The 57671-nt window shown below is 38.2% G+C and carries 35 protein-coding genes (2 of these 35 cut by a window edge); 15 read left to right on the top strand and 20 right to left on the bottom strand.

What is annotated here, in order from left to right; translation table 11 throughout:
• From B7E07_RS02630 to B7E07_RS02650, 4 genes are all read left to right on the top strand, one after another.
• Positions 1-2605: the 3' portion of a type 2 lanthipeptide synthetase LanM family protein gene (locus B7E07_RS02630; RefSeq protein ID WP_176215095.1), read on the top strand. Its footprint begins 521 nt before the window's first position; 2605 of the gene's 3126 nt are visible here — the last part of the coding sequence; the start codon falls outside the window, past its left edge; the stop codon is at positions 2603-2605.
• Positions 2606-2623: 18 nt separating this feature from the next.
• Complete coding sequence (locus B7E07_RS02635) at positions 2624-3328, top strand: flavodoxin family protein (protein ID WP_080843932.1); 705 nt, start codon at positions 2624-2626, stop codon at positions 3326-3328.
• 675 nt (positions 3329-4003) lie between these two features.
• Positions 4004-4216: a helix-turn-helix transcriptional regulator gene (locus B7E07_RS02645; protein ID WP_080843934.1), complete on the top strand. Its 213-nt coding sequence runs from the start codon at positions 4004-4006 to the stop codon at positions 4214-4216.
• Positions 4206-4631: a hypothetical protein gene (locus tag B7E07_RS02650; protein ID WP_080843935.1), complete on the top strand. Its 426-nt coding sequence runs from the start codon at positions 4206-4208 to the stop codon at positions 4629-4631. Before B7E07_RS02645 ends, B7E07_RS02650 begins: the two co-directional genes overlap by 11 nt.
• Before the next feature lie 256 nt (positions 4632-4887).
• Here B7E07_RS02650 and B7E07_RS02655 read toward each other — a convergent pair whose 3' ends face one another.
• On the bottom strand, positions 4888-5655 hold the full coding sequence (locus tag B7E07_RS02655) for a helix-turn-helix domain-containing protein (protein ID WP_176215096.1): 768 nt from the start codon (positions 5653-5655) through the stop codon (positions 4888-4890).
• A gap of 652 nt (positions 5656-6307) precedes the next feature.
• Positions 6308-6442, bottom strand: a complete 135-nt coding sequence (locus tag B7E07_RS24330; RefSeq protein WP_257391381.1) for a hypothetical protein — start codon at positions 6440-6442, stop codon at positions 6308-6310.
• Positions 6443-6620: 178 nt separating this feature from the next.
• Here B7E07_RS24330 and B7E07_RS02660 point away from each other — a divergent pair, with 178 nt between their 5' ends.
• A complete protein-coding gene (locus B7E07_RS02660; RefSeq protein WP_080843937.1) occupies positions 6621-7514 on the top strand; it encodes a helix-turn-helix domain-containing protein in 894 nt (297 codons plus the stop codon).
• 345 nt (positions 7515-7859) lie between these two features.
• Here B7E07_RS02660 and B7E07_RS02665 read toward each other — a convergent pair whose 3' ends face one another.
• From B7E07_RS02665 to B7E07_RS23445, 3 genes are all read right to left on the bottom strand, one after another.
• Entirely contained in the window at positions 7860-8432 is a 573-nt protein-coding gene (locus tag B7E07_RS02665) for an Ltp family lipoprotein (protein ID WP_080843938.1), read from the bottom strand.
• A gap of 350 nt (positions 8433-8782) precedes the next feature.
• Entirely contained in the window at positions 8783-15664 is a 6882-nt protein-coding gene (gene pulA, locus B7E07_RS02670; RefSeq protein WP_176215097.1) for a type I pullulanase, read from the bottom strand.
• Between the two features lie 207 nt (positions 15665-15871).
• On the bottom strand, positions 15872-16183 hold the full coding sequence (locus tag B7E07_RS23445; RefSeq protein WP_080843940.1) for a hypothetical protein: 312 nt from the start codon (positions 16181-16183) through the stop codon (positions 15872-15874).
• A gap of 93 nt (positions 16184-16276) precedes the next feature.
• Between B7E07_RS23445 and B7E07_RS02680 the strand changes: the two genes are divergently transcribed.
• Positions 16277-16846, top strand: coding sequence for a transposase (locus B7E07_RS02680; protein ID WP_080843941.1), 570 nt, complete (start codon positions 16277-16279; stop codon positions 16844-16846).
• Between the two features lie 107 nt (positions 16847-16953).
• Here the strand turns inward: B7E07_RS02680 and B7E07_RS02685 are convergent, their stop codons facing one another.
• The 8 genes from B7E07_RS02685 to B7E07_RS02720 all read right to left on the bottom strand — a co-directional run bounded on the left by B7E07_RS02685 (position 16954) and on the right by B7E07_RS02720 (position 27408).
• A complete protein-coding gene (locus B7E07_RS02685) occupies positions 16954-19059 on the bottom strand; it encodes a YVTN family beta-propeller repeat protein (RefSeq protein ID WP_080843942.1) in 2106 nt (701 codons plus the stop codon).
• 375 nt (positions 19060-19434) lie between these two features.
• Positions 19435-19998 (bottom strand): class D sortase, encoded by a 564-nt coding sequence (locus B7E07_RS02690; RefSeq protein ID WP_080843943.1) that lies wholly within the window; start codon positions 19996-19998, stop codon positions 19435-19437.
• 306 nt (positions 19999-20304) lie between these two features.
• On the bottom strand, positions 20305-21210 hold the full coding sequence (locus B7E07_RS02695) for a hypothetical protein (RefSeq protein WP_080843944.1): 906 nt from the start codon (positions 21208-21210) through the stop codon (positions 20305-20307).
• A gap of 15 nt (positions 21211-21225) precedes the next feature.
• Positions 21226-22269 carry a tetratricopeptide repeat protein gene (locus B7E07_RS02700; protein ID WP_080843945.1) on the bottom strand — a complete coding sequence of 348 codons (1044 nt, stop codon included), beginning with the start codon at positions 22267-22269 and terminating at the stop codon, positions 21226-21228.
• 248 nt (positions 22270-22517) lie between these two features.
• Positions 22518-22772 (bottom strand): hypothetical protein, encoded by a 255-nt coding sequence (locus tag B7E07_RS02705; RefSeq protein WP_080843946.1) that lies wholly within the window; start codon positions 22770-22772, stop codon positions 22518-22520.
• Positions 22773-22898: 126 nt separating this feature from the next.
• Positions 22899-23321 (bottom strand): VanZ family protein, encoded by a 423-nt coding sequence (locus B7E07_RS02710; protein WP_080843947.1) that lies wholly within the window; start codon positions 23319-23321, stop codon positions 22899-22901.
• A 324-nt stretch (positions 23322-23645) separates the two neighbouring features.
• Positions 23646-24209: a competence protein ComK gene (locus tag B7E07_RS02715; RefSeq protein WP_080843948.1), complete on the bottom strand. Its 564-nt coding sequence runs from the start codon at positions 24207-24209 to the stop codon at positions 23646-23648.
• 766 nt (positions 24210-24975) lie between these two features.
• Positions 24976-27408: an EAL domain-containing protein gene (locus tag B7E07_RS02720; protein WP_176215098.1), complete on the bottom strand. Its 2433-nt coding sequence runs from the start codon at positions 27406-27408 to the stop codon at positions 24976-24978.
• 495 nt (positions 27409-27903) lie between these two features.
• On the opposite strand from B7E07_RS02720, the gene B7E07_RS02725 reads away from it, so the two are divergent.
• Both B7E07_RS02725 and B7E07_RS02730 read left to right on the top strand, forming a co-directional pair.
• Positions 27904-29703, top strand: coding sequence for a sugar phosphate nucleotidyltransferase (locus B7E07_RS02725; RefSeq protein WP_080843950.1), 1800 nt, complete (start codon positions 27904-27906; stop codon positions 29701-29703).
• Positions 29684-31240, top strand: a complete 1557-nt coding sequence (locus B7E07_RS02730; RefSeq protein WP_080843951.1) for a BCCT family transporter — start codon at positions 29684-29686, stop codon at positions 31238-31240. Before B7E07_RS02725 ends, B7E07_RS02730 begins: the two co-directional genes overlap by 20 nt.
• Before the next feature lie 195 nt (positions 31241-31435).
• Here the strand turns inward: B7E07_RS02730 and B7E07_RS02735 are convergent, their stop codons facing one another.
• From B7E07_RS02735 to B7E07_RS24335, 4 genes are all read right to left on the bottom strand, one after another.
• The gene (locus B7E07_RS02735; RefSeq protein WP_080843952.1) at positions 31436-32149 is read right to left on the bottom strand and encodes a hypothetical protein; all 714 of its coding nucleotides are present in this window, start codon (positions 32147-32149) and stop codon (positions 31436-31438) included.
• A gap of 518 nt (positions 32150-32667) precedes the next feature.
• Complete coding sequence (locus tag B7E07_RS02740; RefSeq protein ID WP_080843953.1) at positions 32668-34023, bottom strand: sodium/glutamate symporter; 1356 nt, start codon at positions 34021-34023, stop codon at positions 32668-32670.
• A gap of 1281 nt (positions 34024-35304) precedes the next feature.
• Positions 35305-35628, bottom strand: coding sequence for a hypothetical protein (locus tag B7E07_RS02745; RefSeq protein ID WP_080843954.1), 324 nt, complete (start codon positions 35626-35628; stop codon positions 35305-35307).
• A 549-nt stretch (positions 35629-36177) separates the two neighbouring features.
• Positions 36178-36303, bottom strand: a complete 126-nt coding sequence (locus tag B7E07_RS24335; RefSeq protein WP_257391382.1) for a hypothetical protein — start codon at positions 36301-36303, stop codon at positions 36178-36180.
• A 190-nt stretch (positions 36304-36493) separates the two neighbouring features.
• Here B7E07_RS24335 and B7E07_RS02750 point away from each other — a divergent pair, with 190 nt between their 5' ends.
• Positions 36494-37366 (top strand): helix-turn-helix domain-containing protein, encoded by an 873-nt coding sequence (locus tag B7E07_RS02750; RefSeq protein ID WP_080843955.1) that lies wholly within the window; start codon positions 36494-36496, stop codon positions 37364-37366.
• 188 nt (positions 37367-37554) lie between these two features.
• On the opposite strand, the gene tagU is transcribed toward B7E07_RS02750, so the two are convergent.
• The 3 genes from tagU to B7E07_RS02765 form a co-directional block, all read right to left on the bottom strand.
• Positions 37555-38481, bottom strand: a complete 927-nt coding sequence (tagU, locus tag B7E07_RS02755) for a polyisoprenyl-teichoic acid--peptidoglycan teichoic acid transferase TagU (protein WP_080843956.1) — start codon at positions 38479-38481, stop codon at positions 37555-37557.
• A gap of 400 nt (positions 38482-38881) precedes the next feature.
• On the bottom strand, positions 38882-40921 hold the full coding sequence (locus B7E07_RS24340; protein ID WP_080843957.1) for an N-acetylmuramoyl-L-alanine amidase: 2040 nt from the start codon (positions 40919-40921) through the stop codon (positions 38882-38884).
• Positions 40922-41630: 709 nt separating this feature from the next.
• A complete protein-coding gene (locus tag B7E07_RS02765; protein ID WP_080843958.1) occupies positions 41631-43634 on the bottom strand; it encodes a SpoIID/LytB domain-containing protein in 2004 nt (667 codons plus the stop codon).
• Between the two features lie 402 nt (positions 43635-44036).
• Here B7E07_RS02765 and B7E07_RS02770 point away from each other — a divergent pair, with 402 nt between their 5' ends.
• The 6 genes from B7E07_RS02770 to B7E07_RS02795 all read left to right on the top strand — a co-directional run.
• Positions 44037-48365, top strand: coding sequence for a 5'-nucleotidase C-terminal domain-containing protein (locus B7E07_RS02770; RefSeq protein WP_080843959.1), 4329 nt, complete (start codon positions 44037-44039; stop codon positions 48363-48365).
• 545 nt (positions 48366-48910) lie between these two features.
• Entirely contained in the window at positions 48911-53119 is a 4209-nt protein-coding gene (locus B7E07_RS02775) for a S8 family serine peptidase (RefSeq protein WP_080843960.1), read from the top strand.
• 435 nt (positions 53120-53554) lie between these two features.
• On the top strand, positions 53555-54403 hold the full coding sequence (locus B7E07_RS02780; protein WP_257391527.1) for a carbohydrate ABC transporter permease: 849 nt from the start codon (positions 53555-53557) through the stop codon (positions 54401-54403).
• Between the two features lie 169 nt (positions 54404-54572).
• Positions 54573-55247, top strand: coding sequence for a carbohydrate ABC transporter permease (locus tag B7E07_RS02785; RefSeq protein WP_257391383.1), 675 nt, complete (start codon positions 54573-54575; stop codon positions 55245-55247).
• Between the two features lie 59 nt (positions 55248-55306).
• Complete coding sequence (locus B7E07_RS02790; protein WP_373886037.1) at positions 55307-56569, top strand: ABC transporter substrate-binding protein; 1263 nt, start codon at positions 55307-55309, stop codon at positions 56567-56569.
• Between the two features lie 14 nt (positions 56570-56583).
• Positions 56584-57671 carry the 5' portion of a CehA/McbA family metallohydrolase gene (locus tag B7E07_RS02795; protein WP_080843963.1) on the top strand. 394 nt of this gene lie beyond the right edge of the window, so the window shows 1088 of its 1482 coding nt (coding positions 1-1088); its start codon is at positions 56584-56586; its stop codon lies off the right edge, out of view.

Raw genomic sequence — 57671 nt, forward strand, 5'->3', positions numbered from 1 at the left:
TAGACTGCGTGGTGAATTAAGTGGAGATTCCCCAGAGGATAGATTTCACTCTTTTAATAATTTGTTTGCGGAAAAAGATAGATTAATTGATTTCTATTCAGAGTACATTTTATTAGCAAGGTTGCTGTCTACTAAGGCCCATTTTACTGTAAAAAATACAATAGAATTTTTAGAAAATATAACTATTAACAAAAAAACTATATATGAAGAGTTTAACTTGGACGAAGATGATCTTATTGAGAGCATTTCCCCAGGTTTAGGTGATTCACACAATGAAGGTAATACGGTTATTTCATTAACTATGAGTTCAGGCAAAAAATATCTTTATAAACCGAGAGACTCTCAGATTGCAATAGCTTATCATGATCTTATCAACTGGTTAAACAGTAAAGAAAGTATTCTTAAGATGGGTACATATAAAATAATAAATTTTGGCACCTTTTCTGTAGAAGAATTTGTACCTCATATGGAATGTAATAGTGAAGAAGAAGTAAAGGAATACTATACTAGATTCGGTCAAATTATTGCATTAATGTACATACTAAATGGTAGAGATATGCATATGGAAAACATTATTGCTAAGGGGAATACACCAGTAATTGTTGATACTGAAACACTTTTACACTCTTATGTCCCAGTTGCTGCTATGGAGAATGCAAACTTTAAAGCTAATATGGAAAAAATGGACTTTGTTTCAAGTACTCTTCTATTGCCTGGTGAGATCAATTTCGATACTCTGCAGAATAAAGGAGTTGACCTTAGTGCATTGAACGGACAAGAAAGAGCATTACCATATGAAGTTCCTGGTGTAATTAATAATAATACGGATACTATGATGTATGGGATGATCGAAACCAAGCTTCCAGGTTCTAATAATCTGCCTATGTATGCTAGCCAAATTGTTTCCTATCATGATTATATAGATGAAATTATAAAGGGCTTCAGAACAACTTGTAGTGTAATTATGGCATACAAATCAGAACTGTTAGATGCTGATGGAGTTATAAAACAATTTGAAGAAATAAATGTAAGGATAATAGCTAAGGGAACTTCACAATATGCATCTTTGTTATCGTATATTTACCATCCTGACTTTTTACGGGACGCCATAGAAAGAGACAAGGTATTTGAAAATATATGGGTATATCCATATCAATATAAAGAGGTCATTAGAAGTGAGTATCGAGATATGCTTAATGATGACATACCAATATTTTTTAATAATGTTAATTCAAAGGATCTAATAGATAGTAAGGGTAATATTCTAAAAGATATATTTAAAGAGACGGCATTTAATAGGTTAGTTACCAGAGTTAGCAAACTCGATGAAAATGAAATTAATAGGCAGATCTCGGTAATAAAAGTACACACAGGAAAAGTTGATTATGAAAATGAAGTAGCCCCAATAAGTATTAAGGACTATGCTAATAGTAGAGCTGATAAAGGATCCAAGGTAGATCATGATGATACCTTTATTCAGGAAGCTATTAAAATAGAGAAGGAATTAAGAAATCTAGCTATTTATTCGGATGATGAAGAGACGGTTACTTGGTTAGACATTTTTCAAGCAAATGAAGATTCACTTAATATTAATGCACTTTCTAGTGACTTATATAATGGACTTGGAGGAATATTCATATTCTACCATAACCTGTATAAGGTTACCAAAAATAAAGAATATAGAGAAATAGCTAATAAAATATTAACAGCAGCAGAGCATAGTATTAACCATAAAGAAAATTATTCTGCTTTAACTGGCAGACTTTCTCTACTTTATCCATATTCCATTTTAGTCTTGGAAGAAAAGGATACTGAGGCTGAAAAAAAATTAGATAAACTCTTAGAGCTAATTAGCGAAAATATGAACTCAATTGAGCATTTTGATTGGATAGATGGCACAACTGGAATCGCTAGCATTGTATTAAACCTGTTGGAGAAAACCGGAAATATTGACTACTTAACAATATCTATAATGTTAGGAAACAAGTTAGTTCAACAACTGAATGATTTAGAGAAAGAGTTAATTGGCGGTTTTGCTCATGGTGCTAGTTCTGTAGCATTAGTATTAATGAGACTTGGGTCCTTAACAAATGTTAAATCATTTACAGATAAGGGGTTAGAGATTCTTAACCATGATCGATCCTTCTATTCTATAGAACATAATGGGTGGCTTAACAAGGCGGAGTATGATTCTTCAATCGTAAGATATGATTGGTGTCATGGTTCGGTAGGGATTGGGTTGAGCAGGCTATTAATGAGAAAATATTACTCAGATGATTTACTAGATACCGAAATTATCAGAGCATTAGAGTCGACAGAGGAAAGCAATTGCAGAAATAGTGACGGTATATGTCATGGGAATTTTGGGGTAACCGAAATATTACTAGCTGCATATCAACATTTACAGCATGAAGAATATATTATACGAGCGAGGAAATTGTCCTTGAAATTGATTGATGATGCGAAGACACGAGGTTATTACTTAACGGGTGGCTTAGATCAATTTCCTAAGATTGGGATGTTTACCGGTCTTGCTGGTATAGGAAACCAATTACTCAGAGTATCTTCTCCCGATACCATCAACTCAGTTCTAGTTTTAGAATAATTAGGAGGGAAAGGGAATATGAAAAAAGTTTTTGTTTATATTGGTTCGAGAAATGATGATTCTACTCTAACAGTGTATTTAAATAAACTTCTGCACAGACTTAAGGAAATTGATTCAGAAATTCAAGTTGATTTACACACAGCTACTTCTACAAATATCAACCATTCAACAGGTTGTAAAAATTGTTTTACAAAAGGTTTTTGCAATCAAGATCATTTAGATGAAGACAGCATGAGTAAAATAAAAACCCAATTATTAGATGCAGACTTCATCATATTAGCTAGCCCGGTATATTCCCATAATGTCTCCAGTGATATGAAAGCTTTCGTTGATAGATTATCGTATTGGGGACACTTATTTAGATTAGCAGGCAAACCAGCTATGTTTTTTGCTTCTGGAACTAATGGTCTAAATTATGTACTTAGTTACATGGAAAAAGTAATGAATTATATGGGAGTCATTGGTGTAGGAAGAGTTAGTTTAATACCTAACCCTGATCTTTATGACGATATTGAATCTAATATTGAAGAAATTATTGCTTATACAAAGGGTTTTAAAGAGGCGAAGAGTAATGATACGATAGAAGCTGCTTTCCTATCGTATAGATTTCTATTTAAAGATTACCCTAGAGATCATGCAGAGTATCTTTATTGGAAGAATAACGGACTTTTTGAATGTGATAGCTTTAAGGAATATCTGGATAAAATAAAAATCCCGATTTAGTAATAACATTAAAAAAATTATATTCATTTAAGGGAGAGCCAGTTAGAATTGGCTTTCCTTTTTAAATGAAAAGGGCAATTTTATGCAAGTGAAACTGTATTTGAAAATGTCACCACTTTCTTGATTATGGTCTATTGATTTACCTTCTATTCCCTCTTCCTGCTGTTCACCAAAGTATTAATAGGATTACAAAACACTTTGCCAATCCAACTAAAGATAGTTTTCACCGGATATAAGTTAAGGGATATTTCCCCTTATTGCCAAGAATACATCTTCTAACATTTCTCGATTTCTTGAAAAGGAGAATTCGAGATCAATTCAAGGGTTGTATACTTCGAAACGTAATATTCGTTCTCAGGATATTTATTATGACAATTTGAGTTATGCACAGAGATACTTTTAAGCATTATTATGAAGTGTGACCCAAAAAATGCGAACACAAGATGAACGTTCATCTGAGGATGAGAATTGGATGCACCGCAGGGTCGCTATAGACCCATATTTTCGCAATAAAGTGTATTATATTCTTTCTCGTTTTAGATTTTGCAAAAAACAAGTTAAGTGTTTTATAACTTTAGGAATAAAAATTAAAATAATGGAAAGTGAGCTTTACTTTTTAGTTAGGGTATTATACAATCATGTTAAGTTAACTTTCCGTAAAGGGGGGAGATTGATATGAAAAACAGAGTAGAGGAAATAAGAAAAAAAAGTGGTATTAAACAGGAAGAACTTGCCGTAGCATTAGATGTCACTAGACAAACTATAGGTTCTATAGAAAATGGGAGATATAATCCATCAATTATTTTGGCCTTTAAGATTTCAAGATACTTCAATCTTAATATTGAAGAAATTTTTATTTATGAGGAGGAAACATTTGATGAAGGATAAATTTACTTGGCTTATAACTATTATTGGGTTCTTATTACTAATTACAGGTATTATATTGACCATAGTTGGATCCGAGGTATTGGATATACATTTTGTTAGAAATGACCTGGTTCCAATAGGATTAGTTGGCAGCGGATTTATGCTTTTATTTGGCGGTATTATGGTTATTCTAGATAAAAAGTATAAAACCAAAGAGGACAGCATTCAAGAAAATGATGAAAGAAATATTCGAATTAAACAGAGTGCAAAAGCAAAAGCATTTGATCTTCTGATAGTACTGTTTTGTTTTGGTCTTTTTACATTAGCTTTGTTTGGATATATGAACAAGACTTCTTTTTTTAGTCTCTTAGGTCTGTATTTATTGGTGATTTTTTATTATCTTTATCAGTTTGTTATAAATAAACGGTCTATGTAGAAGTATTTCCTCGTGAGCCATCATAATCATATTTAGACTTTGGTGTTAGCTAGATTTCATTAAATACTTTAATACTGTTTATGATTTTAATTATATGAGAATTTGGATTTAAGGGGCATGACGTTCTTACAGAAAATTATGAATTCGGGAATCATAATAATAACAGATTTGTCTCGCCCCAATTTACATTTTATCTATTGAAAGACTTACAAAATAATGAGCGGGAGTTGTACGAAGAGTTATTGTTTATTCTTTGTTAATTCTTAACTAACTTCCCCTCTATATTTTCCTTTAATTGTTTCAATTCATTTAATTTGTAATACGTTAGCTCTTTTTCACAAATTATTATAGCTTTATTACAATATATATTTGCTTTACGGAAATCACCAAAATAGTATGTTGCTTTGGTACAAAGGAAAAGGATATTAATGAAAATGTATTTATTGTAGTAGTTGTTATAATAGGTTAGTCTATTAAATTTTCTAATTACCTCATCTTGCAGATCGTAAGCTTCCTCATTCTCATTACACCGTAATAAAAAGGTAATTTTGCTGCTTAATATGTTTAACTCTTCCAGTGAATAAAACTTCTTATTAAACATTAAATCATCAATTATCTTAATAGATGCCCTATGATTTCCTGTAAGTTCGCTAATACAAATGGCTTCTTGCCACAGCAAGTACCTCATGGCATTTGTGTTTTTTGTGAAATATGGGTTCTTTTTTTCTTTTTTTATTATTTCATAAGCACTATTAAAATTTTTCATCTCTGAATGGTAATAAATATCTTCCAGGGTTAGTTGAATATGATTTTCTATATTAAATTCATCTGAAAAGAAGTAATCTATTGGAACACCCAACTTTTTACTTATTTCATATAGTAGGTTGGCAGATGGGTATAGTTCCTCTTGTTTTTCAATCTTACTTATCATTGCTTGAGAACAAATTCCTTCTGCAACATCAGACTGAGTAAGAGCGTACTTTGTTCTCAGGTACTTTAACTTACCACCAATAGAATAGACCATTTTTTCCTCCATATATTATATATTTAGTGCCTAGCTTTTGATTTATATTTACATAAAGGACATTATTATTGACAAGTGAAAGTTGAAAAAATTAAATGTACTTAAATGATTAGAAGTGATCTAAAAATATTAAATTAGAAGACCGTACCGTAACGTACAATCAAAATAAAGTCGTAAATAAAAGCATAGAGTTTAGTTGAATGTAGGGTTAACTTGATGTTAATTGTGAGGGCGGCATGAAGTAAATTTTGTACTTTCTAAAATTGTGAATTTTTAGACATAAACGGTTCTATGTATTAATAAGAGTTTAAATAATATTAAAATGGTAACCAACCTAGGGGCTATGGTTCAAAGATTCAAATCCGTCGTGTTTTAGAATCTGTTATCCACTAAATAAACAGAGTCTTATGTATCTAATGATGCGTGTTTTATATGATTAAAATCAGTTCGATCTTCACTGTAGATGCGTTGTATACTGTTAAACTAGGCTTAATAGCAATTCTAATTATATTAAGTTGTTGTATCTTTAAACTATTACCATATATTGTTTTATTCCCAAAATTAAAGGAGAAAACGCAATATACAACTTGATTGGGCAAGTGATATTGAATAATATCACTAAAAACGTATCCCTTTTAAAAAGGATACGTTTTTAATGTTGATCTGGGAAATCTTTAGTAGTAAAGCCGTCGATAGATACATAATCATTAACTTTATTACTAATTTCACCGCTTCCAACAAACAATAGTACGCTGCCCACGATAATCATTATGATCTTTTTATACATTTTAATCTCTCCTTAATTATCTATTTAACCAATAATATTTTAATCTAACCAAAACTTATATGTAAAATACTTCAAAAACTTTGATAATATAGAATCAGATCATTTAGCTTGAGATAATTTGAATAAAGGAATTATTCTATAGAAATTATGCATTTATACATATTTTGGGGGAGTATATATGGATCGAACTATAGGCGATAAAATAAAGTATATAAGAAAGGAATTAAATATATCTCAAGAGGCATTAGCAAAGGGGATTTGTGCGCAATCTGAGATTAGCAGAATAGAGAACAACAAGAATTATCCTTCCTATTATCTTTTACTACAGTTATCCCAACGCTTAGGTGTAGATATTAAGGACTTAATAGATCCGGAAAAAGAAGATAAAGGTTATAGAAAAGATTACATATATGAAGTGAAAAATCAGTTAAAAAATGCACGTCGAGAAAGAGATTATAAACTAATTAAACAGATAGTTGAATCGGAATTGAAAGTTCCTGCTTTTAAGAGTGGACCTAATAATTTATTTCTCTTATGGCATAAAGGGATGGTTTTATTTCATTTAGACAAGGATCCTGAGGCTGCTATAGAAACTTTAAAATCATGTTTATCCTGTGAAAATTTAAATAAGCTCTATACCGAGTTAGACATTAATGTACTTAATAGCTTAGGGATTATTAATAGGAATTTAGGTGATTTGTTAAACGCAAAAAAATACCTAGAAACTGCGATAAATATAATTAAAAAAATTGAAGTATATAAGGAAAAGCAGATTATTAATAAGCTTTTTTACAATTTATCCAAAGTATATACTGATTTAAATGATACTGAAATGTCGATTAAGCTATGTAAGAAGGGTATAAGCTATTGTAACTCAAATGAAGACATGTATCTATTTGCAGATTTTCATTATCAAATAGGGAGGAACTATATCATTAGCAACGAACAAGAAATTGGAATTGATTATTGGCATAAAGCCAAGCATATATTAGAATTTCAAGGTAAGAACAAATTAGCGCAAATAATAAAAGAAGAGATTGATCAATATAAAAATACTAAATTGTTGTCGTAGCAAAGATCTGGGGGCCAGATCTGGGGGCCAGACCCCCGTTGAGATAAAGTTGTACAGTGTTAAAGTGATCAAAATCTGAGGCCAGTCCCCCGCTGAGATAAAGTGGTATAGTGCTAAAGTGGTAACCATTTGTGCTTAGCTGATTATAGCTAATTAAACCTACCACCAGTAACATCACTTGAGAAACTGGGTCATACCCCAGATAAACGACAAGCGCTTTAAGTAACCATCAAAATAGCGCCCACGTATTTTTACGTGGGCGCTTGTAAAATGCTTTATTTAGATTAAGTTCTAGGCGTGTTACTACCCCGAATTTTAGCTGTACATTAAAGGCTGTATTATTTCTTAGAGTCCTGTTTGGTCTACACCGTAGGTAGCTTCCTCATTTGAAAATCCTTCAAACACTAATTGTTCAATTAACCCGCTTCTCGAAAATGAAGTGTAGTCAAGATATTGTTGGGCCATTTTTTCAGCCTGTTCCATCCAATCCACTGTAATGTTATTTACAGCAAAAGTTGCTTCTTCATTTGTGAATCCTTCAAATTCTAGCTGTTCGATAAGTCCACTTTTAGAAAAGGCTGTATAATCAATGTATTCTTCTGCCATACGTATAACATTCTCTTGAGAAATAGTTAATGCTGGTTCTTCTACTACTGGTTCTGGTTCAACTTCTTCAACAGGTTCCACCTCAACAGTTTCTACCTCTACCGGTTCTTCCTCAACAGGTTCTTCTTCCTCAACTACTTCAGCAGGTTCAGGGTCAGTAACCTCAGTTTCAGCAACCTCTTCCTCAACAGGTTCAGACGCGGTAGGTGTATCTTCCTCGCCTCCACCAGCAATACCAATAACCACTATAACAGCGATTAACCATACCCACCATTTCTTATAAAATGGCTTTTTTACTTTTGTATTTACCATGATGTACTTCCTCCAAAAACTTAATGATTACAATTTCAGATGTAATCGTAACATAACTGTAAATTAATTGGAATAGTATATGCCGATATTAATAGGAAAATAGGTATATATAGAAATTTTACAATATTATAATAGTTTTTTGGTGTGTGGGCCATTTTGGGGGCCAGACCCCCGCTAGGTTAAAGTGTTAAAGTAATTGCTATTTGGGGGCCAGACCCCCACTAGGTTAAAGTTATACAGTGTTAAAGTAACTTCTATTTTGAGAAACCAGTCCCACCAAAAAAACAGAGCCCATTCACAAGCGAAGGGCTCTGCTTTTTTAGTATTTTAAGCTTTTAGACTTTCGTAACCTAGTTTGTTCTGCGTCTGCTTGCTATGAAGAGTAGAGAACCAATGACCAGAAGGGCGAGACCAAGGAGCAGCATATTGAATGTGTTTGTTGCTGTATTTGGAAGTTTCTTGCCCTTATTTGGTGCTGTTGTATCCCTTGTCATGTCTGTGTTGAAGACGGCAAATGTGCTGAAGTGGTTCGTTTGAACGCTTACTTTGCCATCGTTATAAACTGCACCAGGAACCAGTTCCCACTTATCGGTTTTTTCGTTGAAGTAGTACACGTTTAGTTGATCGGTTTTCGTTTGTTGGCCTACTTTGAATATAAGTGTAATTGGTACACTGAATTTTGTTACTTTCTTGCCTTTTTCATTATAAATATTGAAGTCATAGACTGCACTTAGTGCACCTTTTATGTCTTTTTCCCTTTGCATGTCGATTTTAACAGCGCCATTCGGTAAAGCAGAAGCAGGGATGTGAAGGGTTACCTGGCTATTTGAAATGATGATGGTAGCCCCTTTTTCCTTGAGCATTTTCACTTGGTTGGCTGTTAAGCTAAGTGTTGCTGAATCTTCTTTAAATTCCACTGTAAATGTTCCGTTTGGACCCACTTTTATGACATCCGCATCTTTTACAGTTCCCACATTGTTCTTCACGTCTGGCTTCACAATAACGTTTCCGGTATCAGGTTCTGGAGTTATTGGATTTTCGCCATCGTCTCCAGGCTGTTCACCATCCCCAGGCTGTTCACCGTCACCTGGATCTTCGCCATCTCCAGGGTTTTCAGGCTTTGCTTCTGCAAGGATAAAGGTTCCGCCTGCATTACTTGAGAGAAGGTCGACGGTTATTTCACTGCTGTCTGATACGGTGTAGTTAGCGCCAGTATACTCATCTACTAAAATAGTTCCTGGTGCAAAATCAACCGTGAAAGTCACTTGCTTGTCTTCGGCTGCTGTATTTAGACCTACATATAGTCTTTGTCCAAGGTATTCGCGCATTGATACAGAATACTGCTCAGCATCTCCGCCGGCCACCATTGTTCTCGTGCCTTTAGAAAAGATCTTCGAGTAGTCAGCACGGATATTTAATAGCGCTGCATAGTGATCGTGGAGGGCTACTGCTGTTTCATCGCCATTTTCTAGCTTATCCCATGGCATTGAGTCACGATTTTGACCGAATGCAGTGATGGCACCGTCACTATCCTTATCCCAGCTCGATTTTCCGGAGTTGCCAAGTTCCTCACCATAGTAAATAACAGGCTGTCCCTTAGAGGTGATTTGCAGGGCAGCTGCCACCATGAGCTTGCCTACATCTCCGCCAACATACTCAGATAAGAATCCATCCTGGTCATGAGAGCTTAGGAATTGGCCGAGAGTTGCTGTATTACTGATTTTCGAATCACGTTCTGCTAGGTAAGCTTCAACTGAGCTAATGTCTCCATTGACAAAGTTTCTTGCTTTTTCTTTAAAATCAAAGTCTAGTAAAGAATCCATTTGCCCTGAGTTTAGGTAGCCGCCATCGTTGCTTGCACTTGCTCCCCAATATTCGCCGATCATCTTGAAACTTGGATCCAATTCAGTGAGCGCATTTTTAAATGCCATCCAAGTTGTATCTTCTACATGCTTCACTGTATCCACACGGAAGAAGTCAATCGTTTCTCCGCTATCTGTTCTTGCTTTTTCTAGCCAAGCTGTTTGCCATTCAATAATTTGCTGGCGTACAGCTGGATCTTCTGTTTTAAAATCTGGCAGACCATCAAGTTCGCCGCGTACAGTTGGATCTTCCATTTCAGTACGAAGCATATCATTGAATACGGCCTGTTCTTCAGTTGTTGGCAGTCCTTCTAAGCCAGCCCAATTTTCGTCAATTGTATCCATGCCATATCCAGTGTGGTTCAGAACGACGTCAACCATGATCTTGATTCCGCGATCATGCGCTTGTTCGATTAACTGCTTGAATGTTTCCATATCGCCTAGTGTTTCATCAAGAGAGGTGAAATCTTTTGCCCAATACCCATGATAAGCATGTTGCTTTGCTTCCAATCCATTTGCTGTTTGGAAGTCTGCACCTTTGTTGAAGTCAATATTATCGACAATCGGTGAAATCCAGATGGTGTTGATGCCTAGATTATCAAGGTAGTCGAGGTTGTCGATAATTCCTTGGAAATCACCGCCATGGTATGCTTCCTTATGATCTGGGTCATAACCTAATGCTGGATTGTTGCTTGGATCACCGTCTGCGAAGCGGTCTGTTAGCATGAAGTAAATACGAGCTTCATCCCAATCAAAGTCTAAATCGCCCTGATAGGTGCGTGGTGCAACCTCCACTTCTGCCGTTTGATTATGCTTGTTGCCGTATTGGTCAACGGCTGTAAGGGTTAAATCTTTGACACCAGCAGCTATTGTGTCTTTTACAGCAATTGTGACGGCTTGAAGCTGTGGGTCTATTTTATGCTTTGCTTTACCCCCAAGTGGAGTAAGGTCTACATACATTTCGTTGAATGTTACATTCTCTTCAGATGTTACATTTAACGAGAGTACAGCATTTTCATTGTGTGTAAATTTACCTGGCTTCACTTCGGCTGTCAGATCAACAACTGGTACCGTATAAGTGATAGCAGAGACACCATCAACCGTGTTTTTAGGATCTGTTACTTCCGTTGTTTTTCCATCCTTTGTTACTAGGAAGGTATACTCGTGCGTTCCTGGATCAAGGTTTTGAAGTTGATATGAAAAATACTCGTTTTTCGCATCATAGGTCATTTCATATTCTTTACCAGCAATCTTCACTTTTACCGCTTCAACTGTGTGCATTAAGTCTTTTTGGTAAAGTGCTTCGTCACGGTAGAAGAATGTTACGTTTCCATCTTCTAAAACTGGACCTTTAACTGCAGGAACAACGGTTTGTCCAGGTACACCAGTTACAACAGTTACCTTTGTAATGACTTCATCGCGATCGATTTTTACGTTGTGATCATCACTGTCAGGTGGAACCTTTGCAGTATCCCAATCAGTTCCTTTACGTATTAGAAACCCGATGTTTTCTGTTGTTGGTGCGATTTCAATATTAGCGATCGCAGTATCTCCATCAACTTTTTCAAAATCGATTTGATCGTTCTTGACGCCAGTGTCCCAAACCCATATGTTCCAATCAGTAAAATCCATATCTGGACGAACATAGTTGATTCTTACATAACGTTTCACATTTTCTTTTACTGTTAAAACAAGGGTGGCTTCCGCATCTCCTGCTTTTGCGGTGATGACAGTGGTACCAGGCTTAAGTCCAGATGCTTTGCCTGAACCATCTACAATGGCTATCGTCTCATCAGATGAGGTCCAAGCTATTTTTTCACCAAGCATTTCTTGACCGAATTGGTCACGAACCAGTGCAGAAAGCTGAGTGGTATAGGTTTCGTATACCGTTTTCTCCCCAGTAATCGTGATGGCAGCAGGAGCTAGATCTGCAATTGTTACAGCAACCTCTGCAGTTACTGAACCAGATGAAGCAGTAATGGTTGCAGTGCCATTTTTTACACCTGTTACTTTTCCGTTTGCAACAGTAGCCACTTCAGGGTTAGAAGAAGTCCAAGTAATAGGCTGGTCGAGCAAATATCGACCTTTTTGATCTTTTACATACGCTGTCACTGTCTTAGAAGTTCCTGCACGGATGGCAAATTCATCTGTGCTCGTTTCGATGCTTGTGACAGTAGGTGTGTAGGTGCTTTCGGCTTCGTCATAAAGCACCATCATGGATAATGGAGCAACACTTGCTGTACTGCCGGTAATGGTCCGGAGTGTTTCAACGCCTGCCGTTTTGTCGTCAACAACTACGTTCCAAGTGCCATCTGCAGGGAGGGCAACATCCTTTGCTTCTTTATTCGCATTGTAAATGACTGCGATATTTTTCCAAGAATCATTGTTTGCATAGTTCTTCAATTCGAATGCAACGATGTTATCCTCTGTTTTGTACACCTGAAGATTTTGCTCAATCGCTGCTTTTGTGTTCATTCTGAAAGCTGGATGTGCTTTGCGAAGTTCAATTAAGCCTTGATAGTAGTTAAATACTGGCTCATATTGATCCTTCAGCTCCCAGCGAATTTGGTTAATACTGTCTGGACTCTTATAGCTATTGTGGTCACCGAATTTACTTCTAAGCATTTCTTCACCAGCGTGTAGGAAAGGGATACCTTGTGAAGTCATGACGATCCCGTTTGCAAGTAAGCTGCGGCGAACCCATTCATTATCCAAGGCATCTGCTTCCGTTATGATGGCATGCGGATCTGCTGTAATATCCTGTTGTGCCACCTTCATCATCTTATCCCATAGGTTTAAGTTATCATGCGCTGTCACATAGTTTATCGTTTCAGAAGGGCGATTTGTAAAATCTTCAATCGCACCGCGAACACCACGTGCAATATCAGCTTCTTTACCGGCTGCACCTGTAGCAAATCCAGTTGAAGCATCATCACTTCCGCCTTTAATGGCTCCGCGAATATTGTCATTAAATACTGCGTAGCCTTGATCTTTTTGTGTGCCTTTCACGTTTTGAAGAGAGGCATCAAGTGATGTGGATCCGCCAGTCCAAGGCTCACCATAAATAAGGATGCTCTGGTCTACCTCTTCTTTTAATTCTTTCGTTAGTTCTGTCATGGTTTGTCTATCAATTAGACCCATTAAGTCAAAGCGGAATCCGTCAATGCCGTACTCAGTGGCCCAGTATTTCACCGAATCCTTAATATATTTACGGATCATCGGACGCTCAGAAGCAACCTCGTTTCCTGTTCCGGAGCCGTTTGTGATTCTGCCATTATCATCTGTGCGAAAGTAATAGCCAGGAACCACTTTATCGAAAGGGGATGTCCCTTTGAGCTGTGTACTTTCGGCCATATACGTATGATTGTATACAACATCCATTATTACTCGCATGCCTTGATCATGCATGGATTGCACCATTTCTTTAAATTCTGTTACACGCGAAGTCGGATCAGCTGGATTTAAAGAATACGATCCTTCTGGTACGTTAAAATGGATTGGATCATAGCCCCAGTTAAACTTGGCATCCGTGGCATTCGGATCATCAACCGTTCTTTCGTTTACAGAACCGAAATCATAGACAGGTAATAAGTGAACATGTGTAATACCTAACTTTTTTAATGAATCCAGGCCCGTTTTCGTTCCGTTAGGGCCAACCGTTCCTGATTCAGTGAACGCTTTATATTTCCCTTTATTCGTCATGCCAGAATTCTTATCAATTGAGAAATCACGTACATGAAGCTCGTAAATAATGGCATCAGTCGGGGAAACAAAAGCTGGTTTAGATGCCGGTTTAAAGTTTGCAGGATCCGTGCTGTCTAAATCAATAATGGCTGTTCTTTGACCGTTCGGTGAAGTTGAACGAGCGTAAGGGTCAACGGCATAGTTCGTTGTGCCATCTGCAAATTCAACTTTGTACATATAATATTTCCCTTTTAAGTCGCCTGTAAGATCTATTGACCATACTCCGTTGCTTGCACGGCTCATTGGTGTTTCTTGTCCGCCTTCGTTAGTAGCAACGAAAGGACCGTCATATTCACCTTGGTCTTCATAAACGGCAAGGCTGACATTTGTTGCGGTTGGTGCCCAAAGCTTGAAGGTTGTTTTAGCAGGCGAGTAAGTATAACCTAAGTCAGCTCCTTCGTAGTAGAAAGCGTTATCATTTAATACATTGCGCATAACTACTGTAGCTGGCAGGTAACCTGTTGCTTCTACACTATAAATTTTTCGTACATCTACTTGAGTTGGATCGGTGATGGTCAGCTTTACTTTTGTATCGCTTAGTTTTGTCATGGTGGTAGGAATTACTGTGTTTGTGGCTTTATCTGTTAAGGTAAATTCTATATCATCAGCGGGTAGTGCTTGGTTTAGCGAAACGCTAATACTGTTTTTGGCATCCATTAAGGCTGCTTTCACTTGAGCGCTTGCTGGAGGTCCAACCTGGAAGCTTGAATTTCCGTTTATTTGATCGGGGTTAAGCGGATCTGGCATCCAGCCATCATCACCCACGATAAATTTATACTCATACTCACCAGCTGCGAGTTTTTCTGTATATTCCCAGAAGCCAAGCTCATTTTTGGTCATTTCTTTCGCGCCAGTTCCCCAATCAGTAAAGCTTCCTGCTACTCGGACTCTTTCTGCTTCACCAAAATAATAGAAAGAAACATTCCCATCTTCACTGATGGTTGGGCTATCGTACACGGTAAAAATAGAGTTTCCATTTGCTTGGTTCGGGTTGTTAGGATCTGTCATCCAGTTGCCTTCACCCACGATAAATTTGTACTCATAAGTACCAGGTGCAAGGTCAGCGGCATTAAACTGCCAAATTCCTTCATCGTTCTTCACCATTTCGATGGCGCCGTCCGCCCAGTTTGTAAAGCTTCCGGCAACACGAACGCGTTCTCCAGCACCGTTATATTGAAGGGTTACTGTGCCATCTGCATTGTATAGGGGGCTAGTAATAGCAGCCGGCGGAGCCCCAATTTGGAAAGTAGAATTTCCGTTCGCTTCGTTTGGGTTCAGCGGGTCGGTGATGCTGTTATCCCAGCTTCTATTATTTAATAGAAATTTATATTCATAACTTCCTTCTGTTAAATCAGGTATGGTTGTGGTAAACACACCATCCTCTAAAGTCAGCTCTTGAGCGTGATCAAGAGACCAGCCATTCATAGACCCAATTACATAAACCGATGTTTCACCTTTACTAACATAATTAAACGTAACACTGTTGTCATCGTTGATAACGGGACTTTGCAGCTCATCCGTTGTCTCCGCATTCACAATCGTGTTAAAACCGCTGCCAGCAACTAATTGCAGAAGCAGAGCAAACACCATCATGATCGAAAACATTCTCATCTTCTTCCTGCTCACCTGTTTCTCCTCCTTGAATAGTTTAATAGACCTGCACTTTGTCCTATTTTTCACGCTATAATAGGGCAGAGAAGTGCAATCGTTTGCACATTTGAGAAATAAAAAGTAGTATGTAGAAATATTGTGCAACTTCCGTGCAAACGTTTTCATGGTCTGACAGAATAAGGATAGCATTTATTGAATATTTAGGCAATGGGGTTTTATGCATTAACGAGTTGCATTAACGGGGGCAAGACCCCCGTTGAGATAAAGTGGTAAAGTATTGAAGGGGGTCAGACCCCCGTTGAGATAAAGTGGTAAAGAGTTGAAGGGGGCCAGACCCCCGTTGAGATAAAGTGGTAAAGTATTGAAGGGGGTCAGACCCCCGTTGAGATAAAGTGGTAAAGTGTTGAAGGGGGTCAGACCCCCGTTGAGATAAAGTGGTAAAGTGTTGAAGGGGGCCAGACCCCCGTTGAAATAAAGTAGTAAAGTATTAAAGGGGGCCAGACCCCCACCAAGATAAAGTATTAAAGCAAACATCCTACCTCCATCTCCACCTTTTCATTTGACAATGTTCTCACTATTTGATAAATTTTATGCAATTAATAATAGGAGATTAGTAGGAGGGACTGAATGACACGAAAGCCTAGAGTTTGGTTTCCTGGTGCTATGTATCACATTACGGCAAGGGGAAACAGGAGAACACCTTTATATCATCAGCCTGATGATTATCTTACTTATTTGAAGATCCTCGAAGATACACGCTTTATGTATCCTTTTATACTCCATTCTTATTGCCTCATGACAAACCACATACATCTCCAGGTTGAAACGACAGATTTTCATATTAAATTGATCATGAAAGAATTGCACTCCAGATATGCAATTTATTTTAATAAGAAGTATCATTTTAGCGGTCATGTATTTCAAGGTCGTTATGGAGCGGAGCTTATTAATAATGGTCAGTACTTTCTTGAGGTAAGTCGTTATATACACCGAAATCCCCTTGAAGCTAAGATGGTGAAGGAACTATCATCCTATGAATGGAGCAGTTATCCTGCCTATCTCAGTTTGGTTCGGAATCAGCATATTTCCCCAATAAAAACTCAATCCTTTTTTCAAGAACCCATTATCGAAAATTATAAACGTTTTGTTGAGAATCCTATGCAAAAGGAGCATTTAACAGAAATGAATGCAAAATAATGAGTATGAGCTTCGCTTCGTATTCGCTGCCAGAACCCGCTTTTAGAAAAAAAGGCATTTGGACCTTTTTTATTCCAAATGCCTTCCATTATTCGTTATAAGTAAAACTATGATTTTCTTAAACGGCGCTGTCTTAATCCTGCTGCAACACCTGACAATACAAGGACGACTCCGACGATTAGCCAGTTGTACGTGTTTGTTGCCGTGTTTGGTAATTTGTTGGATCCTGTTTCTTTTTTAGCTGAGCTAGTATTCTCTTCCTGAGAAGTTTGGCTGTTTTCATCAGCATCTTGTTGAACTGGTTGGTTATCTATTACCTCTTGGTTTGGCTGGTCTTCGTTATCATTGTTTGTAATGGGTTGCTCGAAATCTGTTGGATGGAATACACCAAATGTACTAAAATGATCTGTTGTCGTTTTTATAAATCCATTTTCGTAAGTGCCACCAACTAATTCCCATTCATTACGCTCTTTATTCCAATAGTAAACCTTTAATTCTTCAGGTTTTTTAGCACCCACTACAGGAAATGCTAATTCGATTGGAGAATCAAATTTACTTATAATTTCATCACCTAATTGAATAGTAAACTCATAGATAGCACTTGTTGATAAATCTGAGTGTGGCAATACATTAGGATTCTTCTCTAACTTTTCAAGACTAATAACAAGCTCTTCTTCTTGATTAAAGTTTTCAATTGGAATCTGCAGCTGTACATCCGATTTTGTAATTTTAACGGTTGCCTGTTTCGTTTTAAGGGCAGCTAATTGCTCTTTAGAAAAGTGTACTTCTTTTATCATGTCTAATTGCTCATCTAGTTTAATAACGAATTCTCCATTTGTATCGAGCTGTTGTACTTCCTCATCACGTACTGTTATAGCTGATTCAACAGCGATTGGAGACGAAACGACTACTTTTTCCAGACGATTAACTGTTAAGGTATAGGTTTTAACGGTACCATTTTCTGCAGTAACCATGATGGTAATATTGGTAGCTTTTTCAGTGTTCAACTGAATCTGGTGACTTGCTTGACCGCTAGAAACAACTGTTCCGTTAACTGTTACTGTCGCTTTAGCATCTGCCAATTCTGGAGTTAATGTAATGGATTCAACATCACTTCCAACATTGATTTGATACTCTGTTACATCTTTATTGAACTTTTGGCTCCAAACCCCGTTATCAAGTGAAAGACTAGCTAATTCAGCATTCGAAGACTTAGGAGGTTCAGAAGAAATGGCTGTTGGAACCATAAACGTACCGACCATAAATGGACCTGAGCTAACATCAATAGCTTCCACCACTGTGTGCGTTGCTGTATCAATTACACTCATATTATGACTGCCATAATTAACGGTATACACATATTTTCCATCCTTTGAAAGTCCAACCACATAAGGGCTGCTTCCGACAGAGATGGTGTCAATGACAGTATTTGAAGAAGTATCAATAACAGAAACAGATGATGAACTTGCGTTTACTGTGTATACGCGAGTTCCATCAGGTGATACTTCGGTAGCATGAGGGCTTATACCGACAGCTACAGTTGCTTCTAATGTATTATTTACAATATCAATAACAGAAACCGTGTTAGCACTTCTTTGAGCAACGTATAATTTCGTTTTCTTTGGATTCACAGATAAACCATATGGATCCGAGAGTGGAATTTGGTTTATAACTGTATCAGTATTTATATCAATCGTAACAAGAGCTAGTTGTGTTGTAAGATATATCTTATTATCAACAACGACCATTGCTGTTGGAGTTGATGGTACAGTTATGGTGTTGCTTACTTCGAGCGTATTCGTATCAATGATAGAAAGGCTGCTGCTGCTTCGATTTGCTACATACGCTTTTTTTCCATCAGGACTAAATGCCACTCCATGAGGCTGATGCCCTACAGAAATGGTTTTAATCACTTTGTCGCTTGCTGGATCAATAACAGAAACATTGTTGTCTGCTCGATTTGTCACGAATACTTGGGTACCGTTCGGATTAAATCCAGCACTATTTGGTTCTCTTCCAACTGTAATTTTGGCCTTCTCTACTGTGTTTGTTTTTAAATCAACAACATCGACAACACCTGTGCTATAACTTGTAATATAGGCCTTGTCTAAAATGTTCTGGATTCCATTCGCCTGGATTTGGCTAGGTTGTAAAAACTGACTAATCGTAAAGATAATTAAGAATAATCCGACTGCAAACTTGCTACTTTTCATTTTCTTTTCCCCTTAAATTATAGTCTTAGCTGCATAAATCATTCTTTATACCTATAACAAAAGAACTATTTATACTCCAAAAAAATAGTTTTATCCTTGCTGCCGATATAAAGATATGTTCTTTTTAAATATATATAGATTGTCATACTATTACAATAGGATTATGTTGGGAGAATGTCGAATTTTGTCTTGTGGAGTCGATAAAGAAGGGATTTTGATAGGATTTGACTGTAGGTCTTTGGTTCTAAAGAGTAAAACGAATCTTCGTTAAGTTCATTCACTTACAAAAAGCTTGGTATTTAATACATTTGAACCCAAATTACTAAATAAAAGAGGGATGAATGCTTAATTAGAATTCATCCCTCTTTTTGTCTTTCATTCAATTGGGTTCGCATAAATAATATAGCGTTGAGGAGCATTTCCGATATAGCCAAACGGGTAGCATGTTGTTAGAATAAGTTCCTCTTTGCTGTTCTGAAGAGTAATGATGCTTAGGTCATCTGCATCTACGATTTTGGTTTCAACTATTTCGTAGGAATTATCTCCGTAAGGCATTTTAACGGTTAACAGATCCCCTAACTGCAGTTCGCCTACGCGTTTAAACACGGTGTCGCGATGTCCGGAAAGAACAATTTGTCCGCCTTGTCTTGGCAGATAGGATTCTTTAAAGTGTCCGACTCCTTTTTCTAGATCATCCGGGTCTGTTCCCTCTACAATTGCAAGCTCAGCATCGATTTTGGGCAATTCTAATAACCCGATGGCTTCTCCTATAGTGGGAGTAAAGGTGTTTTCGTCTTCTAACTCATCGTTTGCTTCTACTATTTTTTTGGCCAAGACAGTTGTTTGGTCTGATTTTTTATTTGTTTGATAAATTTCATAACCTGCATATCCGGTGATTGCAAGGCCGAGTATGATGGTTAGGTAGATGATGTATTTCAATATATACACTCCTTATGGGGGCCAGACCCCCGTTGAGTTAAAGCGTTAAAGTAGCTGACATCTGCTGTGAAAAAGGTAAAAGCTTCTTGAATTTAATCACATATTGATATTACTGTTTAACTAGGGAAATCTCCTGCTAAAGTATACATATCTTATCATATTTTTTAGGAACTTATAAAAGCCATTATTTAGGGGGCCGGGGTATGAAGAGTTTAAAGTGGAGGAGGTAGAGGGTAGAGGGGGCCAGACCCCCGCTAGGTTAAAGTGGTACAGTGTTAAAACGTTAACTTGCTGCAAGACTGAGGGTCAGGCCCCATAAGAAGGCAAGCCCAACAAAATCCCTGATTTATCATCATGCTGCTTCAAACGGGGGTAGTAGATACAGGCGAAGTCTGCTGCTTCTGTTTTTATGATGTCTTGTTCCAGTTGTTGAAGGCCGTCGGTAAAGGCTTTTTCAGCTGATTGGATCCATGTGTTTTGGCTAGGGTGGTCTCTATGATGATGAAGTTTTAAGCCGTCAGATATTAGTAAAATCTGTTTGACGGCGATTAATGGGATTTTTCCAGATTCTAAGAACTGGTCGGCCTTTTGATCTCCATCTATGATGCCGTAGCCTTCATATGTATTGAGCTTATTGCGGTTGGAACGAAGGAGCTCTTCTTCTTCCTGTCTGAATTCGGTTTGTTTTTGTTTTTTTCTTTCAGGCGAAAGGGTTTCAAGTGGTTCTGTTCCTTCGAGTGTTCTCCATTTTGTTTCAATCTTGCTGATCACGGCAAGGTCTAGACGGTCGATGTGGTCATAGGTGACTTGACGAATGGAGTCATCTGAAAACTGCAGGAATAGCATACAGTCTCCTGCTGAAACATATTCAAGGAAGGCTGGATTCCCTGTCGCATCTCTATGAATGTGAATCGCGCTTATTCCACAAGAGCTTCTTTTGTATTTAGGGATCTGTTCAAAAGATATGTTTTCGTATTGCTGTTCAACAGCTTGCTGAAGCATGGCGTTGCCGTTTTTTACTCTCTCCAGCAGGGTAAGGTCAGACTTTTGCTCAAGGCTTTCTTTAATGATATTTGCGGCAATGGCCCCTGATAGTCCTCCAAGACCTGTTGCTCCGTCTATAACGGCGAAGATGTCTTCTTCCTTGTTGAGGACGATGGCATCTTCATTTCTTTCGCCAATCCCTTTTGTATACACTGTACTGATCTTCATGCTCATGTCACCTGCCTAAGTTATGAAATAGTATGATAGAAATGAACCAATAATTGTGATCACGGCTGCTAGGCTTACCCAGACGGTGATCCATGGATTTGTTTTTTTGACTGGGAACAAAAATCCAAATCCTACGAAAGCCAATACAAGTGAACTGGAGAGAATGAGGATTAAGAAAGCACTCTCTAGAAAGGTTCGATTTTCTAATAGATTCATAGAACCAATTGTAAAACTAATGATTGCTGTAAAGAAACCGAGCATTTGAAGGTTTTCAGATTTGAGCTTTGAGATTGATTCATCTACTTCTACTTTGGACTCCTCCAAACTTTTTTCCGTTACCATAATTTTTTCGGAAAATATATCTGAAAACTCATTGGTCTGGATGCGGTTCAAATGGTATAGATAATCATTGATTCGGATGGCATAATCCTTTTTCGTTGATTCTTCCATATCAATGGCTTTTCGGATAGCATCTTTGGCTTCTGTATATTTCCCAAGTGCAGCGAGGATTCTCCCTCTAGTAGAATGAAATTTTGCATAGCGAGGAGAGAGATGAACGACACGATTGATTGTTTGATAGGCTTCTTCTAGATCTTGAGCACTGACAACAAGCCCTTGTTCTTTCGAATGAACCACTGCTTCTGCATAATGGTGCAATACTCCAACCTGATTTGGCAGCTTGTGTGTCGCTTCCCGTGCAAAAGCCATCTCTTGCTCAATGGCCTCATTGGTTCCAATTTCTTTATATAGCAGAGACAGGATATGAGGGTAAAGAGGATAATCAACAAAATGCTCGCCAAACGTTTCAACTAAATCCTTGAACTGACTGATATTCTTCATTCTTCGTGCATGAATCGACAGCAGTACAAAGGTGGAAAAAAGGGTATCTTTATTCTCGGTTGTGTAAATGTTTTGGCGAAGGAAGGTGTGCAGATCATGATATTCACTGTCCTCGAGCCCTTCAGCCATCTTCGTTAGCTTGAGTTCAAATTCTCTTGTTGTATGACTCGGAAGGAAATCCATCTCTTCCAGCAGTGGCGGTCTTGCCATCGTTTCCATGTTCTCACCCTTTTATAGCTTTTGAGATAGCCGTTTTTAATTTTAATTTGGGATTTTTTGTGTATTACAGCATTTTATCTGGTTACGCACAAGAAAGTTCAAATTCACCATTTTTACACATATTTTAACCTAGAAAAGGAGAACGAACAAGGGAATAGAGATGGACACATACCGTTTATTCAAGTGGAACCGCTTCATATATCTGTTCTGAAATATAACCGTTTTTTGACACTGGTTTAGGCATACAGTTATTGACCCGTAAATTCGAAATGCGCATGAAACCAATCATCCCAGGGACCATTTCTCTGCTCCTGGATGCCTAATCTAACGACTTCTTTGACTGCTAATCCCGCTAGACACATATCACCTGATTCATCTTCAACCAAAATATCATCGCCAATGATTTCAGCTTGATAGACTTTTCCTTTTTTATAGTCTATTTTATTGCTGTCATCGCTGTTAAAAACTGTTTTTATACACAGTACTTTTAAATTCGTGACCATTGCCTCCTTTTGAGATCATTCGTTCATATCTGTTTCCCTAAATTGTACGATGATGGAAAGGATATGTGCAATGTTACGGTCCATACTGGCTGCAAAACTTCATCTCTCGTGTTGAATTATGCTGCCTTAATGGTTTTGTGAAGACTGGGAACGTAATTTTTCAATTTGATGCTGAATGCTCAGTGAAAAAATAACTGAAGAGATCCCAATTAAATTAGCTGCAAGATCATAAAAATCGGCTCCTCGTCCAAAAAAGGGCTGTACACACTCTGTCATAATTGCAGCCAGGAGGGAAATCAAAAAGGCACTATGTAATTTTGCTCCATGTATATATAACAAGCTAGTAAAAATAGCAAACAGGAGAGCGTGCCCCAACAGTTCAAAGGCATTTGCCTGTAATAGCGGATAAACAGGAAAAAAGTAATCAGTGGAAGGACTAGGCTGAAAATGAAAAAAGATTTGTCCGTTTAATATGAGTGCTTTAACGTTATTGGTGAATAGGCCGATTCCCATCGCGAATATCCATAGAGCAAGTAATAAATGTCTCATCTTTCTCCGTCAACTCCTGTTTTCCGTAATAACTATCCAGTATTAACAGAAATTGATGAATGTAGACGCGGGGAGTTGCCTGGAGTAGAGGACGTTTTCGTTCGGGTTTTTGGTGCTTTAGTATCTGAGGGATGAAGGGAGGACACTCGGCTACTGCAGGATGGAGGAAAGGGTGAGACCCGCAAGTAGCGGCAGGGGAGATGAGACTCAGCGATGTGATTTCTTGATAAAAGTGTCCGCAGGGAAATGACTTAAGCCTATTTGTATTTTACAATTGATAGCCCTTCTCTTCTTTTTAGACAGCAGGGGGATCCCATCATAGTCCTAATTTTCCATATCCTTGAATATATCAAAGTTATAAATACCGTTATCTTCGCGGATGACTTGATAATATTTTTGATTTTCACTCGTGATGACTCTCACTTTATGTCCATTTTCTTTCGTTGATTCTAATAATCTGTGTGCTTGATATCGTTTTGTGCTGAAGGCTTGGTGACCAAGGTCGATGGGCATGATGATGTAATTGCTGAATGTTGTGATTGTTTGGCTCCCTTTTTTATCTGCATTGACAATATGCTTCGGATTTATCCATATGCAGTGATCAGCTGACGGAGAATGGGTGGGAAACATACAGATTTCCTGGTATGGATTAACAATGATTGGGTACATATAGCCATTACCAAGTATGCTGCGAGCACTTTTTATGGCCCCTTTCAGATCAGAGCCAACAGAGGTAAGGGTGTGTTCGAGTACTTCTCTAGGTGTCATGCGAACAAGGAAGGTTAGCTTTTCTTCGATTACTCGAGTGTATAAATATCCGTATTTAGTACGTTCACCCATTAAAAGGATTGTAAGGTGATTCACTGCATAAGTATCAATTGTTAACATTTTTCACGCTCCTATTTCGTATTCACTTCTAAAAAAGACTCCAAACTAGGCCTCCAATGTACTCCTTAATCATTGCCTTCATATTATCAGTCTAAGATTTTATTTTCCTCTATCCTTCCAACCTCCTTTATACTTAATTGCTCATTGTGACTAGCCTTTTAGGTTCTAGGAATTATTTTTGCTGATATGTAGCGGAAAGAATGTTAAAAGAGGCTAGTATATATGATCTATGTCTAACATACCAAATTTTGGTTTATTAAATAGTTACAATTTTGTGAATATATAGAATAAAAGCAACTAAAAGTTACGTTTATCAAGTAAATAGATCGAAATTTGTCGGAATTTAAATGAGAAGAAGGAGGGGGAAGGACTTAGTGATGAAGGGTAGTAAGAAAATTCACTATCATTATGCGATAGAATAGGACGGACTCCGTTTTAGCTTTTAGATCTTAATGCTACAAAGAGACGATCTTAATATGAAGCTGTAAGAGTCCAGCCGGGTAAGGGAAGAGCCAAAAGATCTATTGGTTAGTTCAGCTAAAAAAACGTGTAAAAATGGAGAGAAGAAAATACGCCAGTATCTGCAAGATAGATAGTGTAAGTCCGGTTTCCTTCCTCCCCAAAACCTTATCAGAAAGTACTCATAGCACCGCAGGAGAACATTTGAGCAGCTGATGGTGTACAGCTAAGCCTATTCCTCGCCTTTGAGCTTGCTAATCGTCAAGTTTACTTAAACAACTGGAGAAGTGAATGACACAAACAGCTATTAATTCAATCTGCTGTTCTCATTGTCACTCCAATATGCTAAAAACGCCTGTGTCGGCAGTGGCTTGCTATAGTAAAACCCTTGAATCTCATCGCATTCCCATTCACGGAGACATTGCAGCTGTTCTGCTGTTTCGACGCCTTCTGCTGTGGCTTTGATGCCTAAATTTTTGGCTGCAGATACTAAGGACTGCACGATAGCTGTATGACTTTTATTGCCTGGCAGATCGCGAATAAAGGATTGATCGATTTTAATTCGATTTAACGGGAACTTAGATAAGAATGTTAAAGAGGTATAGCCAGTTCCAAAGTCATCCATGGTAACCTCAAGACCCAATTCTTTTAAAATACTGATCTTCATCTTTGTTAATTCGGTATTTTCAATTGCTAAGCTCTCGGTAATCTCAATATCTATTTTTTCTGCAGGGACGTTGAACTCTTCTAGGCTTTTCATTAAAAGTGGAATGAAATTAGGATCAATAAATTGTTTAGGCGAAATGTTGATCGATAATTGAAAGTCGATAGGCGCTTCATTTGCCCATTGGTTATATTGACGTAAGGCTTCGCGTATAATCCAATTGCCCAGCTGAATGATTAAGTTTGTTTCCTCTGCTAAAGGGATAAAATCCCCAGGGCTGACAAATCCTTTTGTCGGATGCTGCCACCGTATTAACGCTTCAGCCCCAATTACCTTTGCACCTTTAGCACTGTGCTTAGGTTGGTAATAGAGTTCAAATTGTTCTTCTTCAATTGCAATCTTTAATTCTTCAGACATGGTAATTTTAGAAATCATATCAATCTCCAGAGATTCTTTGTACTCTGAATAGTGATTCCGGCCGGCTCTTTTGGCAGCATACATGGCCATGTCGGCATGTTTGATTAGGGTATCATAGACTTGCCCATCTTTCGGATAATAAGAAATCCCGATGCTTAACGTGATTTCTTTATATTGTCCTTCTATTTCAAAAGGCATCTTCATGGCCAGCTGAATATCTTCTGCTATCTCTTTTACTTCCTTATCCGAATTTACCTCTGTTAAGCAGACCAAAAATTCATCGCCGCCAAGTCTGGCAATGAGCCCGCGCTTCTTAACCGTCTGTTTCAACCTCATTGTAATAAGCTTCAATAACGTATCGCCAGCAGCATGACCAAGGTGATCGTTGATGTCTTTAAACAAGTCCACATCTATTAGAATTGTTGCAAAAAATGCGTTTCTGCTGATTTGATTTTTAACTTCGTTTTCAATTGCCCGCCGATTCAGAAGCCCGGTAAGTTCATCATGATAAGCCAAGTAGTTTATCTTTTTTTGAATTTTATTTTGTTCAGTTATATCCTGGGCAATCGCATAGATTCCTGTTATAGAGTCATTGACTTTGATTTGTGTCGCGGTCACTTTCAGATTGACCACTTCTTTATGTTTAGTCAGAATAAAGGTCTCGAAACAAACGCTGCTTCCTTTCAGTGTCTCATAAATAAAACTTTTTAATTTCTCCGTTTCATCTCTATATAACAAGTCCGCTATTTTTAACTGCAGGATTTCCTCTAACGTGTAGCCTGTTAAATGAGGGACAGACGGATTGACTTCTTTAAAATTCCCTTCCAGATCTAAAATAAAAATTGCGTCTGGGTTATATTGAAACAAGGAACGATACTGCTGTTCATTTATATTTAATTTCATATTCTGATTTTCTACCAAGCGGTGCTGATAGATTAGCTGATTTTCAATATAGTTAATCGTAATGATGAATAAGACCAGCAGACTGATTAAAGAGATAATCGTCATAGTGAAGTTTAAATCATGCACCAGACCCTCGATAAATACATAAAGAGTTGAAGCAAAAGAAATGCTGAATACGGTAAAAAAAACTGAACTTTTTGTGTATGTATTGCTGCGGTTTATCATAAAACGATCGATATGAAGATGTTCAAAAATTCGTGCCAGATTATAAATGGCAGAAGTTAAGATGACAACTATATAAGTCATATGCTCAGCAGATACTTGAATCGAGATTGAGTAAACACTTTCCAGCAGATACACAATGTAAAAAAGAATGAAGAGAGCGATCCCCCCGCTTAAGACTAAATAGGGAAGGACTCCCTTCTTTTTATTGGTATCAGCCTTAGATGGCTTTACGGCAATTTTTCCAATCAAATTCAAGAGCAGAAAACTAATGAAACAAAATAATACTGTATAAAAACTGGTTTTTAAAGTAAGAAAAAAACTGGTGCCTGAAAGCTTTAGCAGTTTTATATTTAAAAGAGTGATGTAAGGGATAATCGAAATAATAAAGCCGGATAGCGCTGCTAAAAACAAAGTATACAAGACCTCTGGCATTTTCTTTCCCGCACTTGTTTTGGTCAAATGCATATTTAAATTCAGCAAAGACACACAAATCACCGAACACACGACCAAATACAATATAAGACTCACCATAGACTTTCCTCCTATTCTTAGATGATCCATAAGTCCTATTATTCAATTTAGATTATATATTATTTTGGAGGAGCTTGGTAATTCAGGTGCTTAAGAATCTTTCACTGCTAGAATATTGGCATGACTCGTAAAGCATGAGGGGAATGGGAGGGTAGCGAAAGATACATAATAAATCCACATACAATCCTAATCCTCCTATTTGCCTGTCAATTTGAATACTTATTCTCCCCTATACTGTGTTCTATGATCTATATGAACGAAGGTTTCTCAAAAAAAAGAAACTTAATCCTGGGATCAACCGGTCCGCCTCATTTGTTCCTCCTATCCGTATAAAGAAAATTACACGAACTAGCCCTCTGTTTAGACAAATTTTGACTATAATAAAACACTTTTATCGAGTGATTCTGATTTTTTTGTTCATTTTTTTGAAAAAAATATAGAAAATGAACAAGAATGGTTGTACAATAACAAGTATCTAAAAAAGTGGGTGTAGAAATGAATACGGACGGATTGAAAATAATAAGAGAATTGAAAAAGAACCAATCGTTAACACAGAGAGATATTTCTGCGTTATGTGATTTCTCATTAGGGAAAACAAATAAACTATTTACCTTATTAATGAAGGAAGACTTATTAATGAAAACCTCAACTGGTTATTCGTTAAGCGCAAAGGCACACGAAGTAATGGAAGATTATCTTGTGGATAATGCCATAATTCTGGCTGCCGGGTTTGGATCGCGTTTTGTTCCTTTAACCTATGAGACGCCTAAAGGCTTGTTGGAGGTGTGCGGCGAGAGAATGATTGAGAGGCAGATCCAGCAATTATTAGAAATGTCCATTACGGATATTACGATTGTTGTTGGTTATCTAAAGGAGAAATTTGACTATCTCATTGATAAGTATGGTGTTAAGCTGATCTACAATGCTGAATACGATACGAAAAATAATTTATCTACTCTTTATCATGTTCGTCACTTACTAAAGAATACCTATATTCTATCAAGCGATAATTACATGACGAAAAACTTGTTTAATACCTATGAGCTTCATAGCTGGTACACTGCTGTTAAGACAGAAGGGGAAACAGCTGAGTGGTGTCTGACAACCGATCAAAAAGATAAAATCAAAAAGATCGAAGTAGGCGGAGTAGATTCGTGGCATATGTATGGTCCCGTCTTTTTCTCTAAGAAGTTCTCTGAAAAGATCGTTCCTTTGCTGGAACAAACATATGCGCAGCCAGGTACGGAGGATTTTTATTGGGAGGATGTGTTAAAACAAAATCTCAATGTTTTAGAAATGTATGTCAATCGCCAGCCGGAAGATACCGTTTATGAATTTGAAAGCTTTGAAGAATTAAGAGAGTTTGATGCAACATATCGAGATCACTCTAAAAACCAAGTGCTGTCGTTAATTGGATCGATCTTTAACATTCGTGAAGAGGAAATTAAGGGAATTCAGCCGTTAAAGCTGGGCATGACAAATAAGTCTTTCCTATTTGGTGTAAATGACCGTAAATATATCTGTCGCCTGCCGGGTGAAGGAACAGAGAAGCTAATCAATAGAGAAGAAGAGCACCGGAGTATCGAGGCGGTCATTCCTCTAAATATTACTGAAAACATTGTATACATGGATGCCAATAGCGGGATCAAAATTTCAGAGTTTGAAACAGATGCAAGAAGCTTAGATATAAGCAGTGATTTAGAGTTATTCAGCAGCATGAAGACGCTTCACAAACTACATCATAGTGACATAACAGTATCTCATCATTTTGATATCGAGAAAAATATTCAATATTATGAAGAGCTCTGCAATAAAAATAATGCTAATTTATTTGAGGATTATCTTTCTGTAAGAACGAAAATGGATGAATTGATCACCATCCTAAACAAGCTGGATCTTCCATCAGCATTTAGTCATATTGATCCTCATTTAGATAACTTTTTAGTGCTGCCAAATGGAGATTTAAAGCTTATTGATTGGGAATATGCGGGCATGTGTGATCCGGTGATCGATCTTTCGATGTTTGCTCTATATGGTCATCTGGATCATGAGCAGCTAGAAAAAATAATGGACTTTTACTTTGATGGCAGCCCAACAAATGACGAACGTTTAAGAGTGTATATTTATATGGCACTGGGTGGCTTTTTATGGGCCATGTGGGCTCAGTACAAACAAGCGCTTGGGGTTAAATTTGGGGATTATACACTAAATATGTATCGCTATGCAAAAAATTACTATAAAAAAAGTATGGGTATTTTGACGGAGGATCAAACGTATGAATTTGCCAAAAAGTAAAAAGGGTCAGATCGATTGGACATTAACGCTAGCACCATTATTGATTATCATTGTTTTATCCTTTTTGTTATTTATGTTCCCAGAGGTTAGCGGGAGTGCAATCGAATATTTGAGAAGTATTTTTGTAGGGGATTTCGGTTCCTTTTATATGATTTTTGGTCTTGGTGTGTTCTTAGTAGCTGTCTGGTTAGCATTTTCTCGCTATGGGCACATAAAGCTTGGGGCAATTGAGAAACCTCGCTTTAATAATTTTGCATGGGGAGCAATGATTTTTACATCTACAATGGCAGCGGATATCCTTTATTGGTCTTTAATTGAATGGGCCTATTATTTTGGAGCTTCTCCATTTGGTATTGAGGACTTAAGTCAGGCACAAAGACAGGATTTCGCATCAACTTATCCTTTATTTCACTGGGGTCCCATCCCTTGGAGTTTTTATATCCTGCCAGCTGTCGCATATGGGTATATGATGTTTGTGAAAAAGCGGAAGAGACAAACGCTTTCGGAAGCGTGTCGTTCGACGATTGGAAAGCATGCTGATGGAGCTTTAGGGAAAGCGATTGATATCTTTTCTATTGTTGGTTTACTTGCAGGAACCGCTACTACGTTCTCTCTTGCAACACCGTTATTATCGTTAGTCGTTTCGACAACTCTTGGAATTCCGCAAAGTACGGCTCTAACCATTTTAATTCTAGCGATTATTGCACTTGTATACACGATTGCTGTTACATTAGGGTTAAAAGGGATTTCTAAGCTTGCAAACCTTTGTGTCATTATCTTCTTAGCTTTAATTGCCATTTTCTTATTCTTTGGTCCAACTAGGTATATGATTGAAAGTGGAATTACAGGCGTCGGAAAACTAGTAAATGATTTCTTTAGTATGGCAACATGGATGGACCCCCTTCGAGTATCTGGAGAAGGAGGCTCTGGATTCCCGCAAGACTGGACGGTATTCTACTGGGCATATTGGATTGCTTGGTTTGTGGCCACTCCATTCTTCATCGGGAAAATTTCTGAAGGAAGAACGATTAAACAAACAATTATTGGCGGGTTTACTTGTGGATTATTAGGAACATTTACTTCTTTTATTGTGTTTGGAAACTTTGGACTTTTTCAGCAAACACAAGGAAACGTGGACGCTGCGGGAATGCTGGCAGCGGGATCTTCTCCTTCAGAAGTCATTATTCAGATTTTCCAGCAGCTTCCTGTCAGCGGCATTGCACTAGTTTTATTAGCAATTGCCATGGTGGCATTCTATGCAAGTACGTTTGACGCGATTACACTTGTAGTGGCAGAATACTCATTGAAAAAGTTAGAACCTGGGCAAGAACCACCGAAGTACATAAGAGTATTTTGGGCATTAATTTTTATCATTCTTCCTATCGCGCTAATTTTTAATGAGACGACACTAAGTATGCTTCAGACTATATCGATTGTGGCAGCCTTTCCGTTAGCCATTATCATGGGAATCATTATATTCAGTTTCTTAAAAGACCTGAGAAATGATACGAAAATAGAGAATAAAAAATCGACTTAATATTCTCTCTTGATCTTCATGGGAGCAGGATCACCGAGGGTGTTCTTCTTGATAGGTTTCGTGAACTATTTTGGTTCTAACTGAATATGGAAAGTAAAAAACGCTCAGATTTTTCTGGGCGTTTTTTGGTATGCTATTTAATTCCGACAGTTTCATTCGTTTTTCTCCTGAATGCTCACTTGCCTCGCAATATTTTTATTCATTAACATTTAGCATCTTAATGAATTCTATGACTTTTTCATCATCGCCTGGGTCCACATATACAAGCTCTGCATTCTTAATAATATCCTCTGTGTACTTTTTCATAAAGTTTTCCTCTGTCTGAGCAGGACTGGCCCAGTGAGAAGGTACATTGTAAACGTTGATCGTCCCATTGCCGTTACTGCTGTAAGTTACGGAGCCATCAACAGAGCGGGAACCCTCTAATGTCACAACATCTTTTGGATAATTCGCACTAGTCTCATCGTGTATATTTACTGGTTCGCCGGCTGGAATATGACGAACATATAATTCATCTATCTTTTGATTTGGTCCAAGCTGCAGCCATATTCTAGCATATTCAATCTGTTCGCTGGAATATTGTGATAGGGTCTGATGGCTGTCTTCTGTCTCATCGTCAACTGAAGTGCTATCTTCAGAAGAGCTGTTATTTGAACCGTTAGTTTGAATGGCTTTTTCAGTAGAATTTTCATCTGAGTCCTTACTGTCAGCCTCCTCTAATTCGTTTGTAGAAGGGTTTTCGTCTGTTTCGGTGGTAACTTCTTCTGTTGATTCTGAGTCTGAACTATTTTCCATCGAATCAGCTGCTGCGGACTCCATGCTATTTTTTTCGTTGTCAGTACATCCTGCTAGCAGCAGCACAAGTGTCAAAAAAGCAAAGGTGATATAAAGACTTGTTAGCTTATTCATTCGCAAAACATTCCTTTCATTTGAAAACTATGAGTGAGAAGACTATTATTCTCTCATCAAGTTCTTATGCATTCATTCTAGTGCAATTCTTTCATATACTATATTACTAATTTAACATAAAACTTCCAACTGCTTTTAAAAATGGCTGTCTTCGCAAAGTAATTTGCTTTTCCTCAAATGAAAGAAACTCTTACTTCAGAGTACTCGCTTTTCAGCGGAAAGGGAGGTGAGCAACCTCTTAGCCACTCTCCTGCTAGCACTTTTAAGGACTGAAATGGAAAGATAGAAATATAGGCTGAAGTATAACCGCTAACTTAGATTCCTATACTTTTTACAATTTTTAATGATTGATTATGGTATTGAGGGGGGGAGTACAATACCTGTTTTATCTTGCTGACTGGATTCTTGATGAAGAAGGAGTGATTAGAAAATGAGCAGTAGTCCGTGAATGCAAATGTCTTCTAAATCCTAATAATAACTAGAAAACCGCCCTCCATATTTAGGAGGACGGTTTAGCATTAGTTCTGCTTTGAATCTAACACACTCCTGCCCCAAACCCCAGCTCGTTTATGTACAACGACAATAACAGCTGCAGTTAGGAGAAGCACAATCGGTGTCACCCACGGCAATCCGGAGAAGGCGAGGATTGGTGCAAAGGTGATAATGGCCACCTCTACCGGTACCATACCGATATAGGCGAGGGCGTAGTCATCAATGGTCTTGCTTTTTAGCTCAGGATCAACGATGCGCAATAAAGCTAGGCCCATTGCGACAGTTCCTGTACTCCATCCCCAGCCAAACAATGATTTCTCAAACCAATAATTCTTGAAAATATTCGGTCCAAGGAAACGGAACATAAGGTAAGCCCAAATAATTCCGAAAACAAAGAGTAAAATCAGCGGAACAGCATAATCAAGAACGACCGTTAAATTAATCGAAGCAATACCGCTCACGACTAGATAATCTGTCGCACTTCCGCCAATTCGATCCATCACCCGCTGGTCGATATAGAAATCTGCTTTTGTTTTTCGCATCACAAATTGGAAAAAGAGACCGACAACAAAAGCGACACTTAGCAATGGAATGGAAATCGCCGGAATGAGTTCGCCCAGCCAGTTTGTGAGCCAGTAAGCCGCACCCACGACAAAGAACATGATCGAAATATGCAGAACTAAAGGATCAATAGCACTTGGAGAAAAGGTTTCTGTACCCATATGTACGCGTTTAGAAGCGGGGATTAGCCCTGTACGCAGCTCTGTTGGAAGGTCTTTGAAGCTGGATATAAATTGTGTATGTCCTTTTTGTGTTCCTCTTTTAACAAGAAAAAGTCCGCCGATTACAGCGACTAAAAGTCCGATCGTGGCCGATGTCATGCCAAGAGTCATGGCATCATCCCAGCCATATTGTGCAAATCCATCACCAATGGCTGCAGCTGTTCCATGTCCGCCAACAAAGCCAGCTCCTAAAATAATTCCAAATCCGCTAGGCAAGTCCTGGAACACTTGATTAATGACCACAAGGCCAAATAGTGCACCGCCGCCCCACATTAATGTGGTTAGGAGCATGGAGAACGACCACATTTCTCTGACTCGATGAATAATCTCTCTGATTTGTACTTTCGCTGCTCCAATAGGAATAGCTGCAAAAATAAATGCGATCAACAACCCTGGATAAGACGAAAATTGATCTGAAAATGGCAGCAGATCAGCACCGAATGGACCAAGAGCTAGTCCGATAAATCCGCCGATAATACTCGCCGGCAGGAATAAAGCCTGCAGGAACTTAACCTTTGCCCTTAAAATTGTCCCAAGTAAAATCAACCCGGACATCAAGCTGAAATCAACTAAAAAACCCCAAATTGTGAATTCTGTCAAACTGACTCCCCCTTTTATGTAAACTAATTGCACTTTTAAGTATACATTATTTTATTCGGGGAGCACAGCGGACCTGCGGAAAAAACCGAAAAACAAGGGATTATGTCGAGGTTTAGCTATTTCTATAGTAGACGCATAACATCTGTAAGTAGAAGATGGGGTTTATTGTTGTGACATATTTTCTATTGGATTTCTTCGTCATGAAGCTTTAATGCAAAAGTTTGTGTGAGCAAATAAAAAACAGTACAGCAAAAGCTGTACTGTAATAAAGTAAATCTGATCTAGGATAAGCCCATAATAGATAAGAATGAGGAAGCAATAAAAAGGAAATGATTTTAGAACTTCGTTGGGTGATAAGAGTAGCTATGTAACTACTAGTTATGTAATTAGTTGGTTGCTTAATTAGTAGACAAAACTATTTATAATCTTCTCTTTTTCCCGCAGCGTACACATGTATCTGTATAATAACTAAACTTATGCTTTCGTTGGAATAAACACATAATCGCTTTAATACTCATTTGTCAATCTCCTTTTTAATTAATTTTCCATACAAATGACTCATGTTTTTTCTATATATAGGATATTAATTAACATTATACACCATAAGTTCTTTAAAAAGAACAAAAAAGTTTTAAATTTAGAAAAATTTTAAAATGAGTATTTTATTTCGTGTGAAATTTTTCCTATCATCTATTTCCTCCGCAGTAGAGTGTCCTCCTAAGATAGTCATCAAATCAAACAAAAAAAACGAACCATCAGACAGCAATTAGCTGCTAATGGTTCGGGGGAGTTAGAAACTATAATCTTATTTTCTCAGTTTTTTCTTTTGGTCATTTTGTTTGTACTTTCAGAAAGAATTAAGTACTACTACTCCTCTGTCATCGTCCTTTCAGGACTTGCCAATCGGCAAGTTTTCTTTATACTACAAAAAAATAAATGAGCAGCGCGGAAGAGGGTTCTGCGTAGTGTCTCATTTTAGGAATGTAGTATAAGTGCAACTAAGCCTCTGTCTGCGTCCTTTCAGGACTTGCCAATCGGCAAGTTTTCTTTATACTACAAAAAAATAAATGAGCAGCGCGGAAGAGGGTTCGGCGTAGTGTCTCATTTTAGGAATGTAGTATAAGTGCAACTAAGCCTTGTCATCGTCCTTTCAGGACTTGCCAATCGGCAAGTTTTCTTTATACTACAAAAAAATAAATGAGCAGCGCGGAAGAGGGTTCGGCGTAGTGTCTCATTTTAGGAATGTAGTATAAGTGCAACTAAGCCTCTGTCATCGTCCTTTCAGGACTTGCCAATCGGCAAGTTTTCTTTATACCAAGTGTTAATGCCGATGATGGAGAGAAATTCGTTTATTTTCATAAAAGATTCATCACGGTAGTTATCTACAATTGTCATTTCCGTGATATAGGCGATTTTCTTTTTGCACGTATCTTGTTCGGAATTCTCCACTCCAGCTAAGAGCTGGTCCAGCGAAGGTATGTCTTCTTCACATGTGTAAATAACTGCTTCTCCAACTTTCAATGATGCATTTCTAAAGTAGAATGAAAAAATGATGGCACACTCATGATCAACAAACCTTGGTTCGACCTTCATATCAAGTTCCATACCGTTCATCCTCCTTGCACCTTATTAGAATAACAATATCAGATAATATAAAAGCTCATAATGAGGATGACAGCTATTCTAAGCAGTATTTAGATTATTATTGGTGTGAAAATGTTGTTTTTTATTTATAATTATAACTATAAGCATAATGATGTATTTTTAGTAAGTTTGCTTTAATGGTCGTTGTTCTTCTAACTTCTTTAATAATGATAAATGGCTGGATTCATAAACGAGAAAGGTCATTTCTTATTGTCCTGCTAATCTTGAATCAATGAATATTAGCAGAACGGGTAAAAAGGGGAATTGTGTAAAATGGAGAATAGGTAATTATGAGAGAAATTAGAGCGGGCTAAGTTTATATTAGGTTAGCACAATAATCAATAACACAGAAGATGGTTATATATGTTTAGCACGGCGTTCATGACGTATTTGTGACTAGTTCCTAAAGGGTGATTAAATAAAGGCTAACTCAAACCTTAAAAACTGAACACAAAAAGAAAGCACTTCATTAGAAGTGCTAGCATGGAGATTATAAAGGTTGGTCAAAAATTAAAAAATAGTAGGTAGTTCTTGAGTAGATACACCGCCATCATTACTGCTTGCTGAAGCTGACATACCTGCTGCTCCGAAAATAATGGCGAAGGCCGCAAAACAGATTACTAACTTCTTTTTCATGATAATTCCTCCAATTCAAATTTAATTGTAGAATAATTGTGTATCTCTTTTATTATTAAAACATAAATCAATATTTCAGTAATCTCCTAAATTTGGACAATATAAATAGATATTGTGGATTATCTTTAAATTTCCGTGGTTAGAGGATTAGAAATATAATTCTAGGCATATTTTTATGTGGGGTGAGGGAATGAACTTTTCCGCTATTGGAAGCAGGATCAAAGAACTGCGAAAGGCGTTGAAGCTTTCGCAGGTAGAGTTAGCGAAAGATATTTGCACACAAGCACAAATCAGTAAGATTGAAAAAGGAGATGTATTTCCTTATGCATCAACTTTATACTTGATTTCGCAAAGGCTTGGTGTAGATGTTAACTACTTCTTTGATATCGGAACGACACCAAGATTAGATTATGTTCAGGAGGTTGTTCGGCAGCTGACAAGAACCAGAAGGAATTCAGACTATCTTGGAATGGATGAGATTGTTAAAGCAGAAGAGAAGAATCCTCTTTTCAGGCAAAATAATAAAAATTATCAAGTATTATTATGGCATAAAGGAATCAGTACGTATATGCTCCATAAGGACGTAAATCGTTCCATCGAGATTCTGACCCAAGCAATTTCAATTACTCATGTACTAGATAAGATTTGGTCGGAGCGGGAAATTGAGGTATTACTGAGCATGGGATCTGTTTACTTTGAAGAGAAGGAATATGAAAAAGCACTCGAGGTAAACTTCCGGGCAAAGCAATATATACATCAGCTTCCTTTTTTGCAGGATAATACGCTGTTTTGCCGGCTTTATTATAATGTAGCAAGGTCATTAACAAGGGTAGGGAGATTCAGTGAGTCTATCGAGTATTGCAGAGAGGGAATTAAATGGTGTATTGAAAAAGATAATCTTTATTTGTTGGGAGAGCTTCATTATCATATAGGCTACAACTTAGAGATTCAAGGTTTAAATAAAGAAGCGGCACAATATATGGAAAAGTCATTAGCGATCTTTGAATTACAGGAGGATAAGAAATATATTACCTATATTAAAGGGAAAATTGGCAGTTTATAATCTCTTTTACAAAGCTAAAAGAGAAGTGATTTAACAAAGATAACCCGAACAATTAGAACTTGATATCCTTATCTGTCTAATCGCTCGGGTCTTATCTGTTTCATTCAATTCTATTTTTTAAAGCCATCGGTACAATTTCTTCATTATGTTACTATCCTAAAAGTCAAAGTGTGAAAAGGAGGAGTTCATTATAGTTCAAGATGTTCTTTTAATTCATTTTGCACTCTTAATTGTTCTTCCTCTGGAACAATTAAGTACCAAATTTTGTTGATGGTTTGTCCTGTCCCGCTGATGGACATCTGTTCAATGGTTCCAGCGGCACTTCTGTAATTCCGTTGAATATCAATCATTTGATCAAACGTAAGATTGGTTCTTACATTTTTGCCTAATGCTTCGAATATATCACTGAAATTTGTCAGGGAGTTAAAGCTCAGGCCTTTTTTTATGACTCCTTGTACGACTTGACGCTGGCGATCCTGTCTTCCAAAGTCTCCTTTAGAATCTTGTTTTCTCATTTGTACAAAAGCTAAAGCTTCATCCCCATTAAGAGCATTCGATCCCTCGTTGAAGTCGTACCCTCCTTGAGCAAATGAAAGAGAGCTATTTACATTAATCCCGCCAACAGCATCCACAATATCTTTGAAGCCTTGCATATTCACTTTAATATAATAATCAAGCGGGATATCCAAGAAGTTTTCTACGGTAGCCATGGCCATTTCCTCATTGCCAAAAGCATAAGCATGATTGATTTTGTCATCAAATCCTCTGCCAATGATTTCAGTTCTTGTATCTCGAGGAATACTTAACATCTTAATCGTATTTGTATGAGGATTAACTGTAAGAACAATCATTGTATCTGATCGGCCCTTATCTCCCTCACGTTCATCCACACCTAACATCAAAACGGAAAACGGATCTTGTTTCTCCAATGTTATTTCTTGTGGCCTTTTTTCCGTTTTATGCTTAACAGGCTGATGCATCGTTTCAACAGCGTTTGTTAACGATTGATAAACTGTAAATGCATATGCCCCCGCAGCTACCAAAAGAATAACAACAATTAAACCAGTGATTTTTAACCATTTAGGTCTTTTCTTTTTAACTCTGGAATCTTTCATAAGATTTTCCTCCATACTTTGTACAAACTATGTTATAGGATACCAAATTCTGAGCAAAATTAACATAAAAATCTAGGTAGAAATAATTAGGGAAAAATTAATGAACCAAAAGGAGGGTGAAAAATGGTCACTTAAAAAAGTGACACGCTTTGTCTATGCGAGATCGGAAAGAGGGATCTGCTCTTCAGCAAAATGATGACCAGAACAGTAGAGAATCTCTAACCGTTCTGGTCATTTGATTGCCTTGACAATTTTTATAAACCGGGCTGTTTCATTCCATTTGCCGTGAGCAATTTGGTTCAGCAGAATTCATCTATATGGTGATATTCAGTTATGTCACAGCCCATTTTCTTTTTATGATATTTGCTTACTGGTCCACCATCTAAAATGAACAGGCAAGTTATTTCAAAAAGTTTCTGACTCCATTATAGAGTCCCGTTACAATCTTAGTCTGATAGGAGCTGCTTGCAAGCTTTGCCCGTTCCTGTGCATTTGAAATAAATCCAAGTTCCACTAGAACAGATGGGGCTTCATTGTCTTTAATGACACGAAACTCTGCTGTTTTTACATTTCGATTGATTGCTCCTGTTACATTGATTAGCTCTTTTTGTATATTTCCTGCCAATTGTAGACTTTCTTTTGGAAGCTTCCCGCTTTTAGCATTATAGAATGTTTCAATTCCCTGTACGGTTGATGGGCCTGCATTCACATGAATACTAATAAAGGCATGCGGGTTAATTCCATTAGAGAATACGACACGATCATCCAGAGCAATAAATACATCGTTATTTCTTGTCATGTGTACCTTAGCACCGCGTTTGCGCAAGTAATCCTTCAGCTTTAGAGCAACTTCTAAGTTTATATCTTTTTCCCGAATTCCGCCGCCTATAGCTCCAGGGTCGGTACCGCCATGACCTGGATCGAGTACAATGACTTTTCCTTCAATATCTCTGGGAACAGGGATCCAAACACCGCTTGGCTCAAGGTAATACTCTTTGCCATGATCGTCAATCCATCCGGTTTTCATGGCGCCGCTTCGATCAGAATAGTACCAATTATGTCCATCCTTATACCATCCTGTCAGCATTTTTCCGCTGCTGTTTAAGTAGTACCAGGTGTTATTTAATTTGGTCCATCCAGTTTGCATAGCACCGCTTGAATTCAGGTAATACCAGCTATGATTAACAAGTGCCCATCCGGTTTTCATGATGCCGGTAGACTCTAACAGGTACCAATTTCTTCCGTCAAAAATCCACCCGGTTTGCATCGAGCTTTCATCATCAAAATAGTACCAATGATTGTTAGTTAAAAGCCATCCTTTTTGTAATATCCCATTTTCATGCGCATAATAGGTTTTGTCATTAAGTGTCATCCAGCCGTTGTTAACCAAATCGCCATTTTGCGAAAAGTAATAGTTGCTGCCGGCAATTTTGTTAAATCCAGTTACTGATGCCCCGGACGCTTGATAATATTCGGTCTTTCCATCTGTTTGAAGCCAGCCGGTATGCATTACGCCATCTGAATGTAAGTAATAGCTTTGACCACTTTCAGTTAATCGGCCTGTTTGCATCACACCATTGTGATTCGCAAAATACCATTTGTTATCTAATCGAAGCCAGCCGTCCGATAAGAAACCCTCATGTGAAAATAAAAAGGTCTTTGTGCCAATTTTCGTCTTTCCTATTGCTGCTTTGCCGGAAGACGTAAGGTACATTTCCTTTCCATTATATGATGTCCATTGGTCTGCCAGCATGACACCATTTTCGTTCAAAAAGTAATAATCGCTGTTGGCTTCTATTAAACCAGTAGCCTTTTTTCCTTCCAATAAATAAAACCAACTGGAACCGTCTTGAACCCAACCTAACTTTTTCACTCCGCTTGAATGGAAATAATAGTCTTGATCGGAAATGGTTTGCCATCCTGTTGCCATTTCACCACTTGTTCTTAAATAGTAGTCTGCACCAGAAAGGTTCAGCCACCCTGATTGCATGACACCGCTTTTGCTGAAGTAATACCAGTTGTCATTCAGGTATTTCCAGCCTGTGCTCATGGCTCCGGAAGATTCCAAGTAGTACCATGTACTACGTTCCTTTAGCCACCCTGATTGCATGATCCCGCTGTGGCTGAGGTAATACCATTTTCCATTCAGGTATTTCCAGCCTGTGCTCATGGCTCCTGAGGGCTCTAAGTAGTACCAGGAATTTTTCTCCTTCAGCCACCCGGTTTGCATGGCACCGTGTCTGCTGCTATCCAGGTAATACCATTTTCCATCTGTTTGAAGCCATCCAGTCACCTTTTGGCTATTCTGATAGTAGTACCATACCCCGTTTTCCATAGACCAGCCAGTGTCGTTTGCTTCAGCATGTTGAGATCCAATGCCTAAAGCTAAGCCAATTGATAAAATTAACCCTACAAGAATGAACGTGTATTTGTTTTTCAAAGTTGAGTAATCCTTTCAAAGTATCATTTTGTAAATACATGAAGCCTCTATATTAGGTGCGTTTTGAAAGTGCGTCTGGCCAGTAAACTATTAATACCTCCTTCTTCCAATTTTACTAGTAGTATCATAACCTTAATTGTCTATACTGTGAAGTGAAAAACGACATAAAATGACAGGAATCATTCATTAGATTGGCAGTAAGTTTTTCCAATTTTCGACTGAGCATCAACTGGCTTATATAATGTCTGGGTTTAGAGGAAACACAAATAAAACTTGTCAGCGGGCTAACCTCAACACCAAAGGATAGGGTAATTAAGTAATTCTTATAGCAGGTGAAGAAAAGTGTTGCCATCTCCACTCCTGGACACTCGCTTTCCGCTGGGCGGGTGCAGAGCCTGAGCAGGATTTCGCACTCTTTTGTTTTAATCTATTAAACGCTCCATTTAAAAACTTTCTTAAACACCAATTCCTCAGAAAAATGCCTTTCTGTATTACGAAAAAAAGTGCGGAACGAAACGAAAATAATATCTGCCGGCAGGAGTCGAGTGTCCTCCGCTTCATTACACTCATGTTTAAAAAGAGTATTTTAAATAACAAATAAAAAAACGAATGATTAGAAAGATTCACTTCCTAACCATTCGCTTCTTTGTCGTGTTAAATCCTTATGTCCCAGCATAAGAAATAGCGATGCATTCACTTATATTTAAAACTACTGAATCCATGCACCATCATGTCCTAGTCTATATCCTTGAATGGTTGTGTTTGCAGCCATTCGTCCGTCGCTATATAAATAATACCATTGCCCTCCAGTTGAGATCCATCCTGTACTCATGGCTCCCGAAGCACTTAAGTAATACCAGCTGCTTCCGGACTTTAACCAGCCCTTTTGCATTTCTCCCGAGGAGTTTAAGTAATACCACTTCGTTCCATCCTTCAGCCATCCAGTTGCCATTTTTCCAGAACTATAGAGGTAATACCATTGGTTTTGGTCCTTCAGCCATCCTGTCTGCATGGCGCCGCTGGCATTTAAAAAGTACCAAGAAGAACCATCCTTCAGCCATCCAGCCTTCATAGCGCCAGATGAATTCAGGTAATACCATGTTCCACGGTCATTTAGCCACCCTGTTTGCATAGCTCCGCTGCTGTTTAAATAGTACCAGGTGCCTTTATCCTTAACCCAACCTACTTTCATTTGCCCATTTACGTCATGGTAGTACCATTTGCCGCCGGCATAATTCCAGCCTGTGGCAGCTGCCTTATTGGTAAAGTAGTACCAAACCTGGTCGATCTGTTTCCATCCTAGAACTTGGTTGCCATTTTCGTCGTAAAAAGACCGGCCTTGATCGCTGACCACCCAGCCTTCTAATTGAGCTTCTTGTGAGCTTCTGTCAGCTAGTTGCGTATATCGATCCGTAACAAGTGTACCAGTGTAATAGAAGTTAATGATATCCATGTAGTCTTGATTGTCTAATGCGCGATTCTTTGCTCCATGCTGGCTTAGCCCAACTCCGTGACCGAATCCGGCGCCGCTCACAGTAATGGTTTGATCATTATGATCTACTTTCTTGATGTAGTAGCTCAGCATTTTGCTGCCAAGTATACTTCGTAAACTTCCTCTAGTTACATCTTCAATTACAGTTTCTTTTACAAGAATATTCCCATCTGAGTCAACTTGATTCTCTGAAATGTATTCCACTGGAATATCCGCCTTTTCCACCCTTTGGCCAGATGTAACGGTATGAATATCCAATTCCTTAATTGCCACTATTTTTAGGTTCTCGTCGGGCTTATTAAGTAGCTCTTTAATCTTTTCTGCTGCCGTGGCATCGGCTTCTGTCACTTGATCCCACCAGCTTTCCGGATTGCTTAGATCTAAATCTCTTAGATCTATTTGCTGTGTTTGTAAAGAGATGGACCACAGAATTCTTGAATCTAATCCATCAAACTCATCTCGCTTTGAAAGAAGATATGGCAGCTGAGTTGAACCCCATTCATTTGAATTTGATTCTGTATAACCCCCGTTAGAAGAAGAATATACTGCATCTATAATTTTTCCATTACTCGTGATGATTTTTCCTTTGGTTGCATCGACTGCGAGATTTGAATTTTTATAGATTCCATTCCGATCAATATCTGGTGACCAAAAATAGCCCCCATATACTTGGTTGCTTACACCGTCGACAATGGTGTTGCTTTCCCGAAATGCAGCATACGATCTTGCAGCAGTTGCCTGTACTTTCAAGGCTTCTGTTGGCCAGGACGCATAAATTTCTTTAGGGACTACTCCCTTTATATAATCTTCCATGTAAATAAAATTATATGGGCGAACAAAGTTGTTTTCTTGCTTAATCTCGAATGAACCATTATAAGGAGTATTTTGAATAGACAGGTAGTGATCCTTGTTCATCGGAGATAAGGTGATCGTCTCGCTGCACTGAAGTTTAGTGCTGCCGCTCCATAAACAGATGTTGTTGTCTGAAGCGATCTTAAGAGAGTAATGATGCTGATCGGTGAGTATGTAGGTTTCATTGCCATCTGTTGCTGCATAATCACCTGCAGGAATAATGGTAATTGCCTCTTTGTTTCCTAAAGTGTTTTGGAGCTTTACTTTTAACAAGGGCTCTGTACTGATAGCTGAAGCACTTGGAAGCAGGTTTGAAGCGGCAATAAATAGTGTTAGCAAAAATGTTAAGCCTATCATTTTTCTCAGCAATATGATTTCCTCCTTTTACATGTAAAATAGCATGTGTTTATACTAACTAAATCAAATCTATCATCTGTTTTAGCATAATAGTAGTGCGAATTTTGTAACAACATGAAGTTTTGTAACAAAAAAATATAAAAAGTATGTCATATTTTGATTAAAATACTGTAAATATATGAATTTATTAATACATTTCTATCTATATATGATATATTTATTTAGCTGATGGTCACAATTTCGACATCAAAAACAAAAGATAGATTGGGGTGGAAGAATAAGTACATAGAATCGTTTTCTTTTTCTTGATAGAGAATTACGGCTTTTAGATTCTGAATATTTCAAGGATGCAGATTATTACTTAGGTTTTATGGCAGTTATTCGACTTTTAAAAAATTTTTTGGGGGAATAAGAGTGAATATTAAAAAGCAATTTCTCATTATTGCGACAATATTTGCAATGGTATTCAGCTACATAGTGCCATTCCAGTCATCTGCTTCAGCTGATACTGTTTTGACGGTTGAAGAAGCGATTGCGAATAATGAAGGTACAGCAACAGTTGCGGGGTATATTGTAGGTTATACTTCAGGAACATCTTCGTACGATTTTGAAGCGCCGTTTAGTGCAGATACGAATATTGCAATAGCGGATGCTGCAGATGAAACAGATCCAGCGAAAATTTTACCTGTACAAATCCCGAATATTAAGGAACTCCGTGAAAAGTTTGGATTAAAGGCTAACCCAGACAATGTTGGAAAGAAAGTGGTAGTGACAGGTTCACTTGAAGCTTACTTCTCCGGACCAGGTTTGAAAAATCCATCTGCTATCTTATTTGATGGAGAAACAGCTCCAGATCCAGTGCCAATTGAAGGTGTTGAAGGACTTCGAATTCACGATATTCAAGGTGAGTCCCACTCCTCTCCATATGAGGAGCAAAACGTGGTTGGTGTAGAAGGTATTGTTACACATGTTGTGGATCACAGCAATTTTTATATGCAGGACAATCAGCCTGATGAAAACCCGAATACATCTGAAGGTATTCTAGTATATAAGCCGAGTCATGGAGCTGCTGCAGGTGATCTTGTAACAGTTGATGGGCTTGTAAAAGAATGGGTCTTAGATGGTTATTCTGAAAAGTTAGAAACAGATTTGGCAATGACTGAAATTAATGCGCAGCGTGGAAACGTTGTGAAAGTTTCATCTAATCATGATCTTCCGGAAGCACTTGTCATCGGAAAAGATATTTTTCCTCCTACAGAAATTGTAGATAATGATGGACTGCAAGTATTTGATCCTGAGGAAGACGGTATTGACTTTTACGAGAGTGTAGAAGGAATGCGCGTTGCATTAGACAGTCCGACAATTGTTGCTCCTCAGAAATATGGTGAGCTTGCAGTTATTACTGAACAGACTGAAGGAAAGGCGTATACAAAAGAAGGCGCGCCTTTATTAACAAAAGATAACCAAAATCCTGAAAGAATGCATCTGTTATTGGATAACCGTTCATATGTTGCTAAAACTGGGGATCAGTTCAATGGCACGGTTGAAGGGGTTATGAGTTACTCTTACAGCAACTTTAAGATTTTGGTGAAAGAAGCTGAACTTCCAGAATTACAGGAACGTGCATACGAACCAGAGGTTTCAACCATTATAAAAGACAATGACAAGCTGACAGTAGCAGCGTATAATATTGAAAATTTTGACGCGTCTGATACAGAAAAACGCGATAAACTTTCTCGTTCAATGGTAGAAAATTTAAACTCACCGGATATTATTGGCCTTGTTGAGGTTCTTGATGATAGCGGAACAACAAACAATGGTATTGTAACGGCTGAGAACAATTATAAAGCTTTAAGTGAAGCGATCAAAGGCTTCGGAGGACCAGAATACGCTTGGACTGAAATCGCACCAGTTGATGGTGAAGATGGAGGCGTTCCAGGTGGTAATATCCGTGTTGGATATTTATATAATCCTGAAAGAGTTGAACTTGCAGCAGGTGAAAAAGGCGGATCAGAAGAAGCTGTGGCATTCGAAAATGGTGCACTTACTCTAAATCCAGGAAGAATTGATCCGACAAATCCTGCTTTTGATAGCAGCCGTAAGCCTTTAGCAGCTCAATTCACATTTAACGGTGAAGATGTCATCGTTATTAACAATCACTTTAATTCTAAAGGTGGAGATGAGCCGATTTTTGGCCAAAATCAGCCGCCTGTGCTTGGCAGTGAAGAACAGCGTATGGAGATTGCTGGTATTATCAACTCCTTCGTTAGTGGTATTCATGAGCAAGACGAAGATGCAAATGTAGTTGTAATGGGCGATTTGAATGACTTTGAATTCTCAGCGCCAATCCAAAAGCTAAAAGGAAATGTTTTAACAAACTTAGTTGAAACACTTCCGCAAGAAGAAAGATACACTTATTCTTACCAAGGAAATGCACAAGTATTAGATCACATTTTAGTATCCAATCATTTAGCTGAAAAAGCTAAAACTGATATTGTAAACTTTAATTCTGCGTATATGGAAGAACATGGCCGTGCAAGCGATCATGATGCTGTAGTTGCCCAATTAGACCTGGGTGCAGCAGAGCAGGAAAGCGGCTTTAACCTATCTATCATGCATACGAATGATAGTCATGCGCATGTTGAGCAATACCCTTACTTAATCAGTGCTGTAAAAGAATTGCGTGCTGAAAAACAGAATTCTGTACTTTTAGACGCTGGAGATGTATTCTCAGGTACATTATTCTTTAGACAATATGAAGGACTTGCTGACTTGCACTTTATGAATGAACTGCAATTCGATGCGATGACTTTTGGAAATCACGAATTCGACAAAGATTCACAAGTTCTTGCGAATTTTATTGAAGAAATGAAATTCCCAATGGTTTCTGCAAATGTAAATGTAACAAATGATGAAATTCTTTCACCTTACTTTAAAGATGAAATTGGAACAGCTGATTCAGAAGCGTCCATTTTCCCTGCTATCGTTAAAGAAATTGATGGTGAAAAGGTTGGTATTTTTGGTCTGACTACAGAAGACACTGAATTCTTAGCTAGTCCAAGTGAAGATGTTGTATTTGAAGATGCGGTTGTAAAAGCTCAAGAAACGGTGGAATTACTTGAAAATGCTGGAGTGAATAAAATTATTGCTCTAACACATTTAGGTTATACACCGGACCTTAACCTTGCAAATGAGGTTGATGGAATTGACGTTATTGTGGGCGGACACAGTCACACAATTATTGATGAAACAGTTGTAGTAGAAAAAGAAGAGCCTACGTTAATCGTTCAAACGGGCGAATACTTAACAAATCTTGGCTTGCTTGATGTCACTTTTGATGAAAATGGTGTTATTACTAAGCATGCAGGAGAGTTACTGGAATTAGAAAAGTACGAGGCTGACAGTCAAGCGCAAGAAAAAGTAAACGAATTTCAACAGCCGCTTATCGAGATGGAACAAGAAGTTGTTGGCCATACAACGGTAAACTTAAACGGTGAACGCAATGATGTACGTACAAAGGAAACAAACCTAGGTAACCTTATTGCTGACGGTATGCTTGCAAAAGCAAATGAATTTGTAAAAACTGATATTGCGATCCAAAATGGCGGTGGAATCCGTGCTTCAATTAATGAGGGAGATATTACCCTTGGTGAAGTGTTAACGGTTCTTCCATTCGGAAATACTCTTGTAACAATTGAATTAACTGGTGAAGAAATTCTGGCTGCGCTTGAACATAGCGTTGGATCAGTTGAAACTGGGGAAGGCAGATTTCTTCAAGTTGCTGGTATGCAGTTTAAATATGATCAAAACAAACCGGCTGGTCAAAGAGTCTGGTCTGTTGAAGTAAAAACAGATAATGGTTTTGAACCATTAAACCTGGAGCAAATGTACAATGTAGCAACAAATGCCTATACTGCTGATGGCGGAGATGGATATGAAATGCTCAAAACAGCAAAAGAGGAAGGTCGTATGACTGAATTGTTCCTTGTTGATTTTGAAGTGTTCTTATCTCACTTAGAAAACAGTGGTACAGTATCACCTGAAATTGAAGGCAGAATTGTTCAAGAAGTTAAGCCAGACTTAGTGAAACAAGGCTGGGTATTAGAAGGTTCTACTTGGTTCTACTTTGTTGACGGTGAAATGCAAACAGGCTGGGTACAAGATGCAGGCAAATGGTACTTCTTAACAGGCAGTGGAGCAATGGCAACAGGCTGGGTACAAGATGCAGGCAAATGGTACTTCTTAACAGGCAGTGGAGCAATGGCAACAGGCTGGGTACAAGATGCAGGCAAATGGTACTTCCTAACAGGCAGCGGAGCAATGTCGACTGGCTGGGTGAAGGATGCAGGCAAATGGTACTTCTTAACAGGCAGCGGAGCAATGTCGACTGGCTGGGTGAAGGATGCAGGCAAATGGTACTTCTTAACAGGCAGCGGAGCGATGTCGACTGGCTGGGTGAAGGATGCAGGCAAATGGTACTTCTTAACAGGCAGCGGAGCAATGGCAACAGGCTGGGTGAAGGATGCAGGCAAATGGTACTTCTTAACAGGCAGCGGAGCAATGTCGACTGGCTGGGTGAAGGATGCAGGCAAATGGTACTATCTTGCAGGCAGCGGAGCGATGTCGACTGGCTGGGTATATGTAAACAGCAAATGGTACTATCTATATGCTAGTGGTATGATGGCGGCGAATACGACGATCGGCGGCTACAAACTTGGCAGTGATGGAGCTTGGATTCGTTAGTATTTACGAATATACCAGTCTATAAAGACTAAAAGGCAATTCATTTGGAAGCTGTATGGAGGGGATTCTACCTCTCCATACAGCTTTTCTTATGCTATTTTCTAAAAGATTGTTGCAATAATAATGAGTTTTGTTTGCGGTACTCTATAGACTGGAACAGAGAGAAAGACGGATCCTATTAAAAGTAAAGCTTAATTTCTGTTCCGCTGCTTAGGGGCAGAAGTCTCGCATTTACTGCCCTGACTTTGGCGTCTCTAATTCATAGTTAACGCGCAGGATTTCTGGCTATGTAAAATTTCCTAGATTGAGATACCTTGATACAGCAGCTATATAAGACCTGTGACCTATCGTTTTAAAGCGGAAGAAAGCCTGCTGCAAATGTACTCCTACTTTTGTTTTTATTCTATTGACCTGTTTCATCTGATAGTATAGAATAATGATATTATTTCAACTTTTCTAAAAATAAAGGAGGTAGATTGTATAATAAGTTGATTTACTAGTTACATAAGGTACTAGCAAATTCATTTTAGGGGGAAAAGGAAAGAATGAGTCCAAAAAAGACGACTGGTAAAAAAGTAGCTTCATCCCTGCTAGCAGGCGCACTTGTATTATCTAGTTTCAATTTCTCTGCTTTTGCTGAATCTGCACCAACAGACAAATATGCTGCGAAAATTGAGCAGTTTAAAAAGGCAATGGAAGGCAAGTCAAGTGTAACTGCTGAAGTTGGCGAGGAGCAAAAAGTTTTATTTAATAAAACGGATAAGGTCCGTGTAATTGTTGAAGTTGAAGGACAAACACCTGTTGAAGTAGCTACAAAAGAAGGAAAGCTATACAAAGAATTATCTGAAGATAAAAAAGATTCTATTACCTCTAAATTGCTTAAGCAGCAAACAAATGTAAAAGACAAAATCAAAGCTAAGGGTGTAAGTGTAGATTATAACTATAGCTTTGCAACAGCATTTAATGGATTTAGCGGAGAAGTTACTTACGGAGATATTTCAAAGATCGAATCTGTAGCCGGAGTTAAGAACGTTTATTTAGCAAATGAATATAATCGTCCAGAACTTCCTGAGCCAGACATGCATACATCTCATGAATTCATCCAGTCACATCAGACTTGGGCAGATGCTAAGTTTAAAGGTGAAGGAATGGTTGTAGCTGTTATTGACTCTGGAGTAGATCCTTCCCATAAGGATTTTGTCCTGACTGATTCTGCTTCAGCTGAATTATCAAGCGCTGAAGTTAGTGGAATTGTTGATGAAAACGGTCTAAAAGGACAGTTTTTTACTGATAAAGTTCCTTACGGATATAACTATTATGACCAAAATAATACCATTTTAGATCTAGGCCCGGAAGCGTCTGAGCATGGAATGCACGTAGCTGGAACAGTTGCAGCCAACGGTGATGTCGCAAATGGCGGCATTAAAGGTGTTGCGCCGGAAGCTCAAGTATTGGGAATGAAAGTTTTCAGTAATGATCCAAACTATCCATCAACTTGGTCTGATGTCTATCTTGCTGCTATTGATGATTCTATTAAACTAGGAGCAGATGTATTAAATATGAGTTTAGGTTCTACTGCATCATTCTATAATGAAGAAAGTGCAGAAGACCTTGCTATTACAAGAGCAGTTGAAAATGGGATTGTTGCGTCAGTATCTGCTGGTAACTCGGGTCATATTGCAAGAGGATGGGATGACCCTTATTATAAAAACCCTGATATTGGAGTAGTAGGTGCACCAGGTCTTAATACAGATACTATTCAGGTGGCGGCATCTGGAAATGTTGCGTATGAGTATGAGACTGGAATTACAGTTCCTGGAACAGATTTCAGCGGAACGGGTTATGGTGTTGATAGCTGGGTTGAGTTGGAAGAAAACAACCAGTTAGAGCTTGTTAGTCTGGATGGCAAACTTGGACACCCTGAAGATTACAACGGAATTGATGTGGAAGGTAAAGTTGTAGTCATGCCGCGTGGAGATCTTACGTTTGTAGATAAGACCAAAAATGCTGCTGAAGCAGGGGCAATTGGGATTATTGTTTATAACAGTACAAGCCCAATTTTCTATACTGACCAGGGTGGCTGGCAAATCCCATTTATGAAGATTTCACGTCAAGAGGGGTTAGCCCTTGAAGAGGCTATTAAAACTGGCAATACGACTTTAGATGTCAATCAGTTAAATAGAGAAGCAAGCCCTGAAATGGGAAGAATGACTGAGTTTACTTCCTGGGGCACAACACCTAGCTTGGAATTAAAGCCGGAAATCACAGCACCTGGCGGAAAAATTATTTCAACGCTGCAAAATGATGAATATGGTGAAATGAGCGGAACATCAATGGCTGCACCACATGTTGCTGGTGGTTCTGCACTTGTTCAGCAATATTTACAAGGAGACGAGCGCTTTAATGAACTATCAACCGGAGAAAAAACACGCCTAGCTAAAGTTCTGCTAATGAATACAGCAGATGTAATTCTTGATGAAAACGCTCAGCCGTTTTCACCTAGAAGACAAGGTGCTGGAATGATGCAAACATACAGTGCGGTTGATACTCCTGTATATGTAACAGACGCTCAATCAGGAGAGGCGAAAGTAGAGTTAAAAGACTTCACTGAGAAGCAATTTAGCATGACATTAACTGCAACGAATATCTCTGATAAGGATGTTACATATAATGTCGATGCTAATGTACTATCAGATATGTTCTATGAGGTTGAAGGCAGTGAAGATTACAATGCTTTGATTGCAGGAGACCTTGAAGGAGCAGTGATTGATGCACCAGAGAAAGTGACAGTAAGTGCTGGCGATAGTGCGGAGTTTACTGTAAGTGTAGATTTAACAAATGCAAAAGTGCCAGGTTTTGACGCTAATGATGAAGTCGTGTTAAGAGATTTAACTGAAGACAACTTCGTTGAAGGATTTGTTACACTTACGGATGAAAATGGAATAGAGGCGACACTTTCAGTTCCTTATGTAGGCTTCTACGGCAAGTGGGATCGTCCAGAGATCGTTGATGGATTTACAGAGTTAGGCGAAAATCGTTTCTACGAACTTCCGGCGAACTTTAATGAGATGCTTACAGGTGCTGGTGGATCATTTGTTGCTCAGGCTGGAGAAAATGAATTTTACCCAGTATCTCCAAATGGAGATGGAGAAAATGATGATATTTATCCATTACCATCGTTCTTAAGAAATGCGGATGAAGTTCAATTTAATATCTTAGATGAAGAAGAAAACTTCCTTCGCCGCGTGAAATTAGAAAAAGATGTAACGAAGAACTATTATAATGCAGGAAACGGAAGCTATTACTCCTTTAATAGCAGCAGAGCATGGGATGGAAAAGTAAAATCCGAGACTGTTGAAGATGGTTTATACTACTATGAAATTAAATCTGTTATCGATTATGATGGAGCAGAATGGCAGTCTAAGAAGATCCCTGTTTATGTAGATACAACTGCACCAGAAATAACAGCTGTTCTAGATGAAGAAGCAGGTGTTGTTAGCTGGGAAACAGTAGAAGAGGGAACTGGAGTAGCTTCATATGGTGTGTTTGTTAATGGTTCACTCGTTAAAGCACTAGACTCTTCAGCGACATCTTACCAATTTGATTCACTGCCAGAAAAAGCAGTTATTGAAATTGGAGCTGTAGATTATGCTTCAAACTATGGTTTTGATACGGCAGCTAAAGGTGATGCTGAATTGCCACTGCTTTATGTAGATACTGCTACTCCTGAACCATTTGGTGCATACAACTCCTTTGAAGTTCCGGTTGCAGGGTATGTTCAAGAAGATTTAGCACTAAAGACCTTGACTGTGAACGGTAAAGATGTTGAATTCACTTTTGATGCAGCGACTAATCGCTATAACTTTAGCACAAAAGCTACATTTGAAAAGGATGGAAAATACGATATCATTATCACTGCGACGGATCATTCTGACAAGGAATTCTCTATTTCGCGTAAAGTGTTCATTGATACAACACTTCCAGAAATCAATGTAGAAACGCCACAGGAAGTTGGGAAAGATGTTGAAGAGGTTAAATTGTCTGTTAACCTGAAAGATAACTATAACTTCTTATCCTTATATGTGGATGATACTCACGAATTTGAACAGCCTTTAGTTAGTCCGGTTGATGTTATGACTCCAGCGGATACAGATGTAGAAGTTAATCTTCCTGTTAAAGTCGGAGAGAATAAATTTACACTTCGTTTGATTGACTTGGCTGGAAACGAAGTAACAAAAGAAGTTGATATTAATCGCCTAGAGACTGATCCGAAAAATGGATGGGTACTAGAGGGCGGCAAATGGTTCTTCTACGATGAAGATGTAAAAGAAACTGGCTGGCTTCTTGACCAAGGCAAATGGTACTACCTAAATGGTGATGGTGCCATGGCTACTGGTTGGGTGAAAGATCAGAATAAATGGTACTATCTATCTGCTAGTGGAGTTATGCAAACTGGCTGGGTACAGAATGCAGGCAAATGGTACCTTCTATCAGGTAGCGGAGCTATGCAAACTGGCTGGGTGAAAAGTCAGAATACATGGTATTTCCTTGATAAGACTTCTGGTGCAATGGCAACAGGATGGCTTAAAGAAGGTGGAGTATGGTATTACTTTAAGTCTTCAGGTACCATGGTAACTGGATGGAACCTGATTAATGGTAAATGGTACTATTTCTATGCTTCAGGTACAATGGCAGCTAACACTACTGTTGGAGGCTATAAGCTAGGACCTAGTGGAGCTTGGACAGGGAAATAGTATATAACTAAAAAGCTGAGACATAAATATTTCAGCCAATGAAAAAACCGAACGAATAGAAGATATATTTCTTCTATAAAACGTTCGGTTTTTTTTCTGTTGCTTTTTAGTGTTTGTTTCATAGATATGTAAAGTCAATCATCATAGCAAGCATTAGACAAGTCCTATTATTCTCTCGGGTCGATACCAAGTGTCAAGCTGAATAAATATATATCGATACATTAAGATGGAATCGGCGAAACAAGGTGAATATTCTTATTATTTATTTACATTATTATATGAAACTGGTAACATGGTTTTGTATTCAAAAATTGAACGTTCATTTTTTGAACGTGCGTTATAGGTGATAGGGAGGTTGTCTTGAGAAAATTAGTAACTGAAATTCCAAACCAATTAAACTTTCAAAAAAGGAAACGTCTAACAAAGAGGCCGGTTATTTGGCTGTTTATACTCCCTGCATTAGTACCTTTGATTATATTTTGGATCTACCCAATGTTTTATTCATTATACATAAGCTTTACCGATTGGGATTATATGAGTGCTGATTACAATATTGTGGGAATAAAGAATTATCAAGATTTACTTAAAGATCCAATCTTTTACGAAGTATTATGGAATACTCTTTACTTTAGTATGGGAGTTGTGGTCCCTTCGGTTTTTGGCGGACTTTTTCTTGCGTTGTTATTAATGAAAAATCAAAGAGGAATGGGGCTATTGCGGACATTTATCTTTTCACCATGGGTGACCCCCGCAGTGGCTATTTCAATTGTGTGGTCTTGGATTTTTGAGCCATCATATGGTTTAGCCAACTGGATTCTATCCATCTTCAATGTTCCTGCTCTTGAATGGACGAGTAGTCCAACATGGGCCATGCCTGCAATTATTATCGTTTCTGTCTGGAAAGGTTTGGGCTGGTGCATGATATTTTACTTAAATGCCTTAAACAAGGTGCCAGAATCATTATATGAAGCAGCAGCATTGGACGGAGCATCTTCATGGAAAAAGTTTATTCATATAACTTTACCACTCATATCCCCAACCACTTTTTTCTTGATCATGATTACGACAGTGGATGCACTGCAGGCTTATGATCAGATACAGGTATTAACACAAGGTGGACCAGCTGGAAGTACAAGGACGATCTTGTACTTATATTATCAAGCAGCCTTTGAACAGTTTAACATGGGGAAAGCGACAGCTGTTGCGACTGTACTAGTCATCATAACTGCAGCCCTATCTATTGTTCAATTTGTGTTTAGTAGAAAATGGGTGCATTACCAGTAGGGGGCTTAAAGTAAATATGAAAAGGACAAGTCTTGTTTTCTTTCAATATATTTTTCTAATTCTTTTTAGTTTTATAATGCTTTTTCCTTTTTTGTGGATGGTGATTAGCGCTTTAAAAACAAAGAGTGAAATATTTCAATTTCCTCCCACGTGGTGGCCACAAGATCCGATGTGGAACCATTTCGCAGAGGCCTGGCAGCTAGCACCTTTTGGTCAATATATCTTTAATAGTTCATTTACTGCAATCATCATTGTCCTTATACAAGTTTTAAATTCGGCATTGATTGCTTATGCGTTCACGCAGTTTACTTTTAGAGGTAAAAATGTTTTGTTTGCTATTGTTTTATTAACATATATGCTTCCTGCAGCTGCGACTTATGTACCTAGTTACGTCATACTGGCGAATTTGAATATGCTGGATACATATGAGGGCTTGATTTTGTCCAATGCGGTAAGTGTTTTTGGAATCTTTTTGTTCAGACAGGCATTTATGCAGATTCCAAAAGAACTGATAGAAGCAGCAAGAATGGATGGTGCTGGGCATTTCTTAGTTTTATGGAGAATTGTTTATCCATTAAGTAAACCAACCTTTATTTCATTTGCCTTAATTAGTCTTGTTCAAAATTACAATAGCTATCTTTGGCCATCACTCATCATGAACAGCGCAGAAAAACAGCTAATTACAACTGGCTTAAGACAGTTCTTTATACAAGAAGGTGCTTATGGAATCCAGTGGCCGCTTATAATGGCTGCTAGCACGTTTGCTATTTTACCGTTATTGCTGTTATTTGCACTTGCTCAAAAATGGTTCATCAATGGCATTAGTGACCAAGGCTTAAAATAATTGCTAAAACAAAGGGGATGTAAAGTATGAATGTAAGGAAAAAAATTCTGGTTTTTTTTATGATCACAATGGGACTGTTTATAGCTGCAGGCTGTTCAAACAATGCAAATTCAGAAGGAACTGAGGAGGGACCAATTGAGATTGAATTTTGGTATGGACTTGGCGGTAAGCTTGGTGAAGGTGTCGAGAAAACGATAAGCGACTTTAACGAAAGCCAAGATGAGATCAAAGTAGTAGGTGTAGCGCAAGGGGAATATGAAGAAACCGTGCAAAAATTACAGGCGGCTGTTGCTGCTAAAAAGGTTCCTGCAGCTGTTTTATTACAAAATGATCCAATGAATGCTTTTGCGAAAAAAGGAGTGTTGGCTCCAATGGATTCATTTATAAATGAAGATAGTGATTTCAAAAAAGAAGATTTTGTTTCTGCCTTCTATCAGCAAGGAACAATAGAAGGGAAGCAATATGCCATCCCACTATACGGGACTACGCAGGTCATGTATTATCGTAAAGATCTATTTGAGAAGTATGGTTTAACAACAGATGTATTTGATTCGTGGGAATCACTAGCGGAAGCTGCAAAAGTAATTAAAGATCAAGAAGGTGTTTATGGATGGGAGCCTATGTATGGTCCGGATAACCTTATTGATATGGCTTTGAGCAATGGAGCGCAATATATAAGTGAAGATGGGAAAACGGTAATGATTGACTCTCCTGAATGGGTCGAAGCGTGGGAGTTCATAAGAACATTAATTCATGAAGAAAAAACGATGGCGATCCATCATGGTGGACAAGGCTGGGAATATTGGTATAAAACGATTGATGATGTCATGCAAGGCAATGCGGCTGGTTATACAGGTTCAAGTGGGGATCAAGGGGATTTAGATTTTGATATCGTAAGCGCTCATCCTCAGCCGGGTTGGAAGGATCATGACCCTGCTCCACATGCGGGAGCAATGGTTGCTTCTATACCTGCTTTAGCATCTGATAAAGAGCAAGAAGCTGCCTATGAATGGATTACCTATTTTTCAAGTGCTGAAAAAACAGCGGAGTGGTCCATGAATACAGGGTATATTCCAGTAAGGAAGTCTGCTCAGGAAGTAGAAGCATATAAGGAATTTGCAGAAAAAAATCCACAAAGTAATGTTCCTTTAACGCAAGCCCAATATGCAACACCTCCATTTGTTGATCCAACTGGCGGTAAAATATACGATGCATTAGAAAAAGCGGCAGATAAGGTAGAAATACAAGGGATTTCAGCTAGTGAGGCACTTAAGGAAGCGAAAGAAGAAGCACAAAGAGCACTGGACAACACATTGAATTAACAGGGGAGTTTCAAATGGAAACAATAACAAGCAGGAAATTTGAAGGTGTTGTAACTAGTATTGAAACGCAGGTTTCCTTTGTGGTTGATGGAGATTGCGATTGGATTAGATTCAAACTAGCTTTTCAAGCAAAGGGCTGGTATCAAATTTTCATAATAGATCCAGAACAGAAAATAAGATTGCAAGCGATTTATATTCAAGAACCCAAAGAATGGATCGTATCTAATAATAATGAAGAAACTAGTTTTTCAACAGTTCCTGGAGAGGTGAAGAAAGGAACTTGGCTGCTGCAGATTTTATCTGCTGTTCCTCATTTGGAATCTGCATTTGTTATGGAGTATCAGTTAGGAAGTGGTCAAGTTCTTCAAGACTCTCACAAAAGAACAACCACCTGGACTGAAACAAATGGAGAGAATGGACTATGTTTGCATTTGTTTAATGGAGATAGGATTTATAACAAAGATTCAAAATGGTACAAAGGAGATTTTCATACTCATACTAATGAATCGGATGGGAAGCTGACCCCGGCAGAAGGCATGAACCAAGCACGAAAAATGGGGCTAGACTTCTTTACGATCACAGATCATAATATTTTACCAACCAAGTGGATTGAAGATGAATTATTAACGATTCCCGGAATGGAAATTACTTCTTCAAAAGGTCATTTTAATGCGATCGGTTTGACTAATTGGGTGGATTGGAGACCTGCTGCTTCTGATGGAGGAATGGAAACGGAAGAAGGCATGAACAGGCTAATACAAGAGTGCAGAAGTGCCGGAGCCATTGTCAGTATCAACCATCCAATGCTTAAGCCTTGGGAGTGGCAATTTAAAGAAACGAGATTAAAAGATATAGGGATAATTGAGCTGTGGAATGATCCTACCTTCAAGGATAATGTAAAAGCAACTGAAGAGATATTAGGCTTGTGGAGCCTTTTATGGAATGACGGTCATCAAATCTATGGTATTGGAGGTTCGGATTCCCACCTGCTGCCAACAGAAAGTTATGAGGAAAATGGCCCGCCTTCAGTAATTGGAGATCCTGCTACCTATGTTTTTGCTGATGGACTTACTGCCCAGTCTATTATAAGGGGAGTTGAAAA

The sequence above is a fragment of the Cytobacillus gottheilii genome (assembly GCF_900166665.1).
In the GTDB taxonomy this organism is placed as follows: Bacteria; Bacillota; Bacilli; order Bacillales; family Cytobacillaceae; genus Cytobacillus; species Cytobacillus gottheilii_A.

What these genes read in the sequence shown, in the direction of transcription:
- B7E07_RS02635 (WP_080843932.1), top strand. Translation starts at nt 2,624, where the DNA reads ATGAAAAAAGTTTTTGTTTATATTGGTTCGAGAAATGATGATTCTACT.
- B7E07_RS02645 (WP_080843934.1), top strand. Translation starts at nt 4,004, where the DNA reads ATGAAAAACAGAGTAGAGGAAATAAGAAAAAAAAGTGGTATTAAACAG.
- B7E07_RS02650 (WP_080843935.1), top strand. Translation starts at nt 4,206, where the DNA reads ATGAAGGATAAATTTACTTGGCTTATAACTATTATTGGGTTCTTATTA.
- B7E07_RS02655 (WP_176215096.1), bottom strand. Translation starts at nt 5,655, where the DNA reads ATGGTCTATTCTATTGGTGGTAAGTTAAAGTACCTGAGAACAAAGTAC.
- B7E07_RS24330 (WP_257391381.1), bottom strand. Translation starts at nt 6,442, where the DNA reads ATGTATAAAAAGATCATAATGATTATCGTGGGCAGCGTACTATTGTTT.
- B7E07_RS02660 (WP_080843937.1), top strand. Translation starts at nt 6,621, where the DNA reads ATGGATCGAACTATAGGCGATAAAATAAAGTATATAAGAAAGGAATTA.
- B7E07_RS02665 (WP_080843938.1), bottom strand. Translation starts at nt 8,432, where the DNA reads ATGGTAAATACAAAAGTAAAAAAGCCATTTTATAAGAAATGGTGGGTA.
- B7E07_RS23445 (WP_080843940.1), bottom strand. Translation starts at nt 16,183, where the DNA reads ATGTTTGCTTTAATACTTTATCTTGGTGGGGGTCTGGCCCCCTTTAAT.
- B7E07_RS02680 (WP_080843941.1), top strand. Translation starts at nt 16,277, where the DNA reads ATGACACGAAAGCCTAGAGTTTGGTTTCCTGGTGCTATGTATCACATT.
- B7E07_RS02685 (WP_080843942.1), bottom strand. Translation starts at nt 19,059, where the DNA reads ATGAAAAGTAGCAAGTTTGCAGTCGGATTATTCTTAATTATCTTTACG.
- B7E07_RS02695 (WP_080843944.1), bottom strand. Translation starts at nt 21,210, where the DNA reads ATGAAGATCAGTACAGTGTATACAAAAGGGATTGGCGAAAGAAATGAA.
- B7E07_RS02700 (WP_080843945.1), bottom strand. Translation starts at nt 22,269, where the DNA reads ATGGAAACGATGGCAAGACCGCCACTGCTGGAAGAGATGGATTTCCTT.
- B7E07_RS02705 (WP_080843946.1), bottom strand. Translation starts at nt 22,772, where the DNA reads ATGGTCACGAATTTAAAAGTACTGTGTATAAAAACAGTTTTTAACAGC.
- B7E07_RS02710 (WP_080843947.1), bottom strand. Translation starts at nt 23,321, where the DNA reads ATGAGACATTTATTACTTGCTCTATGGATATTCGCGATGGGAATCGGC.
- B7E07_RS02715 (WP_080843948.1), bottom strand. Translation starts at nt 24,209, where the DNA reads ATGTTAACAATTGATACTTATGCAGTGAATCACCTTACAATCCTTTTA.
- B7E07_RS02720 (WP_176215098.1), bottom strand. Translation starts at nt 27,408, where the DNA reads ATGGTGAGTCTTATATTGTATTTGGTCGTGTGTTCGGTGATTTGTGTG.
- B7E07_RS02725 (WP_080843950.1), top strand. Translation starts at nt 27,904, where the DNA reads ATGAATACGGACGGATTGAAAATAATAAGAGAATTGAAAAAGAACCAA.
- B7E07_RS02730 (WP_080843951.1), top strand. Translation starts at nt 29,684, where the DNA reads ATGAATTTGCCAAAAAGTAAAAAGGGTCAGATCGATTGGACATTAACG.
- B7E07_RS02735 (WP_080843952.1), bottom strand. Translation starts at nt 32,149, where the DNA reads ATGAATAAGCTAACAAGTCTTTATATCACCTTTGCTTTTTTGACACTT.
- B7E07_RS02745 (WP_080843954.1), bottom strand. Translation starts at nt 35,628, where the DNA reads ATGGAACTTGATATGAAGGTCGAACCAAGGTTTGTTGATCATGAGTGT.
- B7E07_RS24335 (WP_257391382.1), bottom strand. Translation starts at nt 36,303, where the DNA reads ATGAAAAAGAAGTTAGTAATCTGTTTTGCGGCCTTCGCCATTATTTTC.
- B7E07_RS02750 (WP_080843955.1), top strand. Translation starts at nt 36,494, where the DNA reads ATGAACTTTTCCGCTATTGGAAGCAGGATCAAAGAACTGCGAAAGGCG.
- tagU (WP_080843956.1), bottom strand. Translation starts at nt 38,481, where the DNA reads ATGAAAGATTCCAGAGTTAAAAAGAAAAGACCTAAATGGTTAAAAATC.
- B7E07_RS02775 (WP_080843960.1), top strand. Translation starts at nt 48,911, where the DNA reads ATGAGTCCAAAAAAGACGACTGGTAAAAAAGTAGCTTCATCCCTGCTA.
- B7E07_RS02785 (WP_257391383.1), top strand. Translation starts at nt 54,573, where the DNA reads ATGTGGAACCATTTCGCAGAGGCCTGGCAGCTAGCACCTTTTGGTCAA.
- B7E07_RS02790 (WP_373886037.1), top strand. Translation starts at nt 55,307, where the DNA reads ATGATCACAATGGGACTGTTTATAGCTGCAGGCTGTTCAAACAATGCA.